Genomic DNA, 55,481 nt, shown 5'->3' with positions numbered 1-55,481 from the left:
TTCCAGGCGACAGTTCCCACGCAAGGCACCAGCGCCAGCTACGGCTCGAGTCAACCCGAACACCGAAGACAAGAAACATACTCACAGCTACGGCTCGGGGTCGCCGGCCGTAGTGCAGGCAGGTCATCGTGTCGTTTTGCCTGCGTGGGCTACGGCTCGGGCGCGGCTCGCGAGTCCGAGCCGTAGCTGGCGCATGAAATCCGGGTTTGTGACCTGCTCTGGCTGCGCTGTGGCGGTTGGTCAGGTGCCGTGGATGGGGGCGGTCAAGTCGGTCAGCGGGGCTCCGGAACCGCCCCACGACAGAGCGACGATCTCGGCGGCGATGGCTACCGCTGTCTCCTCCGGGGTCCGGGCACCCAGGTCCAGACCGATCGGGGCGCGCAGCCTCGACAGCGCCGCCTCGGACACGCCCGCCTCGCGCAGGCGCCGCAGCCGGTCCTCGCAGGTGCGCCGGCTGCCCATCGCTCCGATGTACCGGGCGGGGGTATGCAGCGCGACCTCCAGCAGCGGGATGTCGAACTTCGGGTCGTGGGTGAGCACGCACAGCACGGTGCGTTCGTCGACCTCGGTGGATTCCAGGTACCGGTGCGGCCACTCGACCACGATCTCGTCGGCGTCCGGGAAGCGGGCCGGGGTGGCGAACACGCCTCGCGCGTCGCAGACGGTGACCTGGTAGCCGAGGAACTTGCCGATCCGGGCGACCGCCGCGGCGAAGTCGATCGCGCCGAAGACGATCATGCGGGCCGGCGCCGCGTAGGACTGGACGAAGACCTCGCGCTCGCAGGCCTGCACGATCGCGGAACGGCCGTGCGCGAGGAGGCCCGCCGCCTGCTGAGCGGCCTGCCGGTCCAGCTCGGCGTCCCCCAGGGTCCCCTCGACCCGACCCCGGCCGCCCGCTGAGCCTTGAGCCGGGCCGCCGGCTGGGAGGGGAGCCGGGCCGCCGGGTGCGTCGCCGGGGCGGGACGGCCAGACGACCAGCTGCGCGCCGGGGACGGTCACGGTGGCGACCGGGCGGCCGGCGGCGACGGCGGCCAGCACGTCGTCGATCGCGGTGAGCGCCGCGGACGGCTGGATCATCACTTCGATCGTGCCGCCGCAGGTCAGTCCTACTTCCAGGGCGTCGCCGTCGCTCACCCCGTACACCTGGGTCTGTGCTTTCCCGGTGTGGAGGACCTCCTGCGCGGCGGCGTAGACGGCGCCCTCGACGCAGCCGCCCGAGACGCTGCCGATCACCTCGCCGGACGCGTTGACGGCCATCGCCGCGCCGGGCTGCCGGGGCGCTGAACGCCACGTGTTGACGACCGTGGCCAGGGCGAACGCGGTTCCCGAGGCACGCCAGGCGAGCAGGCCGTCGACGATGTCACGCATCCACGCACCTTCCGTGATCTTCGCGGTCGAGTCAAACGCGAGTTAAGGGAAGTCTTAGGTCACTGTTGACATTGGACGGAAGCCACGCGAGGGTTCGGCGCGAATTCGCGGGAGGTGCAGGGTGCAGGTACCGGCTCCGTTCGAGTACGAACGTGCCACGAGCGTAGATCAAGCCATTGGACTGCTGGAGCGACTCGGAAGCTCGGCGAGGCTGGTGGCCGGCGGCCACAGCCTGCTGCCGATGATGAAGCTGCGGCTGGCGAACTTCGAATATCTCATCGACATCAACGATCTGCACGGCGAGCTGGGGTACATCCGCCTCGGCGGGCACGAGGTCCGGATCGGTGCCATGACCCGGCACCGGGAGCTGCTGGAGTCGGACGCCCTGGCCGAGGTGTTCCCGATCTTCCGGGACGCGGAGCGGGTGATCGCCGACCCGATCGTGCGCAACCGGGGCACGCTGGGCGGCTCGCTCTGCCAGGCGGACCCGTCGGAGGACCTGTCGGCGGTCTGCACGACGCTGGACGCGAGCTGCGTGATCCGCGGTCCCGGCGGGATCGAGCGCGTGGTGAGCATGGAAGAGTTCCACGTCGGCCCGTACGAGACGGCCGTCGCGGACAACGAGATCCTCACCGAGATCCGCATTCCGGTTAAATCGCATAAATCCGGCAGCGCCTACGCGAAGGTCGAGCGTCGCGCCGGTGACTGGGCCGTGGTGAGCGCCGGAGCAGCGGTCTGGATCGACGGGGGCAAGATCGTCGACGCGCGGGTCGGCCTGGCCGCGGTGGGGCCGAACACCACGGGCATTCCCGAGATCTCGGCCCAGCTCAGGGGCCACGAGCCGGACGAGAGTCTCTACCAGCTGGCCGGCGCCATCGCGGCTCGCAGCTGCGACCCGGTCACCGACACCCGGGGCAGCGCCGACTACAAGCGCCACCTGGCGGAGGAATTGACGCGGCGCACCCTGCGCACGGCCGTCGAGCGGGCGAGGAGCTGAGCATGCAGGTCACCGTGACGGTGAACGGTGTCGAGTACACCAAGGAGATCGAGGGCCGGCTGCTGCTGGTGCACTTCCTGCGCGACACACTCGGTCTGACCGGCACCCACTGGGGCTGCGACACCAGCAACTGCGGCACCTGCGTGGTCTGGATGGACGGCGAGCCGGTCAAGTCGTGCACCGTGCTGGCCGCGATGGCCGGCGGGCGCGAGGTCCGTACCGTCGAAGGTCTCGCCAACGGCGCGGAGCTTGACCCGATCCAGGAGGGTTTCCGGCAGTGCCACGGCCTGCAGTGCGGTTTCTGCACGCCGGGCATGCTGATGACCTGCCGCCACCTGCTCGACAAGAACCCCGACCCGACCGAGGGCGAGATCCGCGAGGCCATCTCGGGCCAGATCTGCCGGTGTACGGGTTACTCCTCCATTGTCCGTTCTGTCCGCTGGACAGCAGTGCATGAGGCGGCGAGCAAATGACGACGGTCAGCGAGCGACGCGAAACCGAGTTCGAGGACAACGACCAGAAGCCGGTCGGCTTCGGCCGGATGCTCCGCAAGGAGGACGCGCGCCTGCTGCGCGGCCGCGGCCGGTTCGTCGACGACGTGCAGCTGCCCGGCATGCTGCACCTGGCGATCCTGCGCTCGCCGTTCGCCCACGCGACAATCGTCAGCATCGACACCAGCGCGGCCGAGGCGGCGCCCGGTGTGAAGGCCGTGGTCACCGGTGAGACGCTCAAGGGCCTCGGCCTGGCGTGGATGCCGACCCTCTCCAACGACGTGCAGGCCGTGCTCGCCACCGACAAGGTGCGTTTCCAGGGCCAGGAGGTGGCGTTCGTCGTCGCCGAGGACCGGTACCTGGCGCGGGACGCCCTGGAGCTGATCGACGTCGAGTACGACGTGCTCGACCCGGTGATCGACGTCCGCCGGGCGCTCGAGGCGGACGCCCCGATCATCCGCACCGACCTCGAGGGCAAGACCGACAACCACGTCTTCGACTGGGAGACCGGCGACGAGGAGGAGACCAACCGCGTCTTCGCCGAGGCGGACGTGATCGTCAAGGAGGACATCGTCTACCCGCGGGTCCACCCGGCCCCGATGGAGACGTGCGGTTCGGTCGCCGACTTCGACCCGATCGAGGGCAAGCTGCGGCTCTGGTCGACCACCCAGGCCCCGCACGCGCACCGGACCCTCTACGCGATCGTCGCCGGCATCCCCGAGCACAAGATCCAGGTGATCGCGCCGGACATCGGCGGCGGCTTCGGCAACAAGGTCCCGATCTACCCCGGTTACGTGCACTCCATCGTCGGTTCCATCGTCACCGGCAAGCCGGTGAAGTGGATGGAGGACCGGTCGGAGAACCTGATCAGCACCGGTTTCGCCCGGGACTACATCATGCGGGCGGAGATCGCGGCCACGGCTGAGGGCAAGATCCTGGCGATCCGGACCAACGTGCTCGCCGACCACGGCGCGTTCAACGGCACGGCCGCCCCGGTGAAGTACCCGGCCGGCTTCTTCGGCGTCTTCACCGGCAGCTACGACCTGTTGGCCGCGCACTGCAAGATGACAGCGGTCTACACGAACAAGGCGCCGGGCGGTGTCGCGTACGCCTGCTCGTTCCGCATCACCGAGGCCGTCTACCTGGTCGAGCGGATCGTCGACGTGCTCGCGTACGAGCTCGAGATGGACCCGGCCGAGCTGCGGCTGAAGAACTTCATCCAGCCCGACCAGTTCCCGTACACCACCAAGACCGGCTGGGTGTACGACTCCGGCGACTACGAGCCCACCATGCGCCTCGCCATGGAGATGGCCGGGTACGAGGACCTGCGCAAGGAGCAGGCCCTCAAGCGCGCCAAGGGCGAGCTGATGGGCATCGGCATCTCGTTCTTCACCGAGGCGGTCGGCGCCGGCCCGCGCAAGAACATGGACATCCTGGGCCTGGGCATGGCCGACGGCTGTGAGCTGCGGGTGCACCCCACCGGCAAGGCCGTGGTGCGGCTCTCGGTGAAGACACAGGGCCAGGGCCACGAGACGACCTTCGCGCAGATCATCGCGGAGGAGCTGGGCATCCCGCCGGCGGACATCGACGTGGTGCACGGGGACACCGACAACACGCCGTTCGGCCTGGGCACGTACGGCAGCCGCTCCACCCCGGTCTCCGGCGCGGCGGCCGCCCTGGTGGCCCGCAAGGTCCGGGACAAGGCGAAGCTGATCGCGTCCGCGATGCTCGAGGTCTCGGTCGCCGACATCGACTGGGTCAAGGGCAGCTTCCAGGTGAAGGGCGATCCCGGCAAGTCGGTGACGATCCAGGACATCGCGATGCGGGCGCACGGCGCGGGCGACCTCCCGGACGGCATGGAGGGCGGCCTCGAGGCGCAGATCTGCTACAACCCGTCGAACCTGACCTACCCGCACGGGGCGTACATCTGTGTGGTCGACATCGACCCGGGCACCGCCGAGGTGAAGGTCCGCCGCTTCATCGCTGTCGACGACTGCGGCACCCGGATCAACCCGATGATCATCGAGGGCCAGGTGCACGGCGGCCTCACCGACGGCGTCGGCATGGCGCTGATGGAGATGATCTCCTTCGACGAGGACGGCAACTGCCTCGGCGCCTCGCTGATGGACTACCTGATCCCGACCGCCCTCGAGGTGCCCGACTGGGAGACCGGCTTCACCGTCACCCCGTCGCCGCACCACCCGATCGGCGCGAAGGGCGTGGGGGAGTCGGCCACCGTCGGCTCGCCGCCGGCGATCGTCAACGCGGTCGTCGACGCGCTCAAGCCGTTCGGCATCCGGCACGCGGACATGCCGCTCACCCCGTCCCGGGTGTGGGACGCGATGCGCGGCCAGGCCACCCCGCCGATCTAGGAGGTTCGCTCAGAATGACGACGACGAGCACCGCCGAGCGGGCGCGTCAACTGACCGACGCGCGGAAGCCGTTCGTGCACGCGACGGTGGTCCGCGCCCAGGAGCCGACCTCGGCGCGGGCCGGCGACGACGCGGTGATCCTGGCCGACGGCTCGATCGAGGGCTTCGTCGGCGGGTCCTGCGCGGAGACGTCGGTGCGGGCCGCCGCGATGACCACGCTGCGCGACGGCAACACCGTGCTGCTGCGGGTGCTGCCGGAGGACGCGGCGGACTTCCCGGAGACGCCCGGCGCGCTCGTCGTCGTCAATCCCTGTCACAGTGGGGGAGCCATCGAGATCTTTCTGCGTCCGGTTCTGCCGAAACCGCTGGTCGCGGTCGATGGAAACACCCCCATCGGTACGGCTGTCGCGGAACTGGCCGCCTTCCTGGACTTCGAAATCGCCCCGTCCGGCACCTATGCTGGCGTGACCGCGGCTGTCGTGGCCGGTCTCGGTCGCGACGAGGAACGCGCGATCCGCGGTGCGCTGGACGCCGGTGTCGGCCTGATCGCGCTGGTCGCCAGCCACAAGCGGGCGGCCGTGGTGCTCGACGCCATGGAGCTGAGCGAGGACGAGCGGGAGCGGATCCGCCCGCACGCCGGGCTCGACATCGGTGCCCGTACCCCCAAGGAAGTTGCTCTTGCCGTGCTCGCGGAGATCGTCCGCGAGATGCGGGTCGGCGGTCTCGCCGCCGCGAAGAAGGCGGCTTCCAGCCATGCGGCGACGCACGGGGAGGCCGCGGCGCTCGCCAAGGAGCCGGAGTCCGTGGCCGGTCCGGCATTGCCGGTCGGGCCGATCGGGCCGGTCGTCCCGGAGACGCCCGCTGCCACCGCGATCGACCCGATCTGCGGGATGACCGTGACGATCGGGCCGGAGACGCCGCACGGCGTGGTGGACGGCGAGAACTACTGGTTCTGCTGCCCCGGCTGCCGGAAAAAGTTCCTGGCGGCCCGGTGATCGAGGTACCGGTGTGACGGTGACCAGCCCGGCGTCCGCCCGTCCGACGTGCGCCGCGTCGCGGACGTCCCGGCGCCGATCGATGTGGACACCCAGGAAGACTATGAGCGGCTGCTGAGGTCCTGTGAACAATCCTGACGAGGTCGTCCAGCGGCTCGACGACGTCAACTACCTGGTCGACGACGGCCTCGCGATGGCGATCTTCCTGTCCCTGCGGCTCGGCAAGCCGCTGCTGCTCGAAGGCGAGCCGGGCGTCGGCAAGACCGCCGCGGCCAAGGCACTCGCGCAGGCGCTCGACACCCCGTTCATCCGGCTGCAGTGTTACGAGGGCCTGACCGCCGGCGAAGCGCTGTACGAGTGGAACTACCAGCGCCAGCTGCTGCACATCCGGCTCGCCGAGGCGCACGGCTCGTCGATCCGGGACGCCGACCTGTTCACCGCCGACTTCCTGCAGGAACGGCCGATCCTGCGCGCGGTCCGGCACGCCGGTCCGACCCCGCCGGTGCTGCTGATCGACGAGATCGACCGGGCCGACGACGAGTTCGAGGCGCTGCTCTTCGAGTTCCTCGGCGAGGCCGCGATCACGATCCCGGAGCTGGGCACGTTCGCCGCCACCCGGCCACCGATCGTGGTGCTCACCTCGAACCGCAGCCGCGACCTGCACGACGCGTTGCGGCGCCGCTGCCTCTACCACTGGATCGAGTTCCCGGCCGCCGAACGCGCCGCCGCCATCGTGCGCCGCGCGGTCCCGGGCGCGTCCGCGCCCCTGATCCGCAACGCCACCGAGTTCATCGGCACGGTGCGCCGGCTCGACCTGGACAAGGCGCCCGGCCTCGCCGAGACCATCGACTGGGTGTCCGCCCTCGCCGTGCTCGGGGTGACCGAGCTGGCCGGCGCGGACATCCTGCGCACGCTGGGCACCATCGCCAAGACCCCTGACGACCGTGACCTGGTCGCCGGAGCCGCTTCCCAGGAGACCCGCTCATGAAGATCACTAACGAGTTCCTCGTGCACACCCCGATCGACCGCGCCTGGCGGGTGCTCACCGACCTTCCGGGTATCGCGCCGTGCATGCCCGGCGCCCAGCTCACCGGCGTGGAGGGCGCCGTCTACCGGGGCCGGGTCAAGGTCAAGGTCGGCCCGGTGATCTCCGATTTCACCGGCACCGCCCAGTTCACGTCGAAGGACGACGACGCCTACCGCGCGGTGATCGACGCGAAGGGCCGCGACGCCCGGTCCGCGGGCAACGCGGCGGCCGTCGTGACGGCGTGGCTCGTCCCGTCCGGCGACGACAGCACGCGGGTCAACGTCGAGACCGACCTGAAGATCAGCGGCAAGCTGGCCCAGTTCGGCAGCGGCATGATCAAAGAGGTGTCCGGCAAGCTGCTGGCCCAGTTCGTGGCGAACCTGGAGAAGAAACTGGCCGCCGACGACGCGGGCGCGCAGCCGGCAGCCGAGGCCGCGGCTGCGGCCGGGCCGGCTTCCTCGGCCGGGCCGGCTTCCTCGGCCGGGCCGGCTTCCTCGGCCGGGCCGGCTTCCTCGGCCGGGCCGGCTTCGTCCGCTGGGTCGAATGCTGAGGCGGATGCCGCTCCGTCGGCCGGGGCCGACGCTGCTCCCTCCGCCGCGGCTGTCGCGACCGCGCCGGACACCGCGGTGGCCCTGGGCGGGGTCGCCCCGGCCACGCCCAGCGGCGAGACCTCCGACATTTCGGAAAAGTCGGATGTGGCGGTGCCGGATCCCTCGGCCGGGACCGTCGAGCCCGCCGCCGGCCGCACCGAGGTCGCCGCCGGCACCCCGGATCCCATCGCCCCGCTCAACGTCCCCGGCGCCGAGCTGGCCGAAGGCGCCCCGGCCGCGGCGACCGCGTCTGCGGTACCCGTCGCCGCCGAGCGGAAGATCGAGTCGGCGGAGCCGGAGGCGCTCGACCTGCTGGAGGTCGCCGGAGGATCGATCTACAAGCGGGCCGTCCCGGTCGTCGTCGGCGTCGCCGCCGTCGCCGCCGTGATCATCTGGGCCGTCGCCCGCCCCTGACGCCGCCATGACCGCCGCCGACTCCGTCCGGGACCGCCGTTCCGTGGGCCGCCACGTCCGGGACCGCCGTTCCATGGGCCGCCACGTCCGGGACCGCCGTTCCGTAAGCCGCCACGTCCGGGAGCGGCGTTCGCGGGCCGCCGCGTGACCGCCGCCGACTCCGCGCCGGTGCTGCTGCGTGGCACGGACCGGGCCGCGTTCGCTGTCGCGTTCGTGGCCCGGCTGCGCCGCGCCGGGCTGGGCGCCGGGATCACCGAGACCGACGACCTGGTCCGGGCTCTGTCGGTCAGCCCGCCCGCGGCCCGCGACACGCTCTACTGGACCGCGCGGATCGCCCTGGTCCGCCGGCACGCCGACCTCGCCGTCTTCGACGAGGTCTTCGCGGCGGTTTTCGACGACGTCGTGTCGCTGCCGCTGAACCGGACGGCCGGCCAGCCCGGCCGGCGCGACGACACGGTGCACGTGAAGCTTCCGGCGGGCGGGGACGGGACGGCCGCCGGCGACGGGCTGCCCTGGGCGACCCTCCCACCGGTGGTGGCGGCCGACGAGGGCGATGCGGACTCCGATCTGCGGGTGCCGGAGCTGCGTCCGAGCGCCCTCGCCGGTCTCGCCGACCGGCCGTTCGAAGAACTCGACGCGGCGCAGATCCGGGCATTCGGCGAGGACCTGCGTGCCGCGCTGGCCCGCTGGCCGCAGCGGCGCACCCGGCGGCACGCCGTGGACCCGGCCGGGCGGCGGGTGGCGTTGCGGCCCACGATCGCCCGGGCCCGGCGCACCGGGTGGGAGGCGATCACCGTGGTCCGGCAGCGGCCGGTGCGCGAGCCGCGGCGGGTCGTGCTGCTCTGCGACGTCAGCGAGTCGATGCGGGCGCAGGCGGCCGCCTACCTGCAGATGATGCGGGCGTTCGCGCTGGTGGCCGACGCGGAGGTGTTCGCGTTCGCGACGACGCTGACCCGGCTCACCCCGATGCTGCGGAACGCGTCGGCGGCGGATGCGGTGGAGGTGGCCGGTGCGGCGGTCACCGACCGGTTCGGCGGGACGAGGATCGCCGGGAATCTGCGGGGCCTGCTCGACTCGTACCACGGGAATGCTCTTCGCGGCGGGATCGTGATCATCGCGTCGGACGGGTGGGACAGTGATCCGCCGGAGATGATGGCGTCCGTGATGGCCAGGCTGCGGCGACGGGCGTACCGGATAGTGTGGCTCAATCCTCGCGCCGGCGCGCCCGGCTTCACCCCGCGCGTGGCGGCCATGGCCGCCGCCCTGCCGTTCTGCGACCGGTTGATGCCGGCCGCGACGTTCGCCGACCTGGCGGCGTGTCTGAAAGAGCTCAGCTCCACAGCGTGACGTTCGCTGGCCGCGGCGTGTCTGGAAGAGCGTGTCTGGAAGAGCTCAGCTCCAGAGCGTGACGTGCACCGACGGGCGGAAACGAGTCTTGCTGATGCCGGTGCCGCGCATCATCGCCTGGATCGCCCGTGGCGTGGACGCGAACCGGGCCAGCTCGGCGGCGGCCGACGGGGTGGCGGGCTCGGCCAGGGTGATCGAGTGCCAGACCTCCTCCAGGCTGGCCGGGCCGCCGCGGAAGCTCACCAGATGTCCTTTGCGGACCTCCGGCGCGACGGCGAACGACAGTGCCGGCGCGACACCCCGTCCCCGTTTCGCCTCCTCGAGCGCGGCCGCGTGACTCTGGAAGATCTGCTGGCGGTCGTCGGGCACGCCGATCCGGCGGACCAGGGTGCGGATCGCGCCGCTGTCGGCGACCGCGGACGGGCCGAGCAGCCAGGTCTGCTCGCGCAGCTGGCGCAGGCTGGGCTGGGTGCCGGCGAGCGGATGGTCGGGGGAGGCGACCGTGACGATCCGGTAGTACATCACCGGGCGTGACGTCACCGCCGGGTCCGCCAGCGGCGGGGGAGGCCCGATCGCGATGTCGACGGTGCGCTCGACGAGCGCCTCGGTGAACGACCCCGGGTTCCGCACGCTGAGCTCCAGGTCGAGGTCGGCGGCCCGGTTCGCGAAGAGCTCGATCAGACCGGGCGCGGCGTGCTCGCCGAACAGGCTTGACGCGCCGACCCGCAGCAGGCGGCGCCCCTGGCCGGCGGCGCTCACCTCGAGGATCGTGATGTCCTGCAGGCCGAGCATCTCGGTGGCCCGGCTCGCCAGGCGCAGGCCGCCCGGCGTGAAGGTCAGCCCGTTCGCCGACCGCGAGAACAGTTGGTCACCGAGCTCTTTGCGCAGCTGGCCGATGTGCAGGGACACCGCGGACTCGGAGACGGCCAGCTGGGCGGCGGCCAGCTTGACCGAACCGAATCGGACCACGGCGGAGTAGGCGCGCAACTGTGTGGGGGTCACAGTCCGGAAATCCCCCTATTGAGTGACGGGATGCTCACTCGCAATCTAGCGCGGAAGCCACGGGCTGGCGATCTCACCGATGCTTGATCATGGTGGCGAGTTCTACCCTGTGGCTGCATCCGCTCCAGAAGGGAACGCGCACACATGCCCAGCTTCCAGGCCAGTGACGGCGTCGAGATCTACTACCAGACCTGGGAGGGGAGTTCGTCACAGCCGCCGGTGGTGCTGCACCACGGCTTCATCGCGAACGGGCTCACCAACTGGGTGCTGACGGGTGTCGTCGACGCGCTGACCGGCGCCGGCCGTCGCGTGGTGACGATCGACGCCCGTGGACACGGCCGTTCCGGCAAGCCGCACGATCCGTCGTTCTACGGCGAGGTTCGGATGTCGGACGACCTGATCATGCTGTTCGACCTGCTCGGGGAGCCCGCCGTGGACCTGGTCGGCTACTCGATGGGCGCGGTCGTCTCACTGATCACCGCTACCCGGGACACCCGGATCCGGCGCCTCGTGATCGGCGGTGTGGGCGCCGCCGTGGTCGAGCTCGGTGGCGTCGACACCCGGGTGATCGGGCCGGACCCGCTGCGCGAGGCGCTGCACGCCGAGGACCCGGCCACGATCCGGAACCCGGCGGCGGCCGGGTTCCGGGCGTTCATCGACGCGGTCGGCGGCGACCGGGCGGCCCTCGCCGCCCAGGCTGCCCGGATGCACGCCGACCCGATCCCGCTCGACACCATCACCGCGCCGACGCTCGTGGTCACCGGCCGCGACGACGTGCTGGCGGCCCGCCCCGAGATCCTGGCGAAGGCGATCTCCGGCGCTCAGCTGACGGTGACCGGCGGGGATCACCTGGGCGCGGTCCGGGAGCCGGCCTTCGCGACCGCCATGGTGGACTTCCTCGCCTAGCGCCCGTCCCGCACCCGCGCCCGCGCCCGCCGGGACCGACCGGAGGTGAGGCGCCGGGCGGCAGGTCTTGTCATCAGGGCTGTCGACGAAAAGCACGATCATCCTCCCAGCTCATGGTCCGGCATAGGGCAACCGTCCCTGATTGTTGACAACAGCAGTCGATGTCCGACGGGTCTGGTCAGCAGTGTCGTCGCGCCGGGCGAGGGGCGCGGTATCGTACCGGTCACCGGGTTTGCGGGTCGGCACACCAGCGACGGGAACTACATGTCTGCGGAGAAGAACCTCACCGGGGTACGGTCACGGCCCCGGCGGACCGACGAGGGGAAGGACAAGGCGACCGCTCGTGACGAGTTGCGCAAGGCGATCCTCGCGGGTGAGTACATGCCGGGCGAACGCCTCGTCGAAGCTCAGCTGATCGAGCGGTTCGGCGTGAGCCGGTTCAACATCCGGCTCGCCCTCCAGGACCTCTCCGGTGAGGGCCTGGTGGAGATCCAGCGCAACCGCGGCGCGCAGGTCCGCAAGATCTCCCTCGCCGAGACCATCGAGATCACTCAGGTGCGGATGGTCCTTGAGGGCCTGGTCGCCGCGCAGGCCGCCGAGCGGGTCACCGAGGACCGGGCGAGCGAGCTCGACGAGATCGGGCTGCTGATGCGCCGCGCCGTGGAGTCCGGCGAGTTCCGCCGTTACAGCGACCTCAACGTGCGGCTGCACGCGCTGATCCGCACGATCGCCGGGCACGCGACGGCGGACCGGCTGATCGACACGCTGCGCGCGCAGCTGGCCCGGCACCAGTTCATGCTCTCGTTGCTGCCGGGCCGTCCGCTCGTGTCGCTGCCGCAGCACGAGCGGATCATCGCGGCCATCCGGGACCACGACCCGAAAGCCGCGGAGGAGGCGATGCGTGACCACATCGCCAGCGTCATCGAGGTGCTGCGCTCCCTCGAAGAGCCCGGAATGATCCAGTAACCGGGATGATCCGGTAGAAGGGATCAGGCCACGGGCGGGGTGCCGTGGGTGTGGAACGTCTCGATCGTCTTGAGACCCCACGCCTGACCCTTCGCGCGCTCCGCCTCGGTCCAGGTGACGACCTCGTGGTCCGGGGCGAGCAGCAGCCGGGCGCCGGCGTTGCACAGCTCGATCCGGTTGCCGCCGGGCTCCCAGACGTACAGGAAGAACGTCTGCTGGATGGCGTGCTTGTGCGGCCCGGTCTCGATGTGCACGCCGGCTTCCAGGAACACGTCGGCGGCCCGCAGGATGTCCTCGCGGGTGTCGGTGGCGAACGCGACGTGGTGCAGCCGGCCGGTCGAGCCGGTCCAGTCCCGGGTGTAGACGACGTCGTAGGACTTGTCCGAGAACGTGTACCAGACGGCGGCCTTCGTCCCGTCGTCCAGCACGATCTGCTCGCTGGCCCGGCCGGTCAGCGCCGCCGCGACGAACTCCTCGCTGGCCGGCACGTCGCGGGCCAGGAAGTTGACGTGGTCCAGGCGGCGCACGTTGGAGCCGCGGCCGGGGAAGCGCGCGGCCTGGTTCTTCAGTGCCGGCCGGGTCGCGTCCGACGCCACGTACCGCTGGGTCTCGTAGTAGACGCCGAACGGGTGGCCGTCCGGGTCGGTGAAGTGGAAGACCGGACCGTACGCGGACTCGTCCGTGCTCCACCCCTCGCCGAGGCCGGCCGCCGTGATGTCGCGGACCCGGCGGTCCAGGGCCTCCGGACTGCGCGCCCGCAGCCAGGTGCGGCCGATGCCCGAGCTGCTCCCGCCGGTGACCTTGACGCTGAACCTCTCGTAGTCGTCCCAGGTGTGCAGGTACACGCTGTCCCCGCGCCGCTCCACCACCTCCATCGCCATCTGGTCGGTGAAGAACCGGACCGTGTCGTCGAGCGCCGGGGTGAACAGCTCCACCGCGCTGACATGGGCGACGTCGCGGATCTTCTCAGCCATGAACGGCTCCTTCGCGGGGGTGGACCCGCCCGTCCATGAGCAGGCGGGCGGTGCTGACGACGGCGGACGTTCCGGCGTCGAGGTCGATCACGACGTCGGTGAAGCCGGTGGGGTGCTCGACGCGGATCTCGCCGCCGAGCGCGGGGTCCCGCAGGGCCGCCGCCGTCCCCACGGTGACCGCCGCGAGCACCCCGATCTGGGTGTGGACGCGATGCGGGATGAACATCCGCGTGCTCAGCGACCCACCCTTCGCGGGTGGGGAGGTCAAACACATCTTGGGTACGGTCGAAGCAGTCACGTCACCGAGCCCCATGAGCTTCCCGGCCGTCAGCCGGAGCTCCTCGACACGGTGCCGCAGCCGGTTGTCGGCCTCCAGCTGGGCCGGCGGCTCGTACCCGGTGACGCCGAGATCCTTCGCGGCCATCACGACCACCGGCATGCCGTTGTCGACGAGCGTGGCCGGGACCCCGTCCAGGTCGTCGACCAGGTTGCCGGTCGGCAGCAGCGAGCCCGCCACCGAACCGGCGGTGTCCTGGAACTCCACCAGGATCCGGGCGGCGGTCCCCGGAACCCCGCTGATCGCGGTGTCTCCGGTGTAGACCGGCCGGCCGTCCGCAAGCGGCACGTGCACGGTGGCCAGCGCGCCGGTGTTGACCATGCGGACCCGTACCCTCGTGGTGTCGCCGGAGGCGCTGACCAGCCCGCGCTCGATCGCGAAAGGCCCGACCCCCGCCAGGATGTTGCCGCACGGCTGCTCGGCGCTGACCCGCGGCGCGTCCACCTGGACCTGCAGGAACAGGTAGTCGACGTCGGCAACGGCCGAGTCCGGGCGGCTGACCACGGCGACCTTGCTGGTCAGCGGATGCCCGCCGCCGATGCCGTCGATCTGCCGGGGGTCCGGCGACCCCATCATCCGCAGGAGCAGATCATCCCGTTCGTCCGGGGCGGACGGCAGGTCGGACGCCAGGAAGTAGGCGCCCTTCGACGTGCCGCCGCGCATGATCATCACCGGGACGCTCACGGCTCGTCCACGTAGACGACGCCGAGTCTCTCCAGCAGCGGCCGCAGCTGGTACATGTCCAGCCCCAGCTCACCGGCGGCCAGGCGCTCCCGCTTGGCGGCCTCGTCCGCGATCCGCCGGCGGGCCGCCTCCAGCACTTCCGCGGCGCGCTCGTGCGGGATCACCACGACCCCGTCGTCGTCGGCGATCACCGCGTCACCCGGGCGGATCGGCTGGCCGCCCACCACGATCGGCACGTTCACCGAGCCGGGACTGGCCTTGACCGTGCCCTGCGTGCTGATCGCCCGCGCCCACACCGGGAAGCCCATCTCCCGCAGCTCCGCGACGTCCCGGACACCGGCGTCGATGATCACCCCGATCGCGCCGCGCGCCCGCAGCGACGTGGCGAGCAGGTCGCCCAGCATCCCGTCGGTCGACGGCGACGTGGTCGTCACGACCACGACGTCACCGGGCCGGACCTGTTCGACCGCCGCGTGGATCATCAGATTGTCGCCAGGGTGGCAGGAGACGGTCACCGCCGAGCCGGCCGTTCGCGCCCCGGTGTGGATCGGCCTGATCGCCGGGTCGAGAGAGCCGCGCCGCCCGTCCGCCTCGTGCACGGTCGACGAGCCGGCCTCCGCCAGACCGTCCAAGATCTGCTGCGGGACGTGCGTGGACGTCCGGACGATCACGTGGCGGCTCATGACAGCTCCCGGGTGACCTGCGGGTAGAGCCGCATGTAGGCCTCGGCGACGGTCTCGTCCGGCAGGCCGAGGTTCGGGCCGGAGTTGCGCGCCGCCTGCAGGCCGCGCCGGCTGCCCAGCTCGGTGTAGTAGGTGTGCAGGTGCTTCTGCGCCGCCAGGATCCGCATGGCCTCGCGCTTGCGCTCCCACACGGCGGTGATGTCGAGCAGCACGTTCGGGACGAAGCCGCACTGCTCGGGCTGGTGCGGTTCGAAGCAGAAGACCGGGGGAGCGCCGATCACCTCGCCGGGGCCCTCGACCCCGGGCGCCTGGGCGAGGATCCGCGCCTTCAGCGCGAGCGCGTGCGCGACGGCGTGATCTCCGTTGTACGGGTCGGCCGCCGCGTGGGTCAGCACGACCGCCGGCTGCACCTCGCGGTAGAGGTCGATCAGGTCCCGCAGCAGCTCGGGCGTCTCCACGAGGGGGTAGTCGTTCGCGTCGAAGAAACGGATCTCGGCACCCAGTACCGTGGCGGCCCGCTCCGCCTCGTCGCGGCGGTGGGCCTTGACCTGGTCGAGCGTGTAGCCCTTGCGCCACAGCGAGGCGGACTCGCCGCGCTCGCCGAAGCTCAGGCAGCCGATCACCACCCGCCGGCCACGGGAGGCGGCCAGGGCGATCGCGCCACCGGCACGCCACACGAAATCGCCGGGGTGTGCGGTGAGTACCAGTGTGGAATCGGTCATCACGTGTTCCCATCCGAATTTCCGACAAGATTGTCAACAACGTGCGGTGGCGCCGACTCAGGAGTTGCCGGCCAGCGTAGGCTAGCGTGGCTGGCGAAACAATTGTTGACAATCATGTCGCCGCGTGGGAACAGTGACCGGGTGCTCGCGGAATCTCGGAGGTTGGCATGACTGTCGTGGCAGTGCTGGGCCTGGGGGAGGCGGGCAGCCTCCTCGCCGCCGATCTGGTTGCCGCCGGCGCGTCGGTGCAGGCGTATGACCCGAAAGTGGCTACGCCCGCAGCGGGCGTGACGCTTACGGCGAGTGATGCCGAAGCCTGCGCGGGCGCCGACGTGGTGCTCAGCGTCAACAGCGCGGCCGACGCGGAGGAGGCGCTGCGTGCCTCGTTGTCGTCCCTGAAGCCCGGTGCGATCTGGGCCGACCTCAACACCGCGACGCCGGCACTCAAGGAGCGCCTCGGCTCCGCCTGGGCGCGGACGGCCGACGTCGCGCTGATGTCGCCCGTGCCCGGGCGTGGCCTGCGCACGCCGATGACGATGAGCGGCCCGGCCGCCGGTGACCTCGCCGCGATCCTGCGTGGCTACGGCGCCGACGTGACGGTCCTGGACGGTCCGGCCGGCGCTGCCGCCACCCGCAAGCTGCTGCGCAGCGTCTTCTACAAGGGGATGGCCGCCGCGGTCGTCGAGGCCCTGGAGGCGGCGAGGGCGGCCGGGCTGGAGGAGTGGCTGCGCGACAACATCGCCACCGAGCTGATCCGCGGCAACGCCGGCACGCTGGACCGGCTCGTCGACGGCTCGCGCAAGCACGCCGTCCGCCGCCGCGAGGAGATGGCGGCGGCCGCTGAGCTCCTCGGCGATCTGGGCGTGCCGGCCCGGATCGCCGGCGCCAGCCGGGACTGGCTAGCCGATTTGGCGGCCTCCTCGGAGTGAGCGATGTGGCGCCCTCCTGAGGGCAGCGATGCGGCGGTCCCGGAGAGCGATTTTGGCGGCCTCCGGAAAATTCGTCGCGGATCGGAGCAACTTTTGCAGCGCTGCAAGACACTCAGGGGCATCCCCGTCGAAAGGTGAATCCCCGTGCGAACGCGCAAACTCCTGCTGACCGCCGTGACAGCCCTCGTGGCCGCGGCGGCCAGCGCCTACGGCCTGAAGATGGCCGACGCCGCGACCTACCCCAATCCCGGCGTCGTCACCGGCTCGACCTTCGCCCACGACCCGACGATGATCAAGCGGCCGACCGGCGGTTACCTGCTCGGTTACACCTCCCCCGGGATCGGGCTGAAGACGTCGGCCGACCGCACCAGCTTCGTCGACGCCGGCAAGGCCTTCCCGAACGGCACGCCGTGGGCCGACGCCTACACCGCCGCTGACAAGAACCTGTGGGCGCCGGACATCAGTTACGCCGGCGGCAAGTACCTGATGTACTACTCGGCCTCCACGTTCGGATCCAGCAAGTCGGCGATCTTCCTGGCCGGCAGCACCACCGGCGCGGCCGGGACCTGGACCAACTACGGCAAGGTGGTCGAGTCGACCGCCACCAGCGGGTACAACGCGATCGACCCGAACCTGATCGTCACCTCGTCCGGCGAGTGGTGGCTGAGCTTCGGCTCGTTCTGGAGCGGCATCAAGCTCGTCAAGCTCAACCCGTCGACAGGCAAGCGGGCGGACAGCACGATGCACTCGATCGCCGAGCGGTTCACCAACAGCAAGTCGATCGAGGCGCCGGTCATCGTCGAGCGCAACGGCTACTTCTACCTCTTCGTGGCGTTCGACTTCTGCTGCAAGGGCGCGTCCAGCACGTACCGGATCATGGTTGGCCGGTCGAAGAGCATCACCGGCACGTACGCCGATCGGGCCGGCACCGCGATGACGGCCGGCGGTGGCTCGGAGATCCTCGCGTCGCACGACGCCGTGTACGGTCCCGGGCACCCGGCGGTGTTCCAGGACGGCTCGCAGACCGTTCTCGCCTATCACTACTACCAGGCGAACGGTGACGCGAAGCTCGGCATCAACCTGCTGGGCTGGGACTCCTCCGGATGGCCGTACGTCTACTAGCAGGGACGTGAGGTGGCGCCGCCGGTTGTCGATCGTGGAGCGGTGCGGGCGGGCTGGCGCTGAGTGCTCTCGGAACAGGTATCCGGCAGCACTGGTGACCAGCTCGTCTTCGTCGGCTGGTCGTCAGGGCGCTGCTCGGCCGCGGCGATGTTCCTGAGGTGCGTCTCCACCGCTGCGGGGGCCATACGAACCGTTGTCACCCAGGGTGCCGGCATCCGCGGTCAACCCCGCGCTTTTCGGAAGCTCGTGGACGTTCCAGGCCCCCCCGAATGACGCAAACCCCCAGCGCTCCACGGTCAGCGGCGACTGACCGTGACGCGCGGCCGCATCGGCGCACTACCGGGCGGCGGGTATCAGCCAACAGGGTCAGCACTGACGACCAGCTCACCCGGGTCGGCTCTCCGTGTCCTGGCATCTCGCGTCTGGCACCTCCCGTCTCGCCCTATCTTGGAACGCGCTGTCCCGGCCGTAGCCCACACATGTGATCAAGCTGGGGTAGCCGTTCTGGCGTACGGCTGGCGTTGCCGGGCCGTAGCTCAGGCATGTGATCAAGCTGGGGTAGCCGTTCTGGCGTACGGCTGGCGTTGCCGGGCCGTAGCTCAGGCATGTGATCAAGCTCGGGTAGCCGTTCTGGCCTACGGCTGGCGTCGCCCGGCCGTAGCTCGTGCTGCTAACGGACACACATCGTCTTCACCGTTGACACAATGCTCCGGCGCGCCCCATTCCGGCAGCACTGACCCCGCTGGCTCGTTCAGAAACTCCACTACCAGCAAATATTCGGCCTACACGGCTGTCTCAAGGTGGCACCCCGAGTCCTCGATGCAGCTCGGCAGCGCTGAGCGCCAGCCGGACCAGCTGGTCGGTGGTGTTCGGCCAGCGGTCGGCGACGACCTTGGAACGGGCGATCCCGCACTGCCGCCATCGCTCCACGAAAGCGGCGTGCCGGCTACTCCCGCTCGGCCAGGGCTTCGGCGGCCAGTTCCAGGAGGTCGGCGCCGGCCGGTAGCGGCGCTGGGTCGAGACAGCGCTCCAGCAACAGCTCCACCAGGGCCGCCCGGTCCACGATCTGCCCCTCGTCGATCATTCCGGGCAGAATGCGGATCTCCACGGTGTCCCGGATCGGCGGGGCGTCGGTGAGCAGCTGGGTGAGGTTGACGTCGAAGAACTTCGTCAGGTTGCCGGCCGTCGCGGCTTCCCGGAGCTCGGCCATGGTCGGGTTCCCGGCCGTGGCGGCCACCAGCGGTGCCGGCAGCGGGGCCAGGCGGCGGCACGCCGGGTTCGTCGCCAGCATCGTCCGCAAGGGCTCCCGCCAGTGGGCGAAAAGACGGATCAGATTGGCGAGGGCCGCGGGGCGGCGGAACGGGCCGCCGTCGAAGTGCAGGTGCACGGCGGCCTCGTGGGGGACCGAGAAGCCCAGTTCGCGGGCCGGCTCCAGCAGCGCGGCGAGCGCCTCCCGGTGCCCCGCCGCCAGCGGGGGAGTGATCACCTCGCAGGGCCGTTCCCGTTCGCCGGAGAGGGGCGCGGCCAGTGCGACCGTCGCCCCGGCCGGATCGTCGAGCCGGAAGATCTGCCCGTGCCGGCGCACCTCGGCGTCCCACAGTTTCGCCGCCGGGCCGAGGACGGCCGGCAGGCGGGACGCGGGATCACACTGGGCAGCCAGCAGGCGCAGCAACCGGCCGTCGTCGGTCAGGATCCGGAACCAGCCGGGTACGGCCGGGGCCTTCGGATCCAATCCGTGCAGCAGTGTGACGTCGTCGACGAGCGTGCACAGCAGGGAGCCGTCAGGATGCCGTACCTCGAAGCCCTGCGTCAGATGCAGGAACCGGCCCAGGCCCGGGACCAGCGACGGCTCGCTGTCGTGGTGCCAGACCGGCCGGACGCTGCCGCCGCACCGCCCGGCCAGGTCGAACGCGAGCGTGCGCCGGCTGACACCGGGCGGCGCCATCAGCTCGATCTCAAAGCCGATCCGCCGGTGAAGACGATCGGTCACGGCTTGATCGGCAGCTTCTTGCCGGCCAGCAGCCGCTTGCCGCCCTCGACCTTCGCCTCGTACGGGTCGTCGAGCTTCCACAGCTTCGCCAGCTTCTCGGCGTCCTCCCAGTCGTAGCCGGCCAGGAAGTAGGCGTCGAGCCGCTTCTCCACCTCCGGGTCGGCGGTCGCCTCGGGGTCCGCCGTCGTCACGTCCGGGTCCGGTTTCGCCTCGACCGGCAGCGTCTCGCCGGCGAGCAGGCGGCGGCCGGCCTCGGCCTTGACCGCGCCGATGTTCTCCGGGCTCATCTTCCAGAGTTTGGCCAGCTCAACGGCCTCGTTGTAGCTGTATCCGGCGGTGAAGAAGGCGTCCCACTGATCGAGCAGCTCCTTCTCCGCGTCCAGCGGAGGAGCGGCCGACGGATCCGCCGAGGGAAGCGCCGACGCCTCGGGCGGCGCGGCGGCCGGCAGTCCGGCGACCGGCACCGTCTGCGGGCCGGCGGGCAGGATCGCCGGCAGGTTCGCGATTCCGGCGATCAGGCCGGCGCTGAGCACTGCCCCACCGGCGGCCTGCGCGCTGCGGCGGCGCCACCGCCGCTTGCGGGCCAGCTCCTCGACGCGGGCGTAGACCAGCGCCGGGTCGGGCGTCTCGTTCTCGTGTGTCTGGAAGGCTTCGCGCAGCCGGTCAGCGTGCATGGTCACGACCACTCCTCGGCGTGGATCCGTTGTCTCTGGTCTTGTTCTTCGAGTCGTAGCGTTCGCAACGCTTTCGACGCCTGGCTGCGCACCGTCGCGGGGGAGCAGTTGAGCAGGTCGGCGATGGACTGGTCGTCGAGTTGCTCGTAGTAGCGCAGGACCAGGACGGCCCGCTGTTTCCGGCCGAGCAGCGCCAGCCGGCTCCACAGCGCGTCCGCTTCGACGACCCCGTCCGCGTGGTCGCCCACGCCGCCCCGGGAGGCCTCGATCTCGGTCAGGCGCTCGCCGGCCGCATGCACGTTCCGGAACGCCCAGCTCCGCCGCCACGAGAGGTATTCGTTCAGCACCATCCGCCGGACGTAGGCGTCCGGCGAGTCGGATCCGCTGATTCGCCGCCATTTGACCTGGGCTCGGGCCAGCACTTCCTGCACGACGTCCTGTGCCAGGTCACGGTCGCCGGTGAGGACGACCGCGTACCGCAGCAGGCTCGGAAGGCGGGCCACCGCGAATTGCTCGAAGGTCACACTTGTACAGACGTCTCGTCTGTCGATTACGTGCACCGATGTGGCTGGAAACTTTCTTCCGGTGCGCGACGTGGGCGGTTTTGGGCGGGGATGTGCCCACTCCGGGCGGTCAGGCTTGATCGCTGCGTGGGCACATCCCCGCCCAGAACCGGGTGGGTCAGGGCCGCTTCTTCAGGATGGAGCGGGCTACCAGGAAGGCGACTACCAGGACCAGCTGGCCGCCGGCGACTATGGCGTTCACGTTGACGGCGGGGCGCCAGCTGACGCAGCCCTCCTTGATGACGTAGACGCCGGCGGGGCGGGCGGAGAAGCCGAAGCCGCCGCCGGAACCCTCGCCCTCCGGAGCGGGTGAGTCGTCGCCGGTCCGGTCGCCGCGGGCGGCCAGGCCGCTGCCGGAACCGGCGCCTCCGCCGCCGGAGATGACTGCCACGGGTACGACAGTGACGCCGTCGCGTTCGATCGGAGCGCCGAAGACGCGGCTCGCCACGGCGGCTTCGGCGCCTTCCCGTGCCTTGGCGAGGATTTCCGTGCTGTCCGTCCGGGAGGTCATGGGAACACCCTTCGCTGCGATGAGAGTCGTCCACGCCAGGGTGCGTCGGCCGGTCAAGCGTCAGGGGTGGCCGGGCCCCGTACCCGATCGGTGCTCTGCCTGATCGTGAGGGTGGTGGGGACCAGGTCGGTGCCGGGAGCGGCCGGGCCGTCGTGGATCTGGTCGAGCAGCAGGCGCACGCAGCGGCGGCCGACCTCGGCGAAATCCTGGTGCACGGTGGTGAGCGGGGGCAGGTATGCGGACGAGTCGGCGATGTCGTCGAAACCGACGACGCTCACGTCCGCGGGCACCCGGCGTCCCGACTCGTGCAGGGCGCGCAGCACGCCGAGGGCCATCTGGTCGTTGGCGGCGAAGATCGCGGTGCAGGACGGGTCGGCGGCGAGACGCAGCCCCGCGCGGTGGCCCGAGTCCGCCGACCAGTCGCCGCGTTCGATCTCCGGCACCGGCAGGCCCGCCTCCTCGAGGGTCGCGCGCCAGGCGCCGGCCCGTCGCTCGGCGGCGAAGGAGGCCGCGGGGCCGGCCACGTGGTGAACCGTCCGATGACCGAGGTCGATCAGGTGGCGGACGGCCTGGCGGGTGCCGTCGGCCTGATCGGTGTCGACCACCGGGTACCTGTCGCCGGCGTCCGAGTCGACCACCACGACGTGCACGCCGGGCGGGAGCGAGACTGCTGTGGCGTCCAGCAGGTGCACCTCGATGATGAGGATGACGCCGTCGACCGCGAGCTCGCCCATCCTGGTGAAGGCGCCGAGGACGTTGTCCTGGGTGGGCACGTCGACGGGGATGAGCGTGATCGCGTATCCCTCGGCGGCGGCGTGGGTGGCGATGGCTTCCACGGTACGGCTGTTCCCCGTCGACGAGAGTCCGAAGAGGATCACGCCGATCGTGTTGAAGCGGCCGTAGCGCAGCGAGCGGGCCGCGCTGTTCGGCCGGTACCCGAGCTCGCGCATCGCGGCGAGCACCTGCTCGCGGGTGGACTCGACGACGCCGGTCTGGCCGTTGGCGACGCGGGAGACGGTCTGTGACGAGACGCCGGCGAGCCGGGCCACGTCGGCCATGGAGACGCGCTGCTTGCGGCGCCCGCCGGGGACGTCCGAGCCGGCGCGGAGCCGATGAGTGTCGATGGGGACTCCTTGACCGTCCTGGTGACCCGTGCCACTATACGGCCCAACCCGTTTACGTAAACATCCGGTGACACGGCGGAAATTGTTAACGTAAACATCCGTGGAGGGAGGGCCGTGTCAACGCGGCGTTCGTGGATCGGCTGGCAGTTCACCGGCCCGTTCCTGGCGGTGTTCGCGCTGGTCTTCCTGGCTCCGATCGGCTACGCGGCGTACCTCAGCCTGTTCCGGAACCGGCTGATCGGCGGCACCGCCTTCGTGGGGCTGGAGAACTACACCAAGGCGTTCAGCGACCCGCAGTTCTTCGACGCCCTGAGCCGCGTCGTGATCTTCCTGGTCGTGCAGGTCCCGATCATGCTGTTCCTGGCGCTGCTGATCGCGCTCGCCCTGGACAGCGGCCGGCTGTACGGCGCCGCCTTCTTCCGGATCTCGGTGTTCCTCCCGTACGCGGTGCCGTCCGTCGTCGCCGCCCTGATGTGGGGCTTCATGTACGGCAGCCGGATCGGCCTGGTCGGCAACGTCAACGACGCGTTCGGGATCACGCTGCCCGACCCGCTCTCGCCCGACCTGATCCTCGCCTCGATCGGCAACATCGTGACCTGGGAGTTCGTCGGCTACAACATGATCATCCTGTACTCCGGGCTGCGGGTGGTGGACGCCGCGCTCTACGAGGCCGCCGCGATCGACGGCGCCGGCCAGCTCCGGATCATCCGGGCGATCAAGCTGCCGGCGCTGCGCGGGCCGCTCGCGGTCGCCACCATCTTCTCGATCATCGGCAGCTTCCAGCTCTTCAACGAGCCGCAGATCCTGGACACGATCGCGCCGAACTCGATCACCACGTACTTCACGCCGAACGTCTACGCCTACCAGCTGTCGTTCGGCGGGCAGCAGGTCAACTACTCGGCGACGATCGCGCTGATCATGGGCGTGGTGACGATGATCGTCGCGTACCTGTTCCAGCGGCGCAGCATCGGAGCGGGCCGATGACACCGAAGCGGAGCGTTCCGCTCACCGTGATCACCGCGCTCGCGCTGATCTACAGCCTGCTCCCGCTCGTCTGGCTGCTGATCAGCGCGACCAAGACGCAGGAGGGCCTGTTCGGCTCGTTCGGGCTCTGGTTCACTGGCGACTTCGCGTTCTTCGACAACATCGCCGCCGTCTTCGCCTACAACGACGGCATCTTCGGGCGCTGGCTGCTCAACACGCTGTTCTACGTCGTGGCCGGCGCCGGTGGGGCCACCCTGCTGGCCGCGCTCGCCGGGTACGGCCTGGCCAAGTTCGACTTCGCCGGGCGGCGCGCGGTCTTCGCCGTCGTCCTCGGTGGTGTCGCGGTGCCGCCGACCGCCTTGGCCGTACCCATCTTCCTGATGTTCGCCGAGATGGGCCTGACCGATACGCCCTGGGCGGTGATCATCCCGACGCTGGCGTCGCCGTTCGGTCTCTACCTGATGTGGACGTACTCCCGCGACGCGGTGCCGGACGAGATCCTCGAGTCGGCGCGGATGGACGGGGCCGGTGAGTTCAAGACCTTCTTCTCCCTGGCCGTGCCGCTGCTGGCACCCGGGCTGGTCACGGTCCTGCTCTTCAACACCGTGATGACCTGGAACAACTTCTTCCTCCCGCTGATCATGCTGAAGGACGCCGACCTCTTCCCCCTCACGCTGGGCCTCTACTCGTGGAACGAGCAGGGCACCACGGCCGGCGGCGACGTCGTCTTCAACCTGGTGATCACCGGATCGCTGCTCACGATCGTCCCGCTGATCGTGGCGTTCCTGCTGCTCCAGCGTCACTGGCAGTCGGGTCTCGCGGCCGGAAGCGTCAAGCAATGAAGCGCGAAGCAATTAAGCGTCAAACACTGATCACCGAAGGGAACCGCCAATGCTGATCACCCGTCGGCGCGCGATCCTCGGCGCCGCTCTCTCGTTAACGCTGCTGGCCGCGGGCTGCGGTGGTGACTCCGCCGACGAGCCCGCCGCGGCCACCGTGTCGCAGGACGATGTTCAGGCCGCGCTCGCCGCCGGCGGCACGATCACGGTCTGGGCCTGGGAGCCCACCCTCAAGCAAGTCGTCGCGGACTTCCAGACCGCCTACCCCAAGGTCAAGGTCAACCTCGTCAATTCCGGTACGGGCAACGACGCCTACACCGCCCTGCAGAACGCGATCCAGGCCGGATCCGGGGTGCCGGACGTCGCGCAGATCGAGTACTTCGCGCTGCCGCAGTTCGCCCTCGGCAAGGCCGTCACCGACCTGACCACGTTCGGCGCCGCGTCGCTGGACGGCACGTTCACGCCGGGAACCTGGAACTCGGTGCGCTCCGGGGAGGCGATCTACGGCCTGCCGATGGACTCCGGGCCGATGGCGCTCTTCTACAACAAGGACGTCTTCGACAAGCATCAGCTGGGCGTGCCGGCGACCTGGGCGGAGTACACGGCGGCGGCGGAGAAGCTGCACCGGGCCGACCCGAAGGCGTACATCACGGCAGACAGCGGCGACGCCGGGTTCACCACCAGCATGATCTGGCAGGCGGGCGGCAAGCCGTACACGGTGAACGGCACCGACGTCGGCATCGACTTCGCCGACGCCGGCACCCAGAAGTTCACCGCCCAGTGGCAGAAGCTGATCGACGGCAAGCTGCTCAACCCGGTGGCCGGCTGGAGCGACGGCTGGTACGCCGGCCTCGCCGACGGCACCATCGCCTCCCTGGTGATCGGCGCGTGGATGCCGGCCAACCTGGAGTCCGGGGTCAAGGCGGGCACCGGCAAGTGGCGGGTCGCCCCGATGCCGCAGTGGGAGAGTGGCGGCACGGCCACCGCGGAGAACGGCGGCAGCTCCATCGCGATCCCGGAGAAGGCCGCCAACAAGACCCTGGCGTACGCGTTCCTCAAGTACGCCACTGTCGACGAGGGAGCGCAGACCCGGGTCGACAACGGCGCCTTCCCGGCGAGCACGAAGCAGCTGAACGCGCCGGAGTTCTTGAACAAGGAGTTCCCGTACTTCGGCGGTCAGAAGGTCAACGAGGTTCTCGCCGCGTCCGCCGGGCAGGTCGTCCCCGGCTGGTCGTACCTGCCCTTCCAGGTCTACGCCAACAACGTCTTCAACGACACCGCGGGCAAGGCCTATCTCGGGCAGGGCACCCTGCAGGACGGGTTGAAGTCCTGGCAGGACGCTTCCGTCAAGTACGGCCAGGAACAGGGTTTCACTGTCAGATGAGCTCATCCGAGAACGCTCCCCGGCGCTGGATCCGTCGTGCCGGGGAGGCGCGTCTGGAGTTCGGCGCGGACTACAACCCGGAGCAGTGGCCGCGCGAGGTCTGGGACGACGACGTCCGGGCCATGCGCGAGGCCGGCGTCACGATCGTCTCGCTGGCGATCTTCTCGTGGGCTCGGCTTCAGCCCCGGGAGGGCGCGTACGACTTCGCGTGGCTGGACGACGCGATGGACCTGCTCCACGCCAACGGGATCGCTGTCGACCTGGCCACCGCCACCGCCTCCCCGCCGCCGTGGCTGACCACGAAACACCCGGAGATCCTGCCGGTGAACGCCGAGGGGAACACCGTGTGGCCGGGCGCCCGCCAGCACTGGCGGCCCACCTCGCCGGTCTTCCGGGAGCATGCGCTCGCGCTGGTAAGGGCGCTCGCCGGGCGGTACCGGGACCATCCCGCCCTGGTCGCCTGGCATGTGAACAACGAGCTGGGCTGTCACAACATCTACGACTTCTCGGAGGACGCGGCGACCGCGTTCCGCGCGTGGCTCCGCGATCGCTACGCGGGGATCGCCGCGCTCAACGACGCCTGGGGCACGGCCTTCTGGTCGCAGCAGTACTCCGACTGGGACCAGATCCTCCCGCCCCGGCTCGCCGCCTCACATCCCAACCCCACCCAGCAGCTCGACTTCAAGCGGTTCTCCTCGGACGCGCTCAAGGAGCATCTGCGCGCCGAGAAGGCCGTCCTCCGCGAGATCACCCCGGACGTGCCGGTCACCACGAACTTCATGGTGATGGGCCAGCAGAAGCCGATGAACTACGCCGACTGGGCGGCCGAGGTCGACTTCGTCTCCAACGACCACTACGTGGTGCCCGGCCCGCAGGCCCGGGACGAGCTCTCGTTCTCCGCGAACCTGACCGGCATGCTGGCCGGCGGCCGGCCCTGGTTCCTCATGGAGCACTCCACCAGCGCGGTCAACTGGCAGCCGGTCAACGTGCCGAAACGGCCGGGTGAGCTGGCCCGGGACTCGCTCACCCATGTCGCGTACGGCGCCGACGCGGTCTGTTTCTTCCAGTGGCGGCAGTCGCGGGCCGGCGCGGAGAAGTACCACTCGGCGATGCTGCCGCACGCCGGCACCGACAGCGCCGTCTTCCGCTGGGTCGCCGAACTCGGCAAGCGGCTCCGGGACCTCGCGCCGGTGGCCGGCTCGCCGCGGACCGCCGCGCCGGTCGGGATCGTCTTCGACTGGGAGTCGTGGTGGGTGGCCGAGCAGGACTCGCACCCGACCGACCGGCTGCGGTACCGGCAGGAGGCGCTGGACTGGTACACGGCGCTGCTGGACCAGGGCATCCGGGCCGACGTGGTGCCGACCGGCGGTGACCTGGAGCGCTACCCGATGCTGATCGCCCCGATCCTGCACGTGGTGCCGGCGGCGCTCGCCGACCGGTTGACGCGCTATGTCGACGGCGGCGGGCATCTGGTGACCACCTACTTCTCCGGCATCGTTGACGAGAACGACCACGTCTGGCTCGGCGGCTATCCGGGCGCCCTGCGGGACCTGCTCGGCATCCGGATCGAGGAGTTCACGCCGCTGCTCGACGGCGACAGCGTTCCCCTCGACAACGGCGTCACCGGCACGCTCTGGACCGAGCTGGTCGACGTGGTCTCCTCCGGCGTCGAGGTGCTCGTCAGGTACCGCGACGGCAAGCAGGCCGCGATCACCCGGCGCTCGGTGGGTACGGGCTCGGCGAGTTACGTCTCCACCCGCCTCGGCGCCGCCGGCCTCGCGACGGTCCTGCCGTCCCTGCTCGCGCCGGCCGGCGTGGTCAGCGAGCTGCCGCCCGAGTTGCGGGGCCGGGTCGAGCTGGCGATCCGCGGCGAGCACCGATTCCTGATCAACCGCACCGACGAGCCGATCGACCTGCCGGACGGCGCGGGCGTGCTGGACGCCCGGAGCGTCCTCGTCATCTGAGAACCGGTCACAGGGGCGGCTGCGGACGGAACGCGGCCGCCCCCGACTCGGCGATCACCAGCCGCTCGCCGTTCACCGCGACATAACGGCTCGGATAATTGTGCGACCGCAACGTCAGGGCAGCGCCGTTCCGAATGGACTCGGCGCAGAAAGTGCTGTCCTCGTCGAACAGTTCCGACCGGTCCGCGTGGGCCAGCTCGATGCGGAAGTCGCGGTGCCGCAGATAATATCCGGGAAAGTTAACTGATTCGAACGAGAAACAGTTCGACGCCGCCCGGCCGATGCGAATCACGAAGCGGGAGTCGGCCCGGTCCGCGTCGCTGCTGCCCGCCGAGATCGGGTCGGCGCGGCCGGCGAAGTCCCGGTGCCGCACCCGCTGGCCGGGCCGGTCCGCGATCTCCAGGCCGGTGGTCGCGCCGGCGGTCAGGGACACCGGCTGTGCCGGCTTCGCAGCCGTTGCCGGCGGCGGCTCCGGCGTGGGCGAGGGTGACCGCTCCGGCGTGGTCGAGGGTGACCGCTTCGTCGTGGGCGGGGGTGCCGAAAGCCTGGTGGTGACGGGTGTGACTGCCGCCGAGCCGGACCGGGACGGCTGCGGTTCCGGCAGCAGCGAGATCGTCTCCTCCGGTTCGAGCGGGAAGGCCGGCCAGTCCTGGTGGGGCGCCGCGCTCTGCTGGGCGACCGGTGACGGGGTCTCCCCGCCGGTGTTCAGCGCGACGAGCGCGGTGGCCGCGCAGCCCAGTGCCGCGGCGGCCGCCAGAATGAACAGGTGGCGGAGGGAATGCGGCGGCGCGCCGTGTCCCGTTCCGATCGCGAGGCGTTCCCCGCCGGGGAGCGCGGGCCGGGCGGCGGGCGATCCGGGTGTCCCGGGAGCGGAATAGGGTGGCACCCAGCCACCGACGCGAAGGCCGTTCTCATCTTCCGGCATCAATTCCACTTCCTGTGGCCACTTCGCGCATTGCGACTTAATCGTTCGATAATGATCTACAGGTAAGCGATGTGAAGTGCAAGGGGGGAATCCGGCTGGGAGCGATCCCAGTCGAACTGATCGGGCCGTGGATCCGTATTACCGGCCGGAGTCACCCGCGCGCCGACCGAGGAGACCACGCGTGGACAGTCAAGCCGCCCCTGCCACCCCCGCCGATCTTCCCGACATCACCGAGTACTGGCCCGACGCCCCGCACCGGCTCGGCCCGGTCGCCGACCACTACGAGCTGCCCGGCGCCGAGCCCACCCGCACCGGCGCCGGCCTGCCCGGCGCCGGACCGCCGCGTGCCGGCGCTGGTCCGTCCGAGGCCGGGCCCGCGCGTGCCGGGGCCGATGTTTCCGAGGCCGGGCCCGCGCGTGCCGGGGCCGGTCTGGCCGAGGCCGATCAGGCTCGTGGCGGCCGGGGGTCGGCCGCCGGCGCCTATCCGGGCTCCGCCCGCCCCACCCTGGAACTGCATCTCGCCGAGCGCCCGCGCCACACGTTCCGCCGTGCCGCCGTGCTGGTCGCCGTCGTCCTCGTCATCGGTGCGGTAGCGGCCTGGGCGGCGCTGCGCACCGATCAGGAGCAGGCCCGTCCGCCCTCGTTCCAGCCGCCCGCGGCCCTCACCCCGGCCAACCCGCCGGTGGAGATCGGCGAGCCGGCGCCGGACCCGACCCCCGCGATACCGGACGCGGCCACGTTCGAGCTGGTGGACGGAACCACGGAGGTCAACGTGACGATCGGCGCCCTGCCCGTCGAATCCGGGCCGAACGGCTGGTTCCGGGTCACCAGCCCGGACGGCAGCGGGGTGAAGCCGCGCGCCCAGCTCGACGGCGACACGGTCAAGGTCTTCGTCGAGCCGACCGGTCCGGAGGGGTCCGCCCGGGTGGACGTCCTGCTCAGCGAGGACGTCACCTGGTCGCTGCGGATGCGCGGCGGCGCCCGGGTCGCGACGTTCGACCTGACCCGCGGCACGCTCGGCCGGCTCGACCTGCTCGGCGGCACGGCCCGCACCACCCTCGCGCTGCCGGAGACCGGCAGTCCGATTCCGATCCTGATGGGCGGCGGCGTCAACACCTGGCGCATCAGCACCGCCGGCGAGATCCCGGTGCGCGCCGAGTTCCGCAAAGGCGCCGGGACGGTCGCTGTTTACGGCAAACGGGACAAAGGCGTGGCAATGGGCACGACGCTCACCAGGGGCGGCGGCGACGGCGGCATTGACCTGCAGGCCGAATCGGGCATCGGAACACTGACCGTCACCGCACGTCGGCCTTGATCACGTGACCCTGACCGGCGGCTGACCCTGGTTGGCGGCGTCGTCCTCGAGTTCGGCACAATTCCGGCGTGACACGAGCAGAGGGCGACGCCGCAGCACCGGAGACCACGGTCTCGCTGGACTACTTCACCGGTCTCTACCTGGCGAAGGACGACCCGTGGGACGTCGCCACCAAGTGGCACAACCAGCGCAAATACGCGGTGACCCTGGCGAGCCTGCCCCGCGAGCACTACCGCAGCTGCTACGAGCCGGGCGCCTCGATCGGCCTGTTCACCCGGATGCTGGCCCCGCGCTGCTCCAGAATCCTGGCCACGGACAGCGTCGAGGAAGCCGTCCAGCAGGCCCGCGAGAACACCGCCGACCTGCCGAACGTCACGGTCGAACGCGCCATGGTCCCCGCCGACATGCCCGACGAGACGTTCGACCTGGTGGTCATCGGCGACCTGCTCTACTACCTCTCCGCCGCCGATCTGGAACAGTTCCTGGCCGGCGTGACCGATCGCCTGGAGCCCGGTGGTGACCTGGTCTCCCTGCACTTCCGCGACCGCGAGAACGGTGGCAGCTACGACGGGCACAACGTCCACGAGATCCTCGCCGCCCGCCCGGGCCTGGACCGAGTGATCCACCACGAGGACGAATGGTTCCTCTTGGACGTCCTCCGAAAAGCCTCATAGGGTACGGCCAAAGCACCCGTTTCCACACGCAGGCGAGGGTTGTCGCGGAGCGTGTGGAGTTCGGGTTGGTCGAGCCGTAGCGCAGGCATGTCACCCGGCCCGATGACCTGCACCAGCTACGGCTCGCATCTGCCAGCCGTAGCGCAGGCAGGTTGTTCGGCGGCGTGACCTGCGCCAGCTACGGCTCGCGCCTGTCAGCCGTAGCGCAGGCAGGTTGTTCGGCGGCGTGACCCGCGCCAGCTACGGCTCGCATCTGCCCGCCGTAGCGCAGGCAGGTTGTTCGGCGGTGTGACCTGCGCCAGCTACGGCTCGCGCCTGTCAGCCGTAGCGCAGGCAGGTTATTCGGCCGGTTGACCTGCCAGCGCTACGGCTCGCGCCTGCCGGCCGTAGCTCAGACATGTGATCACGCCCGGATAGCATGCGCCGTCTACGGCTGGCGGGGCTCGGCCGTAGCGCAAGCAGGTTGTTCGGCGGCGTGACCTGCGCCAGCTACGGCTCGCATCTGCCAGCCGTAGCGCAGGCAGGTTGTTCGGCGGCGTGACCTGCGCCAGCTACGGCTCGCATCTGCCAGCCGTAGCGCAGGCAGGTTGTTCGGCGGCGTGACCTGCGCTGGCTACGGCTCGGGAGGGCGAGGGCGGGCAGGACCTGCGTGGGCTACGGCTCGCCTCGGGTGACGGGCGGGGGGAACCTGCGTGGGCTACGGCTCGCCTCGGGCGACGCGCGGGGAGAACCTGCGTGGGCTACGGCTCGCGGCGGGCGACGCGCGGGGAGAACCTGCGTGGGCTACGGCTCGCGGCGGGCGACGGGTCCACACCGCGAGCCGCATCGAGTCGACACGTCACGGGGTTGCCGGCCCGACGTGGCGTAGCGTTTTCAACCCCCTCACCAGGGTCGTGCTGACAGTCGTACCGGATGTGGTGTCCACGCACATCACCTGGTCGGCGCCGCCGGCCTGCAGCCGCCGTCCGTCCGCGCTGATGCCCATACCGTGAATCGGCGACGGGACCTGCCACTGCGCGACGACCGCGTCGCCGGCCCGGTCCAGCACCGTCACCGTGTCGAAGCCGCCGACGAACACCCGTGCCGGAGCGACAACGAGCGCGGCTCCAACTCCAGCACCAGCCCCGGACCCGGGGACTGCGCTGGACGTGGCGGTCAATGGAGGTGCCGCCGGGATGTCGACGACCCGGCTGATGGTCAGGGTCTGCGGGTCGGCGTAGGCCAGCTTGCCGGACGCCAGATCCGCGACCACGATGTGCCGCCCGTCGGCGGCCAGGGCGTGCGCGGACGGCGGGCCTTCGCCGAACGGGTGGGGCAAATCGAGGCAATACGCCCAGCGGTCCGTCAAATGCAGGACGTGGACGAACGCGTGGGCGTTGCCGGGACGGCCGGAGAGCAGGTCTCTCGTGTGTGCGTGGCCGGGCTGATGGGTGTAGAGCGTGAACAGCATCGTCCGGTCCGCCGAGAGCACCGCCTGCCGGCCCTCGCCGCGCATCTCCTCCTCGGCGCCCGCCGGCACCGGCGTCTTGTCGCGGGTGTTCAGCGGGTGGAGCGTGCCGGTGGCCAGGTCGAGCAGGCGTACCCGGTAGTGGTCCGGCGCGGTCGCGGGCAGCCATTCCAGCACGAACAGGGCGGTGCCGTCGGTGCTCAGCGCGTCCGGCTCGACCACGCCGGGCAGCGGGTACTTGCGCGGGCCGGCCGGTGTGGACACCAGGATCGGGGAGAGCGGGCGCGCGGCCGGCACCGCGGCGGTGGCGGTCCGCTCGCCCAGGGCGCACACCCGGCCGTCGCCGGAGATCGCCCGGGGCATCCATCCGCCCCCGTATGCCATGTCGCGGACGGACGCCCCGGTCACCGGGTCGAGCTGTGCCATGCCGTCGTCGCGCGACACGTAGAGGTGCCGGCCGTCGTGGCTGAGCATGGCCGCCGAGCCGATCAGCTGCTCGCCGGCGGCGGTCACCCGGACCAGGCCGCGATCGGTCTCGGCGAGGATCACGTCGGTGCGGGGAGCACCGAAGCGGGAGGCGCCGACGCCGGAAGCACCGACGCCGGAAGCACCGAAGCCGGAAACACCGCCGCCGGAAGCCGGCGCGGGCGTGCCGGAACGGGAGCCGCGGCCGGCGACGGTGGCCGCCACGCCGACGCCGGCCAGCGCGCCGCCGAGAGTTCCGGCCAGAAGGAAGTTCCGCCGAGTCGTCATACCGCACAGACACCGCCGGGCGGGAACCGGTTCCCGGGCAGCGGTGTCTCTAGGGTGTGGTGAAGGGGGTGGCCATCGATATCGACGAGGCAGACGCCGTGGCGAGGGCCCGCGGCGGCGATCTGGACGCGTACGAGATCCTGGTCGCCCGCTTCACCTCGCCCGCGCACCGGGCCGCGGTGCTGCTCGGTGCGGGCGCCGACGCCGACGACGTGGTGCAGGAGGCGTTCGTGAAGGCGTACCGGCGGCTCCGGCAGTACCGCGGTGAGGGGTTCAAGGCCTGGCTGCTGGCGATCGTGGCGAACGAGACGCACAACCTGCTCCGGTCGCGCCGCCGCCGGGCCGGTGTGCTGATGCGGGCGGCGGCGCGGGAGGATCCGCTGCCGCTGGACGCGGATCCGGCCGAGACGGCTGCGGCCTCGGAGCAGCGGCGGTTCCTCGTCGAGCAGCTGCGGGCGCTCGACACGCGGGACCGGGAGGTGCTGGTCTGCCGTTACCTGCTGGATCTGTCGGAGGCGGAGACGGCGACCACGCTGGGGTTGCCCCGGGGAACGGTGAAGTCGCGGACCTCGCGGGCGCTGACCCGCCTGCGGGACCGGATGCCGATGCGGGAGGCGCCCGGTGCCTGACGACGAGCTGACTCGGGAACTACGGGAGCTGGGGCGGGCTTTGCGCGTACCCCCGGCAATTGATCAAAGGGACGCGGTCCGGGCGCGCCTCGCCGCGCCGGCGCCGCGACGGGGCCGCGTGCGCCTGGCGATCGCCGCGTCGGTGGCCGCGCTGATCGCCGCGGTCGCGTTTGTCGCCCCGGCGCGCGCGGCGGTGGTCCAGGTGGTCGGCGATCTTCTGCGGGTGGCCGGGATCGAGGTACGGGCGGAGCACCCGTCCCGCCCGATCCCGGCGGACCCGTCCCCGCTGCCGTCGAGCCGATCGTCCAGCCTGGAGGAGGCCCGTCGCCTGGCGGCGTTCCCGCTCCTGACGCCGGCGTCGCTGGGTGAGCCGGAGGAGGTGGTGCTCGCCGATCGGGTGGTGACCATGCTCTACCGGGGCGGGACGGTGCGGTTCGAGCAGTTCGACGGCGCCCTGGAGGGCGGGTTCCTGAAGACCGCCCCGAACGCCGAATGGGTGGATCTCGGCGCGGTGGCGCCACTGGCGATCTGGCTGCCGGAGCCGCATCCGCTGACCTACGTCGGCCGGGACGGGGTGGCGCGCACCGCGACGACGCGCCTCTCCGGACCGTCTTTGGTCTGGTCGTCGGCCCAGAACCTGACCTACCGGCTGGAGGGACTCGGGACCCTGGAAGAGGCGACCGGGGTGGCGCGCTCGGTGCAGTGATCATTTAGGGGGAAGGTACCGTTTGTCCGGATGAGAACTCTGCCTGCCCTCTGTGGTCTCGCCGCACTTGTCGCCCTCGGCGGTTGCACAGCCGGTGATCCCGACGTGGCGCCGTCACCCACCGCCACCGCCGAGTCCTCCACTGCTGCCGATGAGCTTGCGGCCGGGGAGTTCTATGTGGAGCCGGACGCGCCACCGGCCGGCCAGGTCGCCGCGTGGACCGCCGCCGGGCGGGTCGAGGAGGCCGCCGCGATGCGCCGGATCGCCGAGTCGCCGGCCGCGGTCTGGTTCGCCGACGGCGCGCCCGGGTACGCGGAGAAGGCGCACGCCCTGGTCACCGCGGCCGCCGCGAGCGGGCGCGTCCCGGTGCTCGTGGCCTACTACGTGCCGCAGCGCGACTGCGGCGGGCACTCGGGTGGCGGTGCGCCGGACGCGGCGTCCTACCGCGGCTGGATCGCCGGGCTGGCCGCGGCGATCCGCGACTCGCGGGCGATCGTGGTGCTGGAGCCGGACGCTGTCACGCACGTCCTGCAGGGCTGCGTGAACGGGCCGGACGCCACCGAGCGGTACGCGCTGCTCGCCGAGGCGGTCGCCGCGCTGAAGGCCGGGCCGGGCGTGCGGGTCTATCTGGACGGCGGCAACCCGAGTTGGGTGCGCGACGTGGACCGGGTCGCGGCGGGGCTGGTCGAGGCGGGGGTGCGGCAGGCGGACGGCTTCAGCCTGAACGTGGCGAACTTCGAGACGACCGAGGCGAACGTCGAGTACGGCACGCGGATCTCGGAACGGCTCGGCGGCAAGCGGTTCGTGATCGACACCAGCCGGAACGGGAACGGCCCGGCCGCGATCGACGGGCGGGACGCCGAGGGGCACTGGTGCAATCCGCCGGGGCGGGCTCTCGGGCCGGCGCCGACGATGCGTACCGGTCAGCCGCTCGTCGACGCGTACCTGTGGGTGAAGCGGCCGGGGGAGTCCGACGGCGCGTGCCGTGCGGGAGCTCCCCCGGCCGGTCAGTGGTGGCCGGAGTACGCCCTGGAGCTGGCCACCAACTAGGGCCCGGTCACTTCACCCGGACCCATCGGGCCGGCGACGGCGTGCCCTCGCCGTCGGTCACGAAGAGCATGTACCAGCCGGACGGCAGCAGGCCGCGCTTCGGCGGGATCGACACGGTGATGCCGCCCGGCGTGCGCGTCACGCCGAGAGCCACCGAGCGCTGGTCCACATCCGTCGCGTGGGTGACAGCGCTCGGCCGCACCAGGCGCGCCGACTGGATCCGCGCCGCGTCCGGGGTGGCGAACGAGGCCTTCTTCCCGCGTTCGATCAGGCCCGGCCCGGCCGGCGCGACCGGCCGGTCACCGCGGAACAGGTACGGCGGGCTGTAGATCTCGATCCGCTGCTCGAACGTGCCGGGGTTCCTGCCGGACCGGTCGTAGATCGGGTCGCTGCCCATCGTGACGACCCGTCCGTCCGGCAGCAGCAGCGCCTCGGAGTGGTAGTTGCGGCCGACAGCGGGCGCCGCCGCCTCCCGGAACGCGTTCTTCCTCGGGTCGTAGATCTGCGCGGTGTGCAGGTCGCTGCGCTGCCGCCCCTGGTACGGCCCGCCCCGGTAACCGGACGACCCGCCGCTGGTGAAGACCGTGTCGTCGGGCAGCACCACCGAGCTCAGATAGCGCGCCGGGTGCGGCAGGTCCGGACCGGGCCGGTAGACCGGGCGGGAATCGGCCAGGTCGGCGATCGCGGTCCGGGCCGTGGAGATCGGCGAGTCACCGACCGCGCCGCCGCCGAGGATCATCACCTTCTGGTCCTGTGCCGGTGGCAGCAGCACTGACGTGCTGGTCTCGGTCATCGTGCCGTCGCGCAGGCCGTGCACCGGTTGGAACTTGTTCTTCTTGACGTCCCACAGGCCGGGTGTGCGTCCCTCGGTGGCCGAGCCGTAGCCGGCGTTCGAGCCGGAGAAGAAGAGCCGCTCGTCCTCGGTGAGGAACAGCGACGGGTAGGTGGGGAAGGTCCGGCGCAGCTGCGGCACGGCCACCCACTTCTTCTTCTTGACCTGGTAGCGCTCGTTGACGCCGGGGATCATCCGGCCGAACTGGTCGAGGCCGGAGACGGCGAGCACGTCACCGCCGGGCAGCGGCGCGAGCGTCGGGTACCAGCGGTTCTTCACCAGGTCGCCGGTGCGGACGTAGCGTTCGGTATCCGGGTCGAACTCGTACGACGTCTTGTCCCCGCCGTACTCCTGCTTCTCCCGGCTGATCTTGTCGGCGACGCCGTACAGGTTGCGGGTGTCGTCGCCCGTCAGGCCCTGGATCTTGTACTGGGCGGGCTCCTTCACGACCGGGGCGTCACCGGGCTCGACAGCGTCCACCCAGACCTCGACCTCACCGGCGTGCACCATGGTCTGGGTGCCGTGCCACATCTTGGTGGCGGCCGGCACGCTCACGTCGGTCCGGGTCTGGTAGATCCGGCCGTCCTCCGACTCGAACCGGGTGCCCTTCGGGAAGGCCCGGGCGCCGAAGTCCGGCGACTCGTTCTTGATCTTCATGACGCCGGCGGCGTGCGTGATGTCCGACGCCAGGACCTCGTACGACTTCGTGCCGCCCGCGACCAGCAGCTTGCCGTCGGGCAGGAACGTGTGCCCGGCGCAGAAGATGTCCGTCGGCGTCGGCACGTCGGAGAACCGGTCGGTGCGCGGGTCCCAGAGGATCGTCCGGAACGTGCCGGCCTCGAACCGCTCCCGGTTGTTGCCGGACCCCGCGATGATCAGTACCTTGCCGGTCTTCAGCAGCGCCGCGTGGATCGCGTTGATTCTGAAGCCGGCCGGCACCGGCAGCAGCGACCAGTGGCCGTGCGTCTGTTTGTAGGGCAGCCGGTTGATGGCGAACTCGTGATAGCGGTCGGTCGCGAGGACCACTATCGGGCGGTTCACCACGGCCACGACGGCCAGGCACAGGATCGTGGTGAGGGCGGTGAGCAGCCGCCGGGCGGCGGTGGGCCGGGTTCGGGGGGTCATGCGAAGGTCTCCACGGGTTCTTTCTTCTCGACTGCGGGCGGGGGTACTTCGGCGGGCCGGCGCTGCGCCTGTCTGCTTTGTGCCGCCCAGATCGCCGCCGGAGCCAGGCAGAGCGCCAGGTTGAGGGCGGGCCAGAGCCACATCAGGCCGTGTGCGCGCCCGGTGAGCACGGCGACGACCAGCAGCGCGGCGTAGAACGCGGCCCAGCGCAGATGGGTGCGGAAGGTGAGCAGGCGATCCGGGCTGGCCGAGTCGCCCTTCGGCGTCACCACGAAACCGGCGCGGCGGCGCAGCACCGCCTGCAGGAACGAGGAGACGTAGATCGGCGCGCACAGCGTGGAGAGCAGCATGCCGGCCAGCCCGGACGAGCCGGCCGCCTCGTGCGGGCTGACGTTGTGCCGCCGGTTCCAGAGATAGAGGCCGACCTGGAAGAGCGCGGCGTCCACATAGAGCATCAGCCAGACCTGCTGCGGCACCTGCACACCCCGCACCCCGAGGACGATGTGCAGGACCGCGGTGGTCGCGCCGAGCAGCCAGGCCACCGCGGTCAGCGGGTAGTACGCCATCAGCAGGCCGTAGTGCAGCGTGCGCAGGATGCCGAGCCGGCGGATCATGGAAGCGAACTGGGCGACGCAGACCTCGTCGGTGCCGCGGGACCAGCGGTGCTGCTGGCTGAAGTAGTCGGTCCAGGAGGACGGCCCCTCGCCGACCGCCAGAACATCCGGCGTGTATACCGACTTCCACCGATTTTTCGTGACCGGATTCGCCGTGCTGTGCACGACGAGACTCGTCGCCATGTCCTCGGTGATCGAGTCCTGGAGGCCGCCGATCGAGTTCAGCGCGGCGATGCGTACCGCGTTGTTCGTGCCGACCAGCATCGGGATGCCCAGCCGGTTGCCGGCGCGCTGGAGCAGCGAGTGGAACAGGTACTGCTGCGACTCGGCCCAGCGGGTGATCACGTTGTCGTAGTTGCCGTAGATCTGCGGGCCGATCACGAAGGCGACGTCCGGGTCACGGAAGTAGCCGAGCAGCCGCTCGCAGAAGTTCGGCAGCGGGACGTGGTCCGGGTCGACCGAGACGAACACGTCGTAGCGGGCGCCGTGCCGGTCGATCCAGGCGTTGTAGTTGCCGTGCTTGGTCTTCGCCTTGAAGCCGCCGGCCTCGGTGTTCCAGCGGGTCACGCCCTTGCGGCTGAAATGGCGGGCGCCGACGTCCCGGCACATCGCCTTGACCTGCGGGTCGTCGCCCTCGTCCAGCAGCCAGACGTCGTACCGGCCGGGGTGGCGGATCCGGCGTGCGGCCCGCAGCGTCTTCTCCACCATCTCCAGCGGCTCCTTGCCGGGAACGATCGTGGTGAGGAACGCGACGCGCAGCTTCGCGTCCGGCGGCACCGGCACCGGGTCGCGCGCGCGTAACGTGGCGAGACACAGCGTCACGACGTTGACCAGGCGGAACAGCTCGATCAGCGCGGTCGCGGCGATCATGACGGCGGTGATGGCCGTGCGCCGCTCCGGCAGTTCCATCGAGGACAGCAGCCAGCCGAAGAACGTCGACTCGAACGCGAAGGCGAAGCCGGCGATCAGCACCGAACGGATCGGCCGCCGCCGGGAGAGTGTCCGCAGGCGGACCCGGTACTCCGGTCCCGGCACCGGATCGGCGTCGCCGGCGAGGCGGCTGAAGCCGTCGTAGTCGTACGTCATCGGTCTCCCTGCATCGACGAGCGTCTGTGAAGGGTTCAGGCCCCTCGGAGATAACGCGTCAAATGCAGCGCAGGGTATTTAGCACGTTTACCGGACACATCGGGACAATATCCAAAATCGGTAAACTTAGGACATACCTCGTACTCGAACGTGGTCTGGGCCTAATATCGAGGCATGTAGATCAGTGATCGGGAGGGAGTCGGCATGTCCACCACCGAAGGGGCACCCGAGAGGACACCCGGAGCGCGCACCGATGTCGAGGAACGGCTGCTCGGCGGCTCGACCTACCGCAGTCTCGGCGAGCAGCGGCTCTCCCCGGCCGAGGAGCGCTTCGAGCGGGGCCGGCGCACGATCGGGCTGTTCCTCGCCCCGGTCGTCCTGCTGATCTTCCTGGCCCTCCCGCTCGGCATCCGCCCGAGTCAGCAGGTCCTCGCCGCCGTCCTGCTCGCGGTGATCGTGCTCTGGGTGAGCGAGGCGGTCCCGATCCCGATCGGCGGGCTGATCGGTGTCGCGCTCATCGTGATCTTCGGGGTGGCGCCCGCGTCCGACGTGCTCGCGCCGTTCGGATCGTCCACGGTGTTCACGTTCATCGGCGCGTTCATCCTGGCCCAGGCGATGCTGAAGCACGGCCTGGCCCGCCGGTTCGCGTTCCGGGTGCTCTCGCTGCCCGGCGTCGGCCGCTCGACCGCGCGGGTGATCATCGCGTTCGGCGCGATCACCTGCTTGCTGTCGGCCTTCGTCTCGAACACCGCGACCGTCGCGATGCTGCTGCCCACGGCCCTCGGCATCCTCGCGGTGATCGCCAAGATGATGCAGGACCGCGGCCTTGCGGCCGCCGACTTCGATCCGACCCGGCTGCGGGTGGGTGCGGCGTTGATGTTGATGCTGGCGTACGGGGCCAGCGTGGGCGGCCTGCTGACCCCGGTCGGCTCGCCCCCGAACCTGATCGGTCGCGGACTCATCGAGGAGGCGACCGGTACGAAGATCTCGTTCGCCGAGTGGATGGCCGTGGCCGCGCCGATCTGCCTCGGCATGTTCGTGATCCTCGCCGTGGTCCTGTTGCTGCTGAACAAGCCGGAGATCCGCCGGATCGAGGGCGTCGAGGAGTACGTGGCAGGCGAACGCGCCAAGCTCGGCAAGTTCTCCCCGGCCGAGCGCAACACCCTGATCGCTTTCGTGGTCACGGTCACCCTCTGGATCACGCCCGGCGTCGTCGCGGTCTTCTGGGGCACCGAGTCCAGCGTCTACGACACGGTCAGCGGCCGGCTCAACGAGGGGATCGTGGCGGTGCTCGGCGCCTCGCTGCTCTTCCTGCTGCCGACCTCCTGGGGTCGGCGCGAGTTCACGCTGAACTGGAGTGACGCGGCCCGCATCGACTGGGGCACGATCCTGCTCTTCGGCACCGGCATCATCTTCGGCTCGCTGCTGGCCGACACCGGGCTTGCCGAGACCATCGGCACCTCCAGCGCCGACGCGCTCGGGCTGTCCAGCACGCTCGCGATCACCGCGTTCGCCGTGCTGCTGGCGATCGTGGTCTCGGAGACCACCAGCAACACCGCGTCGGCGGCCGTGGTCGTGCCGATCGTCATCCCGATCGCCGTGGCCGCCGGGGTCGATCCCCTGGTCCCGGCCCTCGCCGCGACGTTCGCCGCCTCGTTCGGCTTCATGCTGCCGGTCTCCACGCCGCAGAACGCGATCGTCTACGGCTCCGGCGTCGTGCCGATCACCACGATGATCCGCTCCGGCATCTCCTTCGACATCCTCGGCGGGCTGCTGATCCTGCTCCTGCTGCCGCTCATGATCGCCGCCGTGGGACTCGGATGATTTCTTCGAACCATCACGCGCTGTGATCCGTTCTCTCTGTCGTGGGCGGGGCGTGACTGCCCCGCGGTGACCGATGAAGGCGGTGGCGATGCTGATCCTGTCCCTGCTCATCCTCGTTCTGGCCGGTGCCTGTGTGCTCGCGGTGCGCGGGATACGCGCGGACGCGCAGGCCGCGGCGGAGCCGCTGATCGTCCCGGAGGCGCTGTTCGGCCCGCAGAGTCTGGAAGGCGTGCTCTGCGTTCAGCTGCTCGACGGTGAGATCACCGCCGCGCAGTACGTCCGGTCGATGGCGGGCATCGCGGCCCGCGACGATGAGCGGCATCCTCTTACCGTCCCCCGATACGAGGAGTGACGGCCTGGCACCAGAAAGCCCGGCAGCGCGCTGCAGACATTCGCGGTGAACTGGGCGTCAGACGCGGTCGAGACGGTGCAGCGGCGCCCGAATTCCCCACGCTCGGGCGACCCGGGGGCGGCGTGTTGAGTTGGGGTGCGGAGCGCGCCCGAGTTCCACACGCTGGGGTGGTTCGGGGGCGGTGTGTTGAGTTGGGGTGCGGATTGAACCGGAAGTCAACACGCGGGTTAGGCGGGAGGGGGCGCCGGGGCCGGCGGCGGGAAGCGCCGGCGGAAGGGGCGTCAGTCGGCCGGTGCTGCGGGACGATCCTGGTGCGGTTGGGGACTGGTTCGGGCGTACCCTGTCAGGTTTTGCAGCGTTTCGGAGAGGGTGACCACGTCGGCGTATTTGGCGTTCAGGTCGAAGAGGTTGGATTCGTGGGGGGCGGGGGCACGGTCGGCGCAGGCCTCGCGGACGACCATCGGGCGGAAACCGTGCTGGAGGGCGTCCAGGGCGGAGGCGCGGACGCAGCCGCTGGTGGAGAAGCCGCCGATGACGAGGGTGTCGATGGAGTGGGAGGCGAGCCAGGCGGCCAGGGAGGTGCCGGCGAAGGCGCTCGCGTAGTGCTTGACCACGACGAGTTCGCCGGGCGCGGGTGCCAGGGGCGGGGCGAACCCACCCAGCGGGCTGCCGGCGGCGAAGACCTTCAGGGCGGGGACCTTGGCGGCGAACAGCGGTGCTTCGGAGCAGGACTCGTCGGCGAAGCGGACGGTCGTCCAGAGGACCGGGACGTCCGCGGCTCTGGCCGTTTGGGACAGTTCGGCCATCGCGTCGGCCGCGGCCTGGCCGGTTTCCAGGTGAAGCGGCGACTCCGGCGCCGTGTACGCCAGCGCCGCATCGATCAGCAGGACCGCCGGGCGGGTGCCCCAGCCGAGGCGGCGGGCGAAACCGGCGGAGGCGTAGTCGGCGTCCAGCGCCATTTCCGACGGTGGCATCAGATCACGCCCCGCTCCTTCAGGCCGGCCAGCTCGTCGCTGCTCAGGCCGAGGATGCCCGAGTAGACCTCGGCGTTGTGGGAACCGAGCGCCGGTCCCGCCCACTTCACCTCGCCGGGCGTGGCGGACAGGCGCGGGGCGACGTTCTGCATCGGGATCGGGCCGAAGTCCGGGTGATCGACGGTGATGACCGCCTCGCGCGCCTGGACGTGCGGGTCGGCGATGATGTCCGCGGCCGTGTAGATGCCGCCGGCCGGGACGCCGGCCTCGTGCAGCAGCGCGAGCAACTTGGCGGACGGGACGGTTGCCGTCCACGCGGAGATGAGCGCGTCGAGTTCCGCCTGGTGCTCGCCGCGCGCGCCATGGGTGGCGTACCGCGGGTCGGCGGCGAGTTCGGGGCGGTCCATCACGTCGGCGAGGCGGCGGAAGACGGTGTCCTGGTTCGCGGCGATCAGCACGTCGGTGCCGTCGGCGGCGGGGTAGACGTTGCTGGGCGCCACATTGGGCAGAATCGGTCCGGTGCGTTCGCGGCGGTAGCCGGCCACGCCCCACTCCGGGATCAGCGACTCCATCATCGCGAGGACGGCCTCGTAGATCGCCGAGTCGACGACCTGGCCCCGGCCGGTGCGCTCCCGGGCGTGCAGGGCGGCCAGCGTGCCGAACGCGGCATACGTCGCGGCCAGCGAGTCGCCGATCGAGATGCCGCTGCGCGACGGCGCCCGGTCGGCCTCGCCGGTCACGTACCGCAGGCCACCCATCGCCTCGCCGATCGAGCCGAAGCCGGCGCGAGGGGAGTACGGGCCGGACTGGCCGTAACCGGTCACCCGGACCAGGATCAGCCGGGGGTTGATCGTCGACAGCTCCTCGTAGGAGAGCCCCCAGCGCTCCAGGGTGCCGGGCCGGAAGTTCTCCAGCAGCACGTCGGCCTTCGCCACCAGCTTGCGGACCAGATCCTGACCCTCGGCCGTACGCAGGTTGCAGGTGACGGATTTCTTGTTGCGGGCGACCACCGGCCACCAGAGCGACTGGCCGTGCGGCTTCTCCCGGCCCCACTGGCGCATCGGGTCACCCTTGCCGGGGTCCTCCAGCTTGATCACCTCGGCGCCGAAGTCGCCGAGGAGCTGCCCGCAGAACGGGCCGGCGAGCAGGGTTCCGGTCTCCAGGACGCGGATGTCAGCGAGTGAGCCTTTTTCAACGTGACGAGGGCCTCGCTTGCCGGCGCCGGGCGACGGCCTGGCAGCTTCGGGCCCGAGGTCAGGTTGAAAATTGCTCATTGGTCCGATCATGCGGTTCACCCTATCCTTGCGAAACAGTGTTTCGCTAGATGGAACGGGCGGGGTGTGGGTGTGGAGATCGTCGAGGTGGGTCCGCGGGACGGGCTGCAGAACGAGAAGCGGGTGCTGCCGACGGCGGTGAAGGTCGCCTATGTCGAGCGGGCCATCGCCGCCGGCCTGCGGCGGATCGAGGTCGCCGCGTTCGCCCGCCCGGATCGGGTGCCGCAGATGGCGGACGCCGCCGAGGTGCTGCGGGCGGTGCCGCGGTCTTCGCCCGTGCGATATGTCGCGCTGGTCCTCAACGGGCGCGGCCTGGATCGGGCCTTGGCGCTCGAGGGGTCGGCCCGGCCTCACGAGATCAACTATGTAGTTGTCGCCTCCGACGAGTTTTCCCGCCGGAACCAGGGGATGTCCACGGCTGAATCGCTCGGTGCCTTCCGGGCGGTCGCCGAACGGGCCCGCGATGCCGGATTTTTCGTGACATTGACGATCGCCGCGGCGTTCGGCTGCCCGTTCACCGGCGTCGTGCCCGTCGACCGGGTGCGCTCGGTCGCCGGTGAGGCCGGGCCGGTCGACGAGATCTGCCTGGCCGACACGATCGGCGTCGGCGTCCCGATCCAGGTCGGCGAGCTGGCGGACGCCGTGCGCGGGGTTGCGCCGGGCGTGCCGCTGCGCGCTCACTTCCACAACACCCGCAACACCGGGTACGCCAATGCGACAGCCGCCGTGGCCTCCGGTTTCGTGGCCCTCGACGCCAGTCTCGGCGGGATCGGCGGATGCCCGTTCGCGCCGGCCGCCACCGGCAACATCGCCACCGAGGACCTGGCCTACCTGCTGAACCGCTCCGGCCTGGCGACCGGGGTGGACGTGACGCCGGCCGCCGGGACCGGCGCCTGGATCGGCGAGCAGCTCGGGCTGGAGGCCGTGCCCGCCCAGCTCGGCCGGGCCGGCGACTTTCCTGGAGATCACCTCTTGCGGTGAGAATGGAAACGGTGTTTCCATTCTCGCATGTTGCGGCCCGGTGGTGCTGATCTGACGATCGCTGGTGGAGTGCGGGAGTTCGGCCGGGCCACCCCGGACGTGATCGCGGTGCGTGACGGGGACCGGGCGCTGTCCTACGCGGCGCTGGACTCCCGGTCGTCGCGGCTGGCGTGCGCGCTGCTCGGTCTGGGGCTCGCGCCGGGTGACCGGGTGGCCGTGCTCTGCGGCAATCGCCTGGAGTATCCGGAGATCGCCGCGGGGATCGCCAAGGCGGGTCTCGTGCTGGTGCCGGTGAATCCCCGGCTGACGGCTCCCGAGGTGTCGTTCATCCTGGGGCACTCCGGGGCGCGGGTGCTGATCGCGGACGCGGCCCTGGCTGCCGCGGTGCCCGACTTCGCCGGGCCGGTCGTGTGCATCGGGGGTCGCGAGCTCGGGCCTTCGTACGAGGAGTGGATCGGCGCGGCGTCCGCGGTGGATCCGTGGGTGCCCGTCGACGAACGGGAACCCTTCTGCATCGCCTACACCGCCGGGACCACCGGCGATCCGAAGGGCGTGCTGATCTCGCATCGGTCGCGGTCGCTGACGTTCTATGCCACGGCGCTGGAGTGGGGGATCGGGCCGGGCCGGCGGACGATCGCTGTCGCGCCGATGTATCACGGCGCCGGGTTCGCGTTCGCCTACGCCGCCGTCTACTGCGGGGCCACGGTCAGCATGCTGCGGTCGTTCGAGCCGGACGCGCTGATCGACATGATCGCCCGGGACGGCGCGCAGTCGGTGTTCCTGGTGCCGACGCACGCGCAGCTGATGCGTGACGCGTTCTCCGGAATCCCGGACCTGCCCACGCTGGACACCCTCTATTTCAACGCGGCCGCCCTGCCCAGGGTGCTCAAGGAGTGGGTGTTCGAGGCGTTCCCCGGCGTCGGGGTGCACGAGCTCTACGGCTCCACCGAGGCCGGCGTGGTCACCAACCTGCGGCCGCCGGACGCCCGGCGCAAGGCCGGGACGGTCGGCCACCCGTGGTTCGGCACCGAGGTGCGGATCATGGACTCCGCCGGCGTCCCGGTCGAGCCGGGTCAGCCCGGCGAGCTGTACAGCCGCTCGCCGTACCTGATGAACGGTTACCACGAGAACCCGGCCGCCACGGCCGCCTGCACGACCGAGGACGGCTTCCTCACCTCGGGCGACATCGTGATCCGCGACGAGGAGGGCTTCATCTCGATCGTCGACCGGGTCAAGGACGTGATCATCACGGGTGGCGTGAACGTCTACCCGCGCGACGTCGAAGAGGTCCTGCTCACCCATCCGGCCGTCGTCGAGTGCGCGGTGGTCGGCGAGCCGGACGACCGCTGGGGTGAGCGGGTCGTCGCGTATCTGGTCAGCCGGGAACCTGTCGCCGCCGACGCGCTGGCGGCGTATCTGCGGGAGCGGCTGGCCGGATTCAAGGTTCCCAAGCAGTACCGGGCCGTCGCGGCGCTACCCCGCAACGCCGCCGGCAAGATCCTGAAACGCGAGCTGAGGAGTACGCCGTGAGGGCACACGTGGAGCTGATCCACTCCGACGACTACATCTTCCACGCCGGTGAGCTGCCGTACGGCGAGGGCGCCATCCTGGAGCGCCGCCTGTCGACGGACGAGGAGGACGGCTCGTCGTCGCTGTCGCTGCACGCCACGTCGGACTGGGGGCGTGGCGCCGGCGTCGTGCACGCGGACACCGAGTTCTACGTGGTGGAGGGTTCGCTGACCTACGGCGGCCAGGAGCTCGGTCCCGGCGGTTACGTCCAGGTGCCGAAAGGCAACGCGATGGACTGGATCAAGATTCGCGAGGGCTCCCGGATCCTGCACTGGCGGGAGTACGGCGACTGCGGCTTCGATCCGCTGACCTCGCTCCGGGAGACCGACGCCGGCAGCGACGTCACCGTCGTGGACGCCAGCACCATTGAGTGGACCGAGGCGCCGTCGGTCGGGCCGCTCACCCCGCTCTACATCAAGCTGCTGCACCGCGACCCGAAGACCGGCTTCTACACCCGGCTGATCCGCGCGAAGAAGGGCTGGACCGATCACCGGCTCGCGCATCACCCCTGTTACGAGGAGTTCTACACGCTCGGCGGCAGGATGGCGTACAACTTCGGGGACATCGACGAGGATACGTACTGTTTCCGTCCCGCCGGGGTGAAGCACGGTCACTTCATCGCCGAGACCGACATCGACTGGATCATCCGCTCGGACGGTGAGCTGACGAACTGGTACACCACGAGCGAATGGGTGAAGTGGGGCGGCCACCCGGAGAACTACGACGAGCACAACCACGCGCACCAGCCGGTCATCTCGACGCTGCCGGTGCGCTCGCGGTCCCGGGGCGCCTGGTCCGGCGACGGGATGTGACATTTCCGGTTCCGTGCTTGGCCGAGGTTACTGGCGGGTAATATTGGGCCATGAACGGTCAGCAGAACTCGGTCGATCCGGCACGGCTGCAACAGGTGCTCGACGGCCGATGGGCGCATGTGCGCCAGGCGGTACGGGACGGGCTCGGCGCCGATTTCGTCACCATCCCCGGCGAAACCGGCGACGAGGCCCGTGGCCGGGTCAGCGCGCTGATCCGGAAGATCCCGACCGGCGTCGGCGTGGTGGACGCGTTCCCCGCCGAGTACGGCGGATCCGGCGACCCCGGCGGCTCGGTGGTGGCCGCGGAGATGCTCGCCCAGGTCGACCTGTCGCTGATGGTCAAGGCCGGCGTGCACTGGGGGCTGTTCGGCGGCGCGGTGGTCGCGCTCGGCACGAAACGGCACCACGACGAGTTCCTCCGGGACATCATGTCGGTGGAGCTGCCGGGCTGCTTCGCGATGACCGAGACCGGCCACGGCTCCGACGTGCAGCAACTGCGGACGACCTGCGCGTACGACCCCGCGTCGGGAACCTTCGACCTGCACACGCCGCATCAGGCCGCGCGCAAGGACTACATCGGCAACGCGGCCCGGGACGGCCGGATGGCGGTCGTCTTCGCGCAGCTCGTGACGGGTGGCAGGCGGTACGGCGTACACGCCTGGCTGGTGCCGATCCGGGACGAGCACGGCCGTCCGATGCCGGGCGTGACGATCGAGGACGCGGGCGCGAAGGCCGGGCTGCTCGGGGTCGACAACGGCCGGATCTCGTTCGACCACGTGACGGTGCCGCGGGACATGCTGCTCGACAGGTACGGGCAGGTCGCCGAGGACGGCACCTACACCAGCTCGATCGAGAACGACACCCGGCGCTTCTTCACGATGCTCGGCACGCTGGTCCGCGGCCGGGTCACCGTCGGCGGCGCGGCCCTCGCCGCGACCAAGAGCGCGCTCACCATCGCGGTCCGGTACGGCGACGCCCGCCGCCAGTTCACCAGGCCCGGCGACGACCGCGAGGTGCTGCTCAACGACTACCTCGCCCACCAGCGCAAACTGCTGCCGGCGCTGGCGTACACCTACGCCTACACGTTCGCCCAGGAGGAACTGGTCGCCACCCTGGCCGACGTGCAGTCCGGGTCCGAGGTCGAGGAACACCGCCAGCGGGAGCTCGAATCCCGGGCGGCCGGCCTGAAGGCCATGCAGACCTGGCACGCCACCCGCACCATCCAGATGTGCCGGGAGGCGTGCGGCGGCGCCGGGTACCTCGCCGAGAACCGGCTGCCCGGCCTGAAGGCGGACACCGACGTCTTCACCACGTTCGAGGGCGACAACACGGTGCTGCTGCAGCTCGTCGCGAAGGGCCTGCTCACCGGGTACCGGGACGCGTTCGGCTCGCTCGACGGCTGGGGCCGGGCCACCTTCGTGGCCGAGCAGGTCCGGGAGATGGTGCTGGAGCGCACCGCCGCCCGATCGGTGATCCAGCGCCTGATCAGCGCCGTGCCCGGCCGGGACGAGGACGTCGCGGTCACCGACCGCGGCTGGCACCTGAAGATGTTCGAGTTCCGCGAGAAGCACCTGCTGGAAGGCGCGATCCGGCGGCTGCGCGCCGGCGCCGGATCGAAGAAGGACCGGCCGTTCGACATCTTCAACGACGTGCAGGACCACGTGCTGCAGGCCGCGACAGCGCACATCGAGCGGGTCACCCTGGAGGCGTTCGTCGCCGGCATCGACCGCGCTGCCGACCCGGCCGCCGCGGCGCTGCTGTCCCGGGTCTGCGACCTCTACGCGCTGAGCGTCATCGAGGGCGACAAGGGCTGGTTCCTGGAACACGGCCGGCTGACACCGGCCCGGTCCAAGGCGGTCACCGGCGTGGTCAACGACCTGCTGCGCGAGCTGCGCCCCGCGATGCGCACGCTGGTCGACGCCTTCGCCGTCCCGGACACCTGGCTGAACGCGGCGATCCTCCGCGAGGAGCCGTCCCGCCAGGAGGCCACGGCCGCCGAGGACGCCGCCGTCCGCTCCGCGTAACCCCCGCTCGCGCGACCCCCCTCTCGCGCGCGAGCCTCTCTCGCGCGAGCCCTCTTTGCGATCTTGGCGATTTGGCCTCGGGCGTGGCGTGTCTGCACAGATCGCCAAGATCGCGGAGAGGGGCCTCGGAGGCGGCGCGGAGAGGGGACGGGGAGGGTGGCGCGAGGGTCGCGCTTCAGGAAAGTACGACGAGGCCGGGAAAGTCCTCGAAGTGGCGGCGGTTCAGCGTCAGCAGCGGTGCGTTGTAGTAAATGGCAGTGGTGCAGATCCACAGGTCATTGGTCTGGCTGTTGTGCCCGAGCGGATGCCCGGCGCGCTGCGCCTGGCTCTTGAATCGCCCCCACAGCCGGGCGAGGTCCGGATCGTAGGGCGCGACGACGTATCGCCGGATCGCTTCCTCGAGTCGTTCGATACGTCGAGGTCCCCAGCCTGCCTTCGCCGCGCCGAAGTGCACCTCGGCCACGGTAGTGAAGCTGATGACGGGGATGGCTCCGAGCAGGTGTGACGCGAAGCTGCTCGGGTTGGCGGCATTCAGCCAGAGATGGGACAACGCATCGGTATCGACGATGACGTACTTCATTCGTCGCCCTGTCGCGCCGATCTGATAGCCGCGAGGAACTCGTCGAAGTCGTCCATGGCGGGACCGGCCAAGTCATCGATCGAACGCACGGGACCGACGTGTTGCTCCCGGGCCAGCGCCGCCAGCGAACGTGGTTGGGCACTGTCGAGTGCTTCCAGCCGGGTCAGGTGAAGAACGTGGACCGAGGTGCCGTTCGGATCGAACTCGCCGGTGCCCTCGGCCATGACCATCTGGTCCATGGCGTCGAGGACGGTGTCGCGGAGATCCAGCGTGAAATCGCACAGCACGCTGCCCGCGTACGAATCGATGCGGCAGCGGAGCCCGGCGGGGGAGAAGTCGCCCATGTGCAGACGGCCGACCACCGTCACCATCTGCTGCACTGCCTCGGGTTGCACCGAACGAACCGCCCTCTGCAACGTCTCATCGAGGCTGAAACGTATCTCGCCGGAGCGCCAGAACTCGATCCGTGTCACATTACTGGCACTGATTCCCCCGGTCAGGTCACGAATGCCGTTGATGACCTGCGGCGTGAAGTGTGGCGGCAGCGTCCGGGGATCTCGGTGCAGGCTGTTGACCCCGGCCTCCAGCGCGTCGAGTGAACTGCTCAGCAGATCGTCCAGGCTCAGCTGCCCGGCGCGGGCGACGCTGAGAACGGCCGAACCGTGCTGGAATCCGACGACGTCGAGCCGGACCGCGTCGACGATCTCGCGCGGTCGCCGCCCGGGCTTGTTGACGCTGCCGCTGATGCTGAGCGCGATCCGCTCGAGTGAGGCCTGCAGCCCGCCGGCGAGCCGGGCGAGTTCGGAGAGCGGTAGGCGGCCGCCGGCGGTGGCTGGTCCGAGGGCGCGGATGGTGAGTTCCTCACCCTCGCTCGGAGCGTGCACCGGCTGACTCATCGGGCTCACCTCCCCGGCGTATCACGGCTGATGTCCGCATAGACATCATGCCTGATGCCGGGCGCGCCGCGTGGTCTCCGGACGCGTGAGTCGTCCCGGCGGCTCCGGAGGGGTGGCCGGCGGGCGGGGGATCCGCCGGCCACCCGGCTTCAGCGGGCTACGAAGGTGCCTCGGGGGGTGCCGGTCACGGCGCCGTTCTGGTAGGCGATCCGGCCGCGCAGGACCGTGGCCACCGGCCAGCCGCGGACCTTGCGGCCCTCGAAGGGGCAGTGGTCCTGGCCGGAGAGGAGCAGGCCGGTGGTGACCTCGTGTTCCAGGTCCGGGTCGACGATGGACAGGTCGGCGTCGTAGCCGGGGAGCAGGTTGCCCTTGCGGCCGTCCAGGCCGTACGCCCTCGCCGGGTTCGCCGAGACCAGTTCGGCCACCCGGGCCGGGGAGAGGCCGCGCTTGTGCATGCCCTCGCTGATCAGGATCGGGTAGAGCAGGGCCGTGCCGCCGAAGCCGGGCAGGGCCGGCCAGAGCTCGTCGCCCTTCTCCTGCTCCAGGCAGCAGGCGTGGTCGGACGCGACCCAGCCGACCGTGCCGTCCAGGACGCCGGCCCAGAGCGCCTCGTTGTCCTCACTCGTGCGGATCGGCGGGTTCACCTTGCCGCCCAACCCGGAGAGTGAGTCGTGGGACAGGCAGAGGTGGTGCAGTGTCACCTCGAAGCGCATGTCGACGCCGGGCATCGCGGCGCGGGCCTCCCGGGCGGCGGCCAGCGCCTCGCCGGAGGAGAGGTGCAGCAGGTTGATCGCGCAGTCGGTGGCCTGGGCCAGGGTGGTGGCCTCGCCGATCGCCACGCGTTCGGTCAGCGGCGGGCGGGCGTCCGAGTAGGCCTTCAGCGTCTGGGGATCGCCGTCACCCCGTACCCGATCGATGAAGAACCGCATCAGTTCGGCCTGTTCGCAGTGCAGCGAGAGGGAGACCCGGCGGTCGGTGGCGGCGTTCGCCGCCGCGACCGCCTCCATGAGCTGGTAGAGGTGGCCCAGGTCGTATTCGTCGCTCATCGTGAACGCCTTGGCGTCGCGTGAGTCGGCGGACAGGTTGAAGCCCTTGTAGAACATGTAGTACTTGAACGAGCTGACGCCGCTGCCCTCGACCAGCGACGGGACCTCGTGGACCTGGGCGGTGTCCATCGGCGCCAGGTGGAAGCCGTAATCGGTCCACGCGTGGCCGGCGACCGCGTCCAGCACCTCCGGGAAGATCTCGCCGTAGGGGCCGGTCTTGTTGAGGTAGTGCTGGCCGGTGCGGAAGTAGGAGAGCACCGTGGTCGCGCCGCCGACCAGGGACGAGCGGGTCTCCTCGGCCGCGTCGACCGCCAGGTCCCGGTAGATGCCCAGGTGGAAGTGGGCGTCCACGGCGCCGGGGAAGACCAGTTTCCCGGTGGCGTCCAAGATCTGCGAGGCCTCGTCCGGCGAGATGTCGAGGCCGATCGCGGCGACCTTGCCGTCCTTGGTGGCCAGATCGGCCCGCACAGTTCCCAGGTAGGGCACGACGAGGGTGCCTCCGCGTACCAGCAGATCGTAACGGCTCATCCGGGCCAACCTCCCACAGGTGTTTCGCACACAGTAACGAGGTTTCCCTTAATGGAACAGAGCGGTTAGGGTGTGTCATGCCCGCCGCTGACAGCCCTCTCTCGGGCGTACGGGTCGTCGACGCGTCGACCCTGTTCGCCGGACCACTGGCCGCGACGATCCTCGGCGATTACGGCGCCGACGTGCTCAAGATCGAACACCCGGTCGCGGGTGACCCGGCGCGGGGGCACGGACCCGCGAAGGACGGGGTTCCGCTGTGGTGGACCATGCTCGGCCGGAACAAGCGCACGCTGACATTGAGACTGAGTACTCAAAAAGGCGCAGAAATCCTGAAAAATCTGGCCAGGGCCACGGACGTGTTGATCGAGAACTTCCGTCCCGGAACCTTGGAGCGCTGGGGGCTCGGCCCGGAGACGCTGCACGAGATCAACCCGAAACTGATCATCGCCCGGGTGACGACATATGGACAATTCGGACCGTACTCCCACCGGCCGGGGTTCGGCACCCTGGCCGAGGCGATGAGCGGCTTCGCGGCGATCACCGGCGAACCCGACGGCCCGCCGACACTGCCCCCGTTCGGTCTGGCCGACGGGATCGCGGCGCTCACCGGCGCTCAGGCGATCATGACGGCGCTCTACCACCGGGACGTCCACGACCAGCCGGGCCAGGTGATCGACCTGGCCATCGTCGAGCCGATGCTCACCGTCCTCGGCATGCAGGCGATGGTCTACGACCAGCTGGGCACCGTGCAGCGGCGGACCGGCAACCGATCGGTCAACAACGCGCCCCGCAACACGTATCGCACCGGGGACGGCCGCTGGGTGGCCGTCTCGACCAGCGCGCAGGCCATCGCCGAACGGGTCATGCGCCTGGTCGGACGCCCCGAGCTGATCGACGAGCCGTGGTTCGCGACCGGCGTCGGCCGTGCTGCGCACGCCGACCTCCTGGACGAGGCGATGGCCGACTGGATCGGCGCGCGCTCACAGGAAGAGGTCCAGGAGGCGTTCGAGGAGGCGCAGGCCGCGATCGCCCCGGTCTACGACATCGCGGACGTCTTCGCCGACCCCCAGTTCCGGGCCCGCGACGCGGTGACCACCGCGCACGATCCGACGCTGGGGCCGGTGCGGATGCCCGGCCCGCTCTACCGCATGTCGCGCACGCCGGGCCGGATCCGCTGGACCGGGCGGCCGCGCGGCGCGGACACCGATGATGTGCTCGCCGGACTCGGCTACGACGAGGAGCAGCGGGCGGAGCTGAGGGCCGAAGGGGTCGTCTGACAATGAAGGTTTTCGATCTTGCCCAGCCGATGCGGCGGGGCATCCCACAATCGCCGAACCATCCGGCGTACCACCACTCGCTGGTCCGCCGGCACGGTGACATGGTGCGGGCCGGCGGTGGTTCGGCCGCCAACGACGTGCTGGTGATGGGCACCCACGTCGGCACCCACGTCGACGCCCTCGCGCACGTCTCCCAGGACGGGTTGTTGCACGGCGGGATCGTCGCGGCCGACGTGCAGTCCGACGCCGGGTTCGCCCGGCTCGGCATCGACGAGTTCGCGCCCTACGTTGGCCGGGGCGTCCTCCTCGACGTGGCGCGGGTGCACGGCGTGGAGATCCTGCCGCCCGGCTACGAGGTGACGGCCGCGGACCTCGCGGCCGCCTGCGGCGACCTTCCGGTCAACCCCGGAGACGCGGTCCTGGTGGGCACCGGCTGGTCGAGGCGCTTCGCCGAGGGCGCGGCTTTCCTGGGTACGGCCACCGGCGTGCCCGGTCCCGGCGAGGAGGCCGCGCGCTGGCTGGTCGAGCGGGAGATCGCTGTCACCGGCGCGGAGACCATCGCCTACGAGCACATCGCGCCGGGCGCCGGGCACGCGAGCCTGCCGGTGCACCGGATCCTCCTGGTCGAGGCCGGGATCAACATCGTGGAGACGATGCTGCTCAGTGAGCTCGCCGACGCCGGGGTCACCGAGTTCCAGTTCATCCTCGCGCCGCTGAAGCTGGTCGGCGCCACCGGCTCACCGGTCCGGCCGCTGGCGATCGTTCCGTGACGGCGTCGCTGGCGCGGCAACTGGGTGAGTTCGCGGCGTCGGTGGATCCGCCGGAGCGGGTACGTGCCGACGTGCCGCCCCGGATCCTCGACGTGCTCGGCAACGCCCTGGCCGCGTACGCGGAAGAAGACGCCGACGCCGCGCCCGCGGCGGTCCGGGCGATGCGCCGCTGGGGCGGCGTCGGAGAATCCACAGTGCTCGGGTACGGCGACCGGCTGCCGGCGCCGTCGGCCGCGTTCGTGAACGGGGTGCTCGCACACTCGCTGGACTACGACGACACCCATCTGCCCTCGGTGCTGCATCCGAGCGCCTCGGTGGTGCCGGCCGCGCTCGCCGCCGCCGAGGCCGGGGCGCCCGGTGACCTGATCGCCGCGATCGCCGCCGGCATCGAGGTGACCAACCGGGTCGGCATGGCCGGCTGCGATCCGGACACCGGCGCGAACCTCTACTTCGAGCGCGGGCAGCACGCCACCTCGATCTGCGGCACGATCGGCGCGGCGGTCGCCGTGGCCCGGCTCTACGAGCTGGACGCGGGGCGGATCGCGGACGCCGTCGGGATCGCCGCGTCGATGGGCGCCGGCGTCCTGGAGGCGAACCGCACCGGCGGATCGGTGAAACGGGCGCACTGCGGCTGGGCCGCGCACGGCGGGGTGGTGGCCGCGACCCTGGCCGCCGAGGGGCTGACCGGGCCGCCGACCGTTCTGGAGGGCCGGTTCGGCTTCTTCACGGCGCACACCGGCCGGTTCGATCCGGCGGCGGTCACCGGCGCGCTCGGCGAGCGGTGGGAGGTGCTGCGGACGGTCTTCAAGCCGTACCCGTCGAATCACTTCACGCATCCCGGGATCGACTGTGCTCTGGCGCTGCGCGCGGCCGGCCTGGATCCGGACGACGTGACCGGGATCGAGCTCGGGGTGGCCGAGCCGGTGCTGCGCACGATCGCCGAGCCGGTGGCCGAGAAGGCGCGTCCACGCACCGGGTACCACGCGAAGTTCTCCGGCCCGTACACGGTGGCGATCGCGCTGACCGGGGGCGCCGGTCTCGGTGTCGGCCTGGACGACTTCGCCGGTCTCGACCCGCGCCGGTTGGAGCTGGCCGGGAAGGTGCGGATGGTCGCCGACCCGGCCGCGACCGCCGCGTTCCCGCGGGCTTTCGCCGGGGTGCTGCGCGTCCGGACCCGGTCCGGGCAGCTGCTGGAGCACCGGGTGAACAGTTCCCGCGGTGGTCCGGGCCATCCGCTGCGCGCGGACGAGGTGACCGCGAAGTTCACCGGCAACGCGACGCGGGCGCTCGACCCTGCGGCGGTCGAGGCGCTTGCCGCGGCGGTGCGGGCCCTGGACGCGGGCGGACCGGTTTCGGCGCTGTTTCCAGTTCGGGAAACAGTGTTCCGCGATGCGAAATAGAGCTGGTCGGTGGGTTGACACACCCGTTGCGGACCGCGTTTATTGATCCCACACAAAAG

General features: G+C 70.7%; 50 protein-coding genes. 29 read left to right on the top strand and 21 right to left on the bottom strand.

All coding sequences use genetic code 11. The annotated features are described in order from the left end of the window. Positions 1-240 precede the first annotated feature (240 nt). A complete protein-coding gene (locus AB0F72_RS31195) occupies positions 241-1,368 on the bottom strand; it encodes an XdhC/CoxI family protein (protein ID WP_360438610.1) in 1,128 nt (375 codons plus the stop codon). Between the two features lie 121 nt (positions 1,369-1,489). Between AB0F72_RS31195 and AB0F72_RS31190 the strand changes: the two genes are divergently transcribed. From AB0F72_RS31190 to AB0F72_RS31160, 7 genes are all read left to right on the top strand, one after another. Next, the gene (locus AB0F72_RS31190; RefSeq protein ID WP_360438607.1) at positions 1,490-2,365 is read left to right on the top strand and encodes a xanthine dehydrogenase family protein subunit M; all 876 of its coding nucleotides are present in this window, start codon (positions 1,490-1,492) and stop codon (positions 2,363-2,365) included. A 2-nt stretch (positions 2,366-2,367) separates the two neighbouring features. Next, on the top strand, positions 2,368-2,838 hold the full coding sequence (locus AB0F72_RS31185; protein ID WP_360438604.1) for a (2Fe-2S)-binding protein: 471 nt from the start codon (positions 2,368-2,370) through the stop codon (positions 2,836-2,838). Continuing rightward, the gene (locus AB0F72_RS31180) at positions 2,835-5,228 is read left to right on the top strand and encodes an aerobic carbon-monoxide dehydrogenase large subunit (RefSeq protein ID WP_360438601.1); all 2,394 of its coding nucleotides are present in this window, start codon (positions 2,835-2,837) and stop codon (positions 5,226-5,228) included. Before AB0F72_RS31185 ends, AB0F72_RS31180 begins: the two co-directional genes overlap by 4 nt. Before the next feature lie 14 nt (positions 5,229-5,242). After that, positions 5,243-6,223 (top strand): XdhC family protein, encoded by a 981-nt coding sequence (locus AB0F72_RS31175; RefSeq protein ID WP_360438598.1) that lies wholly within the window; start codon positions 5,243-5,245, stop codon positions 6,221-6,223. 124 nt (positions 6,224-6,347) lie between these two features. Continuing rightward, positions 6,348-7,211 carry a MoxR family ATPase gene (locus tag AB0F72_RS31170; RefSeq protein WP_360438595.1) on the top strand — a complete coding sequence of 288 codons (864 nt, stop codon included), beginning with the start codon at positions 6,348-6,350 and terminating at the stop codon, positions 7,209-7,211. Continuing rightward, positions 7,208-8,254 carry an SRPBCC family protein gene (locus tag AB0F72_RS31165; RefSeq protein WP_360438592.1) on the top strand — a complete coding sequence of 349 codons (1,047 nt, stop codon included), beginning with the start codon at positions 7,208-7,210 and terminating at the stop codon, positions 8,252-8,254. Before AB0F72_RS31170 ends, AB0F72_RS31165 begins: the two co-directional genes overlap by 4 nt. A 144-nt stretch (positions 8,255-8,398) precedes the next feature. Further along, positions 8,399-9,601, top strand: coding sequence for a VWA domain-containing protein (locus AB0F72_RS31160; protein WP_360438589.1), 1,203 nt, complete (start codon positions 8,399-8,401; stop codon positions 9,599-9,601). A gap of 45 nt (positions 9,602-9,646) precedes the next feature. On the opposite strand, the gene AB0F72_RS31155 is transcribed toward AB0F72_RS31160, so the two are convergent. Further along, positions 9,647-10,603, bottom strand: coding sequence for a LysR family transcriptional regulator (locus tag AB0F72_RS31155; RefSeq protein ID WP_360438586.1), 957 nt, complete (start codon positions 10,601-10,603; stop codon positions 9,647-9,649). A 144-nt stretch (positions 10,604-10,747) separates the two neighbouring features. Between AB0F72_RS31155 and AB0F72_RS31150 the strand changes: the two genes are divergently transcribed. Beyond that, entirely contained in the window at positions 10,748-11,509 is a 762-nt protein-coding gene (locus tag AB0F72_RS31150) for an alpha/beta hydrolase (RefSeq protein WP_360438583.1), read from the top strand. 264 nt (positions 11,510-11,773) lie between these two features. Further along, entirely contained in the window at positions 11,774-12,475 is a 702-nt protein-coding gene (locus AB0F72_RS31145) for a GntR family transcriptional regulator (protein ID WP_360438581.1), read from the top strand. Positions 12,476-12,498: 23 nt separating this feature from the next. Here AB0F72_RS31145 and AB0F72_RS31140 read toward each other — a convergent pair whose 3' ends face one another. From AB0F72_RS31140 to AB0F72_RS31125, 4 genes are read right to left on the bottom strand one after another with little or no spacing between them, the layout of a single operon-like run. Then, on the bottom strand, positions 12,499-13,449 hold the full coding sequence (locus AB0F72_RS31140; RefSeq protein WP_360438578.1) for a VOC family protein: 951 nt from the start codon (positions 13,447-13,449) through the stop codon (positions 12,499-12,501). Further along, positions 13,442-14,470, bottom strand: a complete 1,029-nt coding sequence (locus AB0F72_RS31135) for a 4-oxalomesaconate tautomerase (RefSeq protein ID WP_360438575.1) — start codon at positions 14,468-14,470, stop codon at positions 13,442-13,444. The genes AB0F72_RS31140 and AB0F72_RS31135 overlap by 8 nt, the downstream gene beginning before the upstream one ends. Continuing rightward, complete coding sequence (locus AB0F72_RS31130) at positions 14,467-15,153, bottom strand: 4-carboxy-4-hydroxy-2-oxoadipate aldolase/oxaloacetate decarboxylase (RefSeq protein WP_360438572.1); 687 nt, start codon at positions 15,151-15,153, stop codon at positions 14,467-14,469. The genes AB0F72_RS31135 and AB0F72_RS31130 overlap by 4 nt, the downstream gene beginning before the upstream one ends. Further along, a complete protein-coding gene (locus tag AB0F72_RS31125; protein WP_360438569.1) occupies positions 15,150-15,875 on the bottom strand; it encodes a PIG-L deacetylase family protein in 726 nt (241 codons plus the stop codon). Before AB0F72_RS31125 ends, AB0F72_RS31130 begins: the two co-directional genes overlap by 4 nt. A 167-nt stretch (positions 15,876-16,042) precedes the next feature. On the opposite strand from AB0F72_RS31125, the gene AB0F72_RS31120 reads away from it, so the two are divergent. Together AB0F72_RS31120 and AB0F72_RS31115 are read left to right on the top strand one after the other, a co-directional pair. Next, positions 16,043-16,804: a DUF1932 domain-containing protein gene (locus AB0F72_RS31120; RefSeq protein WP_360438566.1), complete on the top strand. Its 762-nt coding sequence runs from the start codon at positions 16,043-16,045 to the stop codon at positions 16,802-16,804. 144 nt (positions 16,805-16,948) lie between these two features. Further along, entirely contained in the window at positions 16,949-17,926 is a 978-nt protein-coding gene (locus tag AB0F72_RS31115; RefSeq protein WP_360438564.1) for an arabinan endo-1,5-alpha-L-arabinosidase, read from the top strand. Between the two features lie 795 nt (positions 17,927-18,721). Here AB0F72_RS31115 and AB0F72_RS31110 read toward each other — a convergent pair. From AB0F72_RS31110 to AB0F72_RS31085, 6 genes are all read right to left on the bottom strand, one after another. Then, on the bottom strand, positions 18,722-18,856 hold the full coding sequence (locus AB0F72_RS31110) for a hypothetical protein (RefSeq protein WP_360438561.1): 135 nt from the start codon (positions 18,854-18,856) through the stop codon (positions 18,722-18,724). Positions 18,857-18,872: 16 nt separating this feature from the next. After that, entirely contained in the window at positions 18,873-19,916 is a 1,044-nt protein-coding gene (locus tag AB0F72_RS31105; RefSeq protein WP_360438558.1) for an amidoligase family protein, read from the bottom strand. Beyond that, positions 19,913-20,596: a hypothetical protein gene (locus tag AB0F72_RS31100; RefSeq protein ID WP_360438555.1), complete on the bottom strand. Its 684-nt coding sequence runs from the start codon at positions 20,594-20,596 to the stop codon at positions 19,913-19,915. The genes AB0F72_RS31105 and AB0F72_RS31100 overlap by 4 nt, the downstream gene beginning before the upstream one ends. Then, a complete protein-coding gene (locus AB0F72_RS31095; RefSeq protein ID WP_360438552.1) occupies positions 20,593-21,114 on the bottom strand; it encodes a SigE family RNA polymerase sigma factor in 522 nt (173 codons plus the stop codon). The genes AB0F72_RS31100 and AB0F72_RS31095 overlap by 4 nt, the downstream gene beginning before the upstream one ends. Positions 21,115-21,271: 157 nt before the next feature. Continuing rightward, positions 21,272-21,664: a spore germination protein GerW family protein gene (locus AB0F72_RS31090; protein ID WP_360438549.1), complete on the bottom strand. Its 393-nt coding sequence runs from the start codon at positions 21,662-21,664 to the stop codon at positions 21,272-21,274. Between the two features lie 53 nt (positions 21,665-21,717). After that, the gene (locus AB0F72_RS31085) at positions 21,718-22,722 is read right to left on the bottom strand and encodes a LacI family DNA-binding transcriptional regulator (protein WP_360438546.1); all 1,005 of its coding nucleotides are present in this window, start codon (positions 22,720-22,722) and stop codon (positions 21,718-21,720) included. 180 nt (positions 22,723-22,902) lie between these two features. On the opposite strand from AB0F72_RS31085, the gene AB0F72_RS31080 reads away from it, so the two are divergent. Genes AB0F72_RS31080 through AB0F72_RS31065 form a run of 4 tightly spaced genes read left to right on the top strand, consistent with a single transcriptional unit; the run spans position 22,903 to position 27,959 of the window. Continuing rightward, complete coding sequence (locus AB0F72_RS31080; RefSeq protein ID WP_360438543.1) at positions 22,903-23,772, top strand: sugar ABC transporter permease; 870 nt, start codon at positions 22,903-22,905, stop codon at positions 23,770-23,772. Continuing rightward, a complete protein-coding gene (locus AB0F72_RS31075; RefSeq protein ID WP_360438540.1) occupies positions 23,769-24,614 on the top strand; it encodes a carbohydrate ABC transporter permease in 846 nt (281 codons plus the stop codon). Before AB0F72_RS31080 ends, AB0F72_RS31075 begins: the two co-directional genes overlap by 4 nt. Positions 24,615-24,663: 49 nt before the next feature. Next, positions 24,664-25,995: a sugar ABC transporter substrate-binding protein gene (locus AB0F72_RS31070; protein WP_360438538.1), complete on the top strand. Its 1,332-nt coding sequence runs from the start codon at positions 24,664-24,666 to the stop codon at positions 25,993-25,995. Then, positions 25,992-27,959 (top strand): beta-galactosidase, encoded by a 1,968-nt coding sequence (locus AB0F72_RS31065; protein WP_360438535.1) that lies wholly within the window; start codon positions 25,992-25,994, stop codon positions 27,957-27,959. Before AB0F72_RS31070 ends, AB0F72_RS31065 begins: the two co-directional genes overlap by 4 nt. Positions 27,960-27,966: 7 nt before the next feature. Here the strand turns inward: AB0F72_RS31065 and AB0F72_RS31060 are convergent, their stop codons facing one another. Further along, entirely contained in the window at positions 27,967-28,884 is a 918-nt protein-coding gene (locus AB0F72_RS31060) for an AbfB domain-containing protein (protein ID WP_360438532.1), read from the bottom strand. 181 nt (positions 28,885-29,065) lie between these two features. Here AB0F72_RS31060 and AB0F72_RS31055 point away from each other — a divergent pair, with 181 nt between their 5' ends. Further along, positions 29,066-30,199, top strand: coding sequence for a hypothetical protein (locus AB0F72_RS31055; protein ID WP_360438529.1), 1,134 nt, complete (start codon positions 29,066-29,068; stop codon positions 30,197-30,199). Positions 30,200-30,267: 68 nt separating this feature from the next. Continuing rightward, positions 30,268-30,873, top strand: coding sequence for a class I SAM-dependent methyltransferase (locus AB0F72_RS31050; RefSeq protein ID WP_360438526.1), 606 nt, complete (start codon positions 30,268-30,270; stop codon positions 30,871-30,873). Between the two features lie 838 nt (positions 30,874-31,711). Here the strand turns inward: AB0F72_RS31050 and AB0F72_RS31045 are convergent. Next, a complete protein-coding gene (locus tag AB0F72_RS31045; RefSeq protein WP_360438523.1) occupies positions 31,712-33,073 on the bottom strand; it encodes a hypothetical protein in 1,362 nt (453 codons plus the stop codon). A 68-nt stretch (positions 33,074-33,141) separates the two neighbouring features. On the opposite strand from AB0F72_RS31045, the gene AB0F72_RS31040 reads away from it, so the two are divergent. From AB0F72_RS31040 to AB0F72_RS31030, 3 genes are read left to right on the top strand one after another with little or no spacing between them, the layout of a single operon-like run. Then, positions 33,142-33,702 (top strand): RNA polymerase sigma factor, encoded by a 561-nt coding sequence (locus tag AB0F72_RS31040; protein ID WP_360438520.1) that lies wholly within the window; start codon positions 33,142-33,144, stop codon positions 33,700-33,702. Beyond that, entirely contained in the window at positions 33,695-34,408 is a 714-nt protein-coding gene (locus AB0F72_RS31035; protein ID WP_360438518.1) for a hypothetical protein, read from the top strand. The genes AB0F72_RS31040 and AB0F72_RS31035 overlap by 8 nt, the downstream gene beginning before the upstream one ends. Positions 34,409-34,438: 30 nt before the next feature. Continuing rightward, complete coding sequence (locus AB0F72_RS31030) at positions 34,439-35,458, top strand: glycoside hydrolase family 6 protein (RefSeq protein WP_360438515.1); 1,020 nt, start codon at positions 34,439-34,441, stop codon at positions 35,456-35,458. A gap of 7 nt (positions 35,459-35,465) precedes the next feature. Here AB0F72_RS31030 and AB0F72_RS31025 read toward each other — a convergent pair whose 3' ends face one another. Both AB0F72_RS31025 and AB0F72_RS31020 read right to left on the bottom strand, forming a co-directional pair. Continuing rightward, positions 35,466-37,415: a galactose oxidase early set domain-containing protein gene (locus tag AB0F72_RS31025; protein ID WP_360438512.1), complete on the bottom strand. Its 1,950-nt coding sequence runs from the start codon at positions 37,413-37,415 to the stop codon at positions 35,466-35,468. Beyond that, a complete protein-coding gene (locus AB0F72_RS31020) occupies positions 37,412-39,115 on the bottom strand; it encodes a glycosyltransferase (protein ID WP_360438509.1) in 1,704 nt (567 codons plus the stop codon). Before AB0F72_RS31020 ends, AB0F72_RS31025 begins: the two co-directional genes overlap by 4 nt. 204 nt (positions 39,116-39,319) lie before the next feature. Between AB0F72_RS31020 and AB0F72_RS31015 the strand changes: the two genes are divergently transcribed. After that, the gene (locus tag AB0F72_RS31015; RefSeq protein WP_360438506.1) at positions 39,320-40,939 is read left to right on the top strand and encodes a DASS family sodium-coupled anion symporter; all 1,620 of its coding nucleotides are present in this window, start codon (positions 39,320-39,322) and stop codon (positions 40,937-40,939) included. 88 nt (positions 40,940-41,027) lie between these two features. Continuing rightward, the gene (locus AB0F72_RS31010) at positions 41,028-41,291 is read left to right on the top strand and encodes a hypothetical protein (RefSeq protein ID WP_360438503.1); all 264 of its coding nucleotides are present in this window, start codon (positions 41,028-41,030) and stop codon (positions 41,289-41,291) included. Positions 41,292-41,572: 281 nt separating this feature from the next. Here AB0F72_RS31010 and AB0F72_RS31005 read toward each other — a convergent pair whose 3' ends face one another. Continuing rightward, positions 41,573-42,265, bottom strand: coding sequence for an isochorismatase family protein (locus AB0F72_RS31005; RefSeq protein ID WP_360438501.1), 693 nt, complete (start codon positions 42,263-42,265; stop codon positions 41,573-41,575). Further along, complete coding sequence (locus AB0F72_RS31000) at positions 42,265-43,539, bottom strand: CoA transferase (RefSeq protein ID WP_360438498.1); 1,275 nt, start codon at positions 43,537-43,539, stop codon at positions 42,265-42,267. The genes AB0F72_RS31005 and AB0F72_RS31000 overlap by 1 nt, the downstream gene beginning before the upstream one ends. A gap of 72 nt (positions 43,540-43,611) precedes the next feature. On the opposite strand from AB0F72_RS31000, the gene AB0F72_RS30995 reads away from it, so the two are divergent. The 4 genes from AB0F72_RS30995 to AB0F72_RS30980 are packed head-to-tail and all read left to right on the top strand — an operon-like array spanning position 43,612 to position 48,925. Continuing rightward, entirely contained in the window at positions 43,612-44,520 is a 909-nt protein-coding gene (locus AB0F72_RS30995) for a hydroxymethylglutaryl-CoA lyase (RefSeq protein ID WP_360438495.1), read from the top strand. 27 nt (positions 44,521-44,547) lie between these two features. Next, a complete protein-coding gene (locus AB0F72_RS30990) occupies positions 44,548-46,050 on the top strand; it encodes an AMP-binding protein (protein WP_360438492.1) in 1,503 nt (500 codons plus the stop codon). Next, complete coding sequence (locus AB0F72_RS30985; RefSeq protein ID WP_360438489.1) at positions 46,047-46,901, top strand: DUF4437 domain-containing protein; 855 nt, start codon at positions 46,047-46,049, stop codon at positions 46,899-46,901. Before AB0F72_RS30990 ends, AB0F72_RS30985 begins: the two co-directional genes overlap by 4 nt. 50 nt (positions 46,902-46,951) lie before the next feature. Continuing rightward, positions 46,952-48,925 carry an acyl-CoA dehydrogenase gene (locus AB0F72_RS30980; RefSeq protein WP_360438487.1) on the top strand — a complete coding sequence of 658 codons (1,974 nt, stop codon included), beginning with the start codon at positions 46,952-46,954 and terminating at the stop codon, positions 48,923-48,925. A gap of 175 nt (positions 48,926-49,100) precedes the next feature. Here the strand turns inward: AB0F72_RS30980 and AB0F72_RS30975 are convergent, their stop codons facing one another. The 3 genes from AB0F72_RS30975 to AB0F72_RS30965 all read right to left on the bottom strand — a co-directional run bounded on the left by AB0F72_RS30975 (position 49,101) and on the right by AB0F72_RS30965 (position 51,975). Then, complete coding sequence (locus tag AB0F72_RS30975; RefSeq protein ID WP_360438484.1) at positions 49,101-49,505, bottom strand: type II toxin-antitoxin system VapC family toxin; 405 nt, start codon at positions 49,503-49,505, stop codon at positions 49,101-49,103. Beyond that, a complete protein-coding gene (locus tag AB0F72_RS30970; protein ID WP_360438481.1) occupies positions 49,502-50,401 on the bottom strand; it encodes a hypothetical protein in 900 nt (299 codons plus the stop codon). Before AB0F72_RS30970 ends, AB0F72_RS30975 begins: the two co-directional genes overlap by 4 nt. A gap of 149 nt (positions 50,402-50,550) precedes the next feature. Then, on the bottom strand, positions 50,551-51,975 hold the full coding sequence (locus AB0F72_RS30965) for a dihydroorotase family protein (RefSeq protein ID WP_360438478.1): 1,425 nt from the start codon (positions 51,973-51,975) through the stop codon (positions 50,551-50,553). 77 nt (positions 51,976-52,052) lie between these two features. Between AB0F72_RS30965 and AB0F72_RS30960 the strand changes: the two genes are divergently transcribed. Genes AB0F72_RS30960 through AB0F72_RS30950 form a run of 3 tightly spaced genes read left to right on the top strand, consistent with a single transcriptional unit; the run spans position 52,053 to position 55,422 of the window. Beyond that, positions 52,053-53,252: a CoA transferase gene (locus AB0F72_RS30960; protein WP_360438475.1), complete on the top strand. Its 1,200-nt coding sequence runs from the start codon at positions 52,053-52,055 to the stop codon at positions 53,250-53,252. A 2-nt stretch (positions 53,253-53,254) separates the two neighbouring features. Continuing rightward, on the top strand, positions 53,255-54,022 hold the full coding sequence (locus AB0F72_RS30955) for a cyclase family protein (protein ID WP_360438472.1): 768 nt from the start codon (positions 53,255-53,257) through the stop codon (positions 54,020-54,022). After that, positions 54,019-55,422 (top strand): MmgE/PrpD family protein, encoded by a 1,404-nt coding sequence (locus tag AB0F72_RS30950; protein WP_360438469.1) that lies wholly within the window; start codon positions 54,019-54,021, stop codon positions 55,420-55,422. Before AB0F72_RS30955 ends, AB0F72_RS30950 begins: the two co-directional genes overlap by 4 nt. Positions 55,423-55,481 lie beyond the last annotated feature (59 nt).

The organism is Actinoplanes sp. NPDC023936 (assembly GCF_040639325.1).
In the GTDB taxonomy this organism is placed as follows: Bacteria; Actinomycetota; Actinomycetes; order Mycobacteriales; family Micromonosporaceae; genus Actinoplanes.
Note: the sequence above shows the minus strand (reverse complement) of the source record. Positions and strands in the feature narration are given on the sequence as shown.

What these genes read in the sequence shown, in the direction of transcription:
- AB0F72_RS31195 (WP_360438610.1), bottom strand. Translation starts at nt 1,368, where the DNA reads ATGCGTGACATCGTCGACGGCCTGCTCGCCTGGCGTGCCTCGGGAACC.
- AB0F72_RS31185 (WP_360438604.1), top strand. Translation starts at nt 2,368, where the DNA reads ATGCAGGTCACCGTGACGGTGAACGGTGTCGAGTACACCAAGGAGATC.
- AB0F72_RS31180 (WP_360438601.1), top strand. Translation starts at nt 2,835, where the DNA reads ATGACGACGGTCAGCGAGCGACGCGAAACCGAGTTCGAGGACAACGAC.
- AB0F72_RS31175 (WP_360438598.1), top strand. Translation starts at nt 5,243, where the DNA reads ATGACGACGACGAGCACCGCCGAGCGGGCGCGTCAACTGACCGACGCG.
- AB0F72_RS31165 (WP_360438592.1), top strand. Translation starts at nt 7,208, where the DNA reads ATGAAGATCACTAACGAGTTCCTCGTGCACACCCCGATCGACCGCGCC.
- AB0F72_RS31150 (WP_360438583.1), top strand. Translation starts at nt 10,748, where the DNA reads ATGCCCAGCTTCCAGGCCAGTGACGGCGTCGAGATCTACTACCAGACC.
- AB0F72_RS31145 (WP_360438581.1), top strand. Translation starts at nt 11,774, where the DNA reads ATGTCTGCGGAGAAGAACCTCACCGGGGTACGGTCACGGCCCCGGCGG.
- AB0F72_RS31140 (WP_360438578.1), bottom strand. Translation starts at nt 13,449, where the DNA reads ATGGCTGAGAAGATCCGCGACGTCGCCCATGTCAGCGCGGTGGAGCTG.
- AB0F72_RS31130 (WP_360438572.1), bottom strand. Translation starts at nt 15,153, where the DNA reads ATGAGCCGCCACGTGATCGTCCGGACGTCCACGCACGTCCCGCAGCAG.
- AB0F72_RS31125 (WP_360438569.1), bottom strand. Translation starts at nt 15,875, where the DNA reads ATGACCGATTCCACACTGGTACTCACCGCACACCCCGGCGATTTCGTG.
- AB0F72_RS31120 (WP_360438566.1), top strand. Translation starts at nt 16,043, where the DNA reads ATGACTGTCGTGGCAGTGCTGGGCCTGGGGGAGGCGGGCAGCCTCCTC.
- AB0F72_RS31090 (WP_360438549.1), bottom strand. Translation starts at nt 21,664, where the DNA reads ATGACCTCCCGGACGGACAGCACGGAAATCCTCGCCAAGGCACGGGAA.
- AB0F72_RS31085 (WP_360438546.1), bottom strand. Translation starts at nt 22,722, where the DNA reads ATGGCCGACGTGGCCCGGCTCGCCGGCGTCTCGTCACAGACCGTCTCC.
- AB0F72_RS31075 (WP_360438540.1), top strand. Translation starts at nt 23,769, where the DNA reads ATGACACCGAAGCGGAGCGTTCCGCTCACCGTGATCACCGCGCTCGCG.
- AB0F72_RS31070 (WP_360438538.1), top strand. Translation starts at nt 24,664, where the DNA reads ATGCTGATCACCCGTCGGCGCGCGATCCTCGGCGCCGCTCTCTCGTTA.
- AB0F72_RS31065 (WP_360438535.1), top strand. Translation starts at nt 25,992, where the DNA reads ATGAGCTCATCCGAGAACGCTCCCCGGCGCTGGATCCGTCGTGCCGGG.
- AB0F72_RS31060 (WP_360438532.1), bottom strand. Translation starts at nt 28,884, where the DNA reads ATGCCGGAAGATGAGAACGGCCTTCGCGTCGGTGGCTGGGTGCCACCC.
- AB0F72_RS31045 (WP_360438523.1), bottom strand. Translation starts at nt 33,073, where the DNA reads ATGACGACTCGGCGGAACTTCCTTCTGGCCGGAACTCTCGGCGGCGCG.
- AB0F72_RS31030 (WP_360438515.1), top strand. Translation starts at nt 34,439, where the DNA reads ATGAGAACTCTGCCTGCCCTCTGTGGTCTCGCCGCACTTGTCGCCCTC.
- AB0F72_RS31025 (WP_360438512.1), bottom strand. Translation starts at nt 37,415, where the DNA reads ATGACCCCCCGAACCCGGCCCACCGCCGCCCGGCGGCTGCTCACCGCC.
- AB0F72_RS31020 (WP_360438509.1), bottom strand. Translation starts at nt 39,115, where the DNA reads ATGACGTACGACTACGACGGCTTCAGCCGCCTCGCCGGCGACGCCGAT.
- AB0F72_RS31015 (WP_360438506.1), top strand. Translation starts at nt 39,320, where the DNA reads ATGTCCACCACCGAAGGGGCACCCGAGAGGACACCCGGAGCGCGCACC.
- AB0F72_RS31010 (WP_360438503.1), top strand. Translation starts at nt 41,028, where the DNA reads ATGCTGATCCTGTCCCTGCTCATCCTCGTTCTGGCCGGTGCCTGTGTG.
- AB0F72_RS31005 (WP_360438501.1), bottom strand. Translation starts at nt 42,265, where the DNA reads ATGCCACCGTCGGAAATGGCGCTGGACGCCGACTACGCCTCCGCCGGT.
- AB0F72_RS31000 (WP_360438498.1), bottom strand. Translation starts at nt 43,539, where the DNA reads ATGAGCAATTTTCAACCTGACCTCGGGCCCGAAGCTGCCAGGCCGTCG.
- AB0F72_RS30990 (WP_360438492.1), top strand. Translation starts at nt 44,548, where the DNA reads ATGTTGCGGCCCGGTGGTGCTGATCTGACGATCGCTGGTGGAGTGCGG.
- AB0F72_RS30980 (WP_360438487.1), top strand. Translation starts at nt 46,952, where the DNA reads ATGAACGGTCAGCAGAACTCGGTCGATCCGGCACGGCTGCAACAGGTG.
- AB0F72_RS30975 (WP_360438484.1), bottom strand. Translation starts at nt 49,505, where the DNA reads ATGAAGTACGTCATCGTCGATACCGATGCGTTGTCCCATCTCTGGCTG.
- AB0F72_RS30970 (WP_360438481.1), bottom strand. Translation starts at nt 50,401, where the DNA reads ATGAGTCAGCCGGTGCACGCTCCGAGCGAGGGTGAGGAACTCACCATC.
- AB0F72_RS30965 (WP_360438478.1), bottom strand. Translation starts at nt 51,975, where the DNA reads ATGAGCCGTTACGATCTGCTGGTACGCGGAGGCACCCTCGTCGTGCCC.
- AB0F72_RS30960 (WP_360438475.1), top strand. Translation starts at nt 52,053, where the DNA reads ATGCCCGCCGCTGACAGCCCTCTCTCGGGCGTACGGGTCGTCGACGCG.
- AB0F72_RS30955 (WP_360438472.1), top strand. Translation starts at nt 53,255, where the DNA reads ATGAAGGTTTTCGATCTTGCCCAGCCGATGCGGCGGGGCATCCCACAA.